This is a genomic window from Cohnella laeviribosi DSM 21336, from assembly GCF_000378425.1.
Lineage (GTDB): Bacteria > Bacillota > Bacilli > Paenibacillales > Paenibacillaceae > Cohnella > Cohnella laeviribosi.
In genome coordinates this window covers 1-57671 of sequence record NZ_KB899828.1, presented here as the reverse complement: position 1 = coordinate 57671, position 57671 = coordinate 1, and the positions used below count along the sequence as shown (strand labels likewise).

53 protein-coding genes (1 of these 53 running past the window's edge) are annotated in these 57671 nt (G+C 57.1%); 44 read left to right on the top strand and 9 right to left on the bottom strand.

The window, feature by feature from the left end; all coding sequences use genetic code 11:
* The 7 genes from F560_RS24220 to F560_RS0113980 all read left to right on the top strand — a co-directional run.
* Positions 1 to 144, top strand: the final stretch of a protein-coding gene (locus F560_RS24220) for an extracellular solute-binding protein (RefSeq protein WP_019006370.1). Its footprint begins 948 nt before the window's first position; 144 of the gene's 1092 nt are visible here — the last part of the coding sequence; its start codon lies off the left edge, out of view; the stop codon is at positions 142 to 144.
* 57 nt (positions 145 to 201) lie between these two features.
* Positions 202 to 414 carry a hypothetical protein gene (locus F560_RS26245; protein WP_019006369.1) on the top strand — a complete coding sequence of 71 codons (213 nt, stop codon included), beginning with the start codon at positions 202 to 204 and terminating at the stop codon, positions 412 to 414.
* Between the two features lie 24 nt (positions 415 to 438).
* Positions 439 to 1374 carry a carbohydrate ABC transporter permease gene (locus tag F560_RS0114000; protein WP_019006368.1) on the top strand — a complete coding sequence of 312 codons (936 nt, stop codon included), beginning with the start codon at positions 439 to 441 and terminating at the stop codon, positions 1372 to 1374.
* A gap of 15 nt (positions 1375 to 1389) precedes the next feature.
* Positions 1390 to 2247 carry a carbohydrate ABC transporter permease gene (locus tag F560_RS0113995; RefSeq protein WP_019006367.1) on the top strand — a complete coding sequence of 286 codons (858 nt, stop codon included), beginning with the start codon at positions 1390 to 1392 and terminating at the stop codon, positions 2245 to 2247.
* A gap of 337 nt (positions 2248 to 2584) precedes the next feature.
* Complete coding sequence (locus tag F560_RS0113990; protein ID WP_019006366.1) at positions 2585 to 2923, top strand: STAS domain-containing protein; 339 nt, start codon at positions 2585 to 2587, stop codon at positions 2921 to 2923.
* Positions 2924 to 2966: 43 nt separating this feature from the next.
* Positions 2967 to 3416, top strand: a complete 450-nt coding sequence (gene rsbW, locus F560_RS0113985) for an anti-sigma B factor RsbW (protein ID WP_019006365.1) — start codon at positions 2967 to 2969, stop codon at positions 3414 to 3416.
* On the top strand, positions 3413 to 4192 hold the full coding sequence (locus F560_RS0113980) for a sigma-70 family RNA polymerase sigma factor (protein WP_019006364.1): 780 nt from the start codon (positions 3413 to 3415) through the stop codon (positions 4190 to 4192). Before rsbW ends, F560_RS0113980 begins: the two co-directional genes overlap by 4 nt.
* Before the next feature lie 441 nt (positions 4193 to 4633).
* Here the strand turns inward: F560_RS0113980 and F560_RS0113975 are convergent, their stop codons facing one another.
* The gene (locus F560_RS0113975; RefSeq protein ID WP_020621287.1) at positions 4634 to 5527 is read right to left on the bottom strand and encodes a LysR family transcriptional regulator; all 894 of its coding nucleotides are present in this window, start codon (positions 5525 to 5527) and stop codon (positions 4634 to 4636) included.
* Between the two features lie 150 nt (positions 5528 to 5677).
* Between F560_RS0113975 and F560_RS0113970 the strand changes: the two genes are divergently transcribed.
* The 10 genes from F560_RS0113970 (at position 5678) to F560_RS0113925 (ending at position 19264) form a co-directional block, all read left to right on the top strand.
* On the top strand, positions 5678 to 7291 hold the full coding sequence (locus F560_RS0113970; RefSeq protein ID WP_019006362.1) for an ABC transporter substrate-binding protein: 1614 nt from the start codon (positions 5678 to 5680) through the stop codon (positions 7289 to 7291).
* A 51-nt stretch (positions 7292 to 7342) separates the two neighbouring features.
* Positions 7343 to 8302, top strand: a complete 960-nt coding sequence (locus F560_RS0113965; RefSeq protein WP_019006361.1) for an ABC transporter permease — start codon at positions 7343 to 7345, stop codon at positions 8300 to 8302.
* A 5-nt stretch (positions 8303 to 8307) separates the two neighbouring features.
* A complete protein-coding gene (locus F560_RS0113960; protein WP_019006360.1) occupies positions 8308 to 9237 on the top strand; it encodes an ABC transporter permease in 930 nt (309 codons plus the stop codon).
* A complete protein-coding gene (locus F560_RS0113955; RefSeq protein ID WP_019006359.1) occupies positions 9234 to 10259 on the top strand; it encodes an ABC transporter ATP-binding protein in 1026 nt (341 codons plus the stop codon). The genes F560_RS0113960 and F560_RS0113955 overlap by 4 nt, the downstream gene beginning before the upstream one ends.
* Positions 10231 to 11223 (top strand): ABC transporter ATP-binding protein, encoded by a 993-nt coding sequence (locus F560_RS0113950; RefSeq protein WP_019006358.1) that lies wholly within the window; start codon positions 10231 to 10233, stop codon positions 11221 to 11223. The genes F560_RS0113955 and F560_RS0113950 overlap by 29 nt, the downstream gene beginning before the upstream one ends.
* A 37-nt stretch (positions 11224 to 11260) precedes the next feature.
* Positions 11261 to 12409 carry a M20 family metallopeptidase gene (locus tag F560_RS0113945; RefSeq protein ID WP_019006357.1) on the top strand — a complete coding sequence of 383 codons (1149 nt, stop codon included), beginning with the start codon at positions 11261 to 11263 and terminating at the stop codon, positions 12407 to 12409.
* A gap of 15 nt (positions 12410 to 12424) precedes the next feature.
* Positions 12425 to 13372, top strand: coding sequence for an ATP-grasp domain-containing protein (locus tag F560_RS0113940; RefSeq protein ID WP_019006356.1), 948 nt, complete (start codon positions 12425 to 12427; stop codon positions 13370 to 13372).
* Positions 13373 to 13649: 277 nt separating this feature from the next.
* Positions 13650 to 14867 carry a threonine synthase gene (locus F560_RS0113935; protein WP_026298286.1) on the top strand — a complete coding sequence of 406 codons (1218 nt, stop codon included), beginning with the start codon at positions 13650 to 13652 and terminating at the stop codon, positions 14865 to 14867.
* A 132-nt stretch (positions 14868 to 14999) separates the two neighbouring features.
* Complete coding sequence (locus F560_RS0113930; protein ID WP_019006354.1) at positions 15000 to 16175, top strand: exonuclease SbcCD subunit D; 1176 nt, start codon at positions 15000 to 15002, stop codon at positions 16173 to 16175.
* Entirely contained in the window at positions 16172 to 19264 is a 3093-nt protein-coding gene (locus tag F560_RS0113925; RefSeq protein ID WP_019006353.1) for an SbcC/MukB-like Walker B domain-containing protein, read from the top strand. Before F560_RS0113930 ends, F560_RS0113925 begins: the two co-directional genes overlap by 4 nt.
* A 529-nt stretch (positions 19265 to 19793) precedes the next feature.
* On the opposite strand, the gene yhbH is transcribed toward F560_RS0113925, so the two are convergent.
* Entirely contained in the window at positions 19794 to 20939 is a 1146-nt protein-coding gene (gene yhbH / locus F560_RS0113915; RefSeq protein WP_019006351.1) for a sporulation protein YhbH, read from the bottom strand.
* A gap of 197 nt (positions 20940 to 21136) precedes the next feature.
* Between yhbH and F560_RS0113910 the strand changes: the two genes are divergently transcribed.
* The 3 genes from F560_RS0113910 (at position 21137) to F560_RS0113900 (ending at position 24245) form a co-directional block, all read left to right on the top strand.
* Positions 21137 to 21943, top strand: coding sequence for a lipase family protein (locus F560_RS0113910; RefSeq protein WP_019006350.1), 807 nt, complete (start codon positions 21137 to 21139; stop codon positions 21941 to 21943).
* Positions 21944 to 22046: 103 nt separating this feature from the next.
* Entirely contained in the window at positions 22047 to 22418 is a 372-nt protein-coding gene (locus F560_RS0113905) for a DUF423 domain-containing protein (RefSeq protein ID WP_019006349.1), read from the top strand.
* Between the two features lie 123 nt (positions 22419 to 22541).
* Complete coding sequence (locus F560_RS0113900) at positions 22542 to 24245, top strand: putative bifunctional diguanylate cyclase/phosphodiesterase (protein WP_019006348.1); 1704 nt, start codon at positions 22542 to 22544, stop codon at positions 24243 to 24245.
* A gap of 46 nt (positions 24246 to 24291) precedes the next feature.
* Here the strand turns inward: F560_RS0113900 and F560_RS0113895 are convergent, their stop codons facing one another.
* Positions 24292 to 24711 carry a hypothetical protein gene (locus F560_RS0113895; RefSeq protein WP_156828996.1) on the bottom strand — a complete coding sequence of 140 codons (420 nt, stop codon included), beginning with the start codon at positions 24709 to 24711 and terminating at the stop codon, positions 24292 to 24294.
* Between the two features lie 199 nt (positions 24712 to 24910).
* Here F560_RS0113895 and F560_RS0113890 point away from each other — a divergent pair, with 199 nt between their 5' ends.
* A complete protein-coding gene (locus F560_RS0113890; protein ID WP_026298285.1) occupies positions 24911 to 25240 on the top strand; it encodes a YunC family protein in 330 nt (109 codons plus the stop codon).
* 128 nt (positions 25241 to 25368) lie between these two features.
* Here the strand turns inward: F560_RS0113890 and mtnA are convergent, their stop codons facing one another.
* The gene (gene mtnA / locus F560_RS0113885; RefSeq protein WP_019006345.1) at positions 25369 to 26442 is read right to left on the bottom strand and encodes an S-methyl-5-thioribose-1-phosphate isomerase; all 1074 of its coding nucleotides are present in this window, start codon (positions 26440 to 26442) and stop codon (positions 25369 to 25371) included.
* A 33-nt stretch (positions 26443 to 26475) separates the two neighbouring features.
* Positions 26476 to 27690: an S-methyl-5-thioribose kinase gene (mtnK, locus tag F560_RS0113880; protein ID WP_019006344.1), complete on the bottom strand. Its 1215-nt coding sequence runs from the start codon at positions 27688 to 27690 to the stop codon at positions 26476 to 26478.
* Between the two features lie 416 nt (positions 27691 to 28106).
* On the opposite strand from mtnK, the gene F560_RS0113875 reads away from it, so the two are divergent.
* The 7 genes from F560_RS0113875 (at position 28107) to sufB (ending at position 34494) form a co-directional block, all read left to right on the top strand.
* Positions 28107 to 28427 carry a hypothetical protein gene (locus F560_RS0113875; RefSeq protein WP_019006343.1) on the top strand — a complete coding sequence of 107 codons (321 nt, stop codon included), beginning with the start codon at positions 28107 to 28109 and terminating at the stop codon, positions 28425 to 28427.
* Positions 28428 to 28556: 129 nt separating this feature from the next.
* Positions 28557 to 29126 carry a DUF1802 family protein gene (locus F560_RS0113870; RefSeq protein ID WP_019006342.1) on the top strand — a complete coding sequence of 190 codons (570 nt, stop codon included), beginning with the start codon at positions 28557 to 28559 and terminating at the stop codon, positions 29124 to 29126.
* Positions 29127 to 29279: 153 nt separating this feature from the next.
* Positions 29280 to 30059 (top strand): Fe-S cluster assembly ATPase SufC, encoded by a 780-nt coding sequence (gene sufC, locus F560_RS0113865; RefSeq protein WP_019006341.1) that lies wholly within the window; start codon positions 29280 to 29282, stop codon positions 30057 to 30059.
* 22 nt (positions 30060 to 30081) lie between these two features.
* On the top strand, positions 30082 to 31386 hold the full coding sequence (sufD, locus tag F560_RS0113860) for a Fe-S cluster assembly protein SufD (RefSeq protein WP_019006340.1): 1305 nt from the start codon (positions 30082 to 30084) through the stop codon (positions 31384 to 31386).
* A 1-nt stretch (position 31387) separates the two neighbouring features.
* The gene (locus F560_RS0113855; protein WP_019006339.1) at positions 31388 to 32614 is read left to right on the top strand and encodes a cysteine desulfurase; all 1227 of its coding nucleotides are present in this window, start codon (positions 31388 to 31390) and stop codon (positions 32612 to 32614) included.
* Positions 32601 to 33050: a Fe-S cluster assembly sulfur transfer protein SufU gene (sufU, locus tag F560_RS0113850; protein ID WP_019006338.1), complete on the top strand. Its 450-nt coding sequence runs from the start codon at positions 32601 to 32603 to the stop codon at positions 33048 to 33050. Before F560_RS0113855 ends, sufU begins: the two co-directional genes overlap by 14 nt.
* A 46-nt stretch (positions 33051 to 33096) precedes the next feature.
* The gene (gene sufB, locus F560_RS0113845) at positions 33097 to 34494 is read left to right on the top strand and encodes a Fe-S cluster assembly protein SufB (protein ID WP_019006337.1); all 1398 of its coding nucleotides are present in this window, start codon (positions 33097 to 33099) and stop codon (positions 34492 to 34494) included.
* Between the two features lie 561 nt (positions 34495 to 35055).
* Here the strand turns inward: sufB and F560_RS0113835 are convergent.
* Positions 35056 to 35334 carry a DUF2642 domain-containing protein gene (locus tag F560_RS0113835; protein WP_425393284.1) on the bottom strand — a complete coding sequence of 93 codons (279 nt, stop codon included), beginning with the start codon at positions 35332 to 35334 and terminating at the stop codon, positions 35056 to 35058.
* Between the two features lie 427 nt (positions 35335 to 35761).
* On the bottom strand, positions 35762 to 36526 hold the full coding sequence (locus F560_RS0113830; RefSeq protein WP_019006334.1) for a molybdenum cofactor biosynthesis protein: 765 nt from the start codon (positions 36524 to 36526) through the stop codon (positions 35762 to 35764).
* 143 nt (positions 36527 to 36669) lie between these two features.
* Between F560_RS0113830 and moaA the strand changes: the two genes are divergently transcribed.
* The 12 genes from moaA to F560_RS0113770 all read left to right on the top strand — a co-directional run bounded on the left by moaA (position 36670) and on the right by F560_RS0113770 (position 50338).
* On the top strand, positions 36670 to 37671 hold the full coding sequence (moaA, locus tag F560_RS0113825; RefSeq protein WP_019006333.1) for a GTP 3',8-cyclase MoaA: 1002 nt from the start codon (positions 36670 to 36672) through the stop codon (positions 37669 to 37671).
* A gap of 51 nt (positions 37672 to 37722) precedes the next feature.
* Entirely contained in the window at positions 37723 to 39135 is a 1413-nt protein-coding gene (locus tag F560_RS0113820) for a bifunctional metallophosphatase/5'-nucleotidase (protein WP_019006332.1), read from the top strand.
* 45 nt (positions 39136 to 39180) lie between these two features.
* Positions 39181 to 40026, top strand: a complete 846-nt coding sequence (locus F560_RS0113815) for an undecaprenyl-diphosphate phosphatase (protein ID WP_019006331.1) — start codon at positions 39181 to 39183, stop codon at positions 40024 to 40026.
* A gap of 108 nt (positions 40027 to 40134) precedes the next feature.
* Positions 40135 to 41235 carry an HD-GYP domain-containing protein gene (locus F560_RS0113810; protein ID WP_019006330.1) on the top strand — a complete coding sequence of 367 codons (1101 nt, stop codon included), beginning with the start codon at positions 40135 to 40137 and terminating at the stop codon, positions 41233 to 41235.
* A 125-nt stretch (positions 41236 to 41360) separates the two neighbouring features.
* On the top strand, positions 41361 to 42515 hold the full coding sequence (gene yfkAB / locus F560_RS0113805) for a radical SAM/CxCxxxxC motif protein YfkAB (RefSeq protein ID WP_051088334.1): 1155 nt from the start codon (positions 41361 to 41363) through the stop codon (positions 42513 to 42515).
* Between the two features lie 58 nt (positions 42516 to 42573).
* Positions 42574 to 43980, top strand: a complete 1407-nt coding sequence (locus tag F560_RS0113800) for a hemolysin family protein (RefSeq protein WP_019006328.1) — start codon at positions 42574 to 42576, stop codon at positions 43978 to 43980.
* Positions 43981 to 44359: 379 nt separating this feature from the next.
* A complete protein-coding gene (locus tag F560_RS0113795) occupies positions 44360 to 44581 on the top strand; it encodes a spore coat associated protein CotJA (RefSeq protein WP_019006327.1) in 222 nt (73 codons plus the stop codon).
* Positions 44582 to 44586: 5 nt separating this feature from the next.
* Entirely contained in the window at positions 44587 to 44877 is a 291-nt protein-coding gene (locus F560_RS0113790) for a spore coat protein CotJB (RefSeq protein ID WP_019006326.1), read from the top strand.
* Between the two features lie 52 nt (positions 44878 to 44929).
* A complete protein-coding gene (locus F560_RS0113785) occupies positions 44930 to 45499 on the top strand; it encodes a manganese catalase family protein (RefSeq protein ID WP_019006325.1) in 570 nt (189 codons plus the stop codon).
* Positions 45500 to 46083: 584 nt separating this feature from the next.
* Entirely contained in the window at positions 46084 to 47019 is a 936-nt protein-coding gene (cyoE, locus tag F560_RS0113780; protein ID WP_019006324.1) for a heme o synthase, read from the top strand.
* Between the two features lie 345 nt (positions 47020 to 47364).
* A complete protein-coding gene (locus F560_RS0113775) occupies positions 47365 to 49173 on the top strand; it encodes a sensor histidine kinase (RefSeq protein WP_026298279.1) in 1809 nt (602 codons plus the stop codon).
* Positions 49151 to 50338: a response regulator gene (locus F560_RS0113770; protein WP_019006321.1), complete on the top strand. Its 1188-nt coding sequence runs from the start codon at positions 49151 to 49153 to the stop codon at positions 50336 to 50338. The genes F560_RS0113775 and F560_RS0113770 overlap by 23 nt, the downstream gene beginning before the upstream one ends.
* Before the next feature lie 231 nt (positions 50339 to 50569).
* Here F560_RS0113770 and F560_RS0113765 read toward each other — a convergent pair whose 3' ends face one another.
* A complete protein-coding gene (locus F560_RS0113765) occupies positions 50570 to 51820 on the bottom strand; it encodes an IS110 family RNA-guided transposase (protein ID WP_019006320.1) in 1251 nt (416 codons plus the stop codon).
* Between the two features lie 641 nt (positions 51821 to 52461).
* On the opposite strand from F560_RS0113765, the gene F560_RS0113760 reads away from it, so the two are divergent.
* From F560_RS0113760 to F560_RS0113745, 4 genes are all read left to right on the top strand, one after another.
* Entirely contained in the window at positions 52462 to 53943 is a 1482-nt protein-coding gene (locus tag F560_RS0113760; RefSeq protein ID WP_019006319.1) for a DUF5605 domain-containing protein, read from the top strand.
* 19 nt (positions 53944 to 53962) lie between these two features.
* The gene (locus F560_RS0113755; RefSeq protein ID WP_019006318.1) at positions 53963 to 55237 is read left to right on the top strand and encodes an ABC transporter substrate-binding protein; all 1275 of its coding nucleotides are present in this window, start codon (positions 53963 to 53965) and stop codon (positions 55235 to 55237) included.
* Positions 55238 to 55309: 72 nt separating this feature from the next.
* Complete coding sequence (locus tag F560_RS0113750; protein WP_019006317.1) at positions 55310 to 56185, top strand: carbohydrate ABC transporter permease; 876 nt, start codon at positions 55310 to 55312, stop codon at positions 56183 to 56185.
* Positions 56186 to 56210: 25 nt separating this feature from the next.
* Positions 56211 to 57047 (top strand): carbohydrate ABC transporter permease, encoded by an 837-nt coding sequence (locus F560_RS0113745; RefSeq protein ID WP_019006316.1) that lies wholly within the window; start codon positions 56211 to 56213, stop codon positions 57045 to 57047.
* Between the two features lie 90 nt (positions 57048 to 57137).
* Here the strand turns inward: F560_RS0113745 and F560_RS0113740 are convergent.
* Positions 57138 to 57671: IS3 family transposase (locus F560_RS0113740; RefSeq protein WP_019006315.1), on the bottom strand; the 534-nt coding region annotated here is incomplete at its 5' end.

Below are 57671 nucleotides of genomic sequence, written 5' to 3'. Positions count from 1 at the left end.
GCTCCGCTGCCTTCCTACAAGAGCAAGTCGACCCCGTCCTCGTTCTGGGCGAACGCCATACCGGCCAACGTGTCCGGAGCCAAGCTCGAGGCCGCCACCAAGTTCCTGCAGTTTTTGACCAGCAAGGAGGTTCAGGAGCAGTGAGTCGAGAAGGTAGGCGAGCTTCCGGCGCAGAAAGCGGTCGCTTCGCAGGACAAATATTTGCATGACGAGAAGCTGGGGCCGTTTATCGCCCAACTGGAAAACAGCAAGGCGCACTTCTTTATCGACGAGGCCAACGAAAGAACGCTGTTCGTCGACGCAACGAATGAAGTGCTGCTGAAAAATGTGCCCGTCGAGAAGGCGTTCCGGAGCCTCGTGGACAAAACGCAGAAGCTGTATGACGAGTATTGGGCCAAGGCGGATAAAAAATAAGGCTAGAAAGGGAGGCTTGAGCGCGTGATTGCGAATGCCATCCGGCAAAGCGCGCGGGCGGGGCGCAGGCTGCTGTCGATCCGGTTGACCTACAAGACGCAGCGCTACCTGTTCATTTATCTTATGCTGGCGCTCCCGCTGCTTTATTTTATCGGCACGCGGCTTGTGCCGATCGTGTATTCGTTTAACATCAGCGTCCGCGAATGGGATGTATTGTCGCCCGACAAGCCTTATGTCGGCTTGGCCAATTTCAAGGGCCTGTTCGCGGACGAAGTGTTTCGCAAATCGATCGGCAATACGTTTTTGTTCGTGGCCGTCGGCGTTCCCGGACAGCTTGCGGCGGGACTGGCCGTCGCGCTGCTGCTGCAGAGCGTAACCCGGTTTCGCGGCTTTTTCCGGACGGTTTACTTCATTCCGTACGTCACCAGCATCGTCGCCGTCAGTTGGGTGTTCCGCTGGCTGCTGATGCCGAACGGCTGGGTGAACGCCGCGCTGTTGAAACTCGGCCTCGACGCCCAGCTTTTTTTGCAATCCCCGCATCAGGCGCCTTATGTCATCGCCCTTTCGATGATTTGGCAGAGCGTGGGCTTTCAGATGCTGATTTTCATCACCGGGCTGCAGGGAATCCCCAACGTGTACTACGAGGCCGCGCATATCGACGGCGCAGGTCCCTGGCGCAGGTTCCGGCATATTACGATCCCGCTGCTTAACCCCGTCATCTTGTTTTCCGCCGTTATCGCGGGCATCTCGTACCTGCAGGCTTTCGCCCAAATCGTCAGCATGACGCAGGACGGCGGTCCGCTGAACTCGACGAGAACACTCGTCTTCCATATCTACAAGCTGGCGTTCAAAAGCTTCGAGATGGGCAGCGCATCGGCGGCCACGGTCGTTCTGTTTGTCCTCATCCTGGCGTTCACCCTGCTGCAGCTCAAAGTCCTGAACAGGAAAGTCGAATATTGACGGGAGGGGAAACGGTTGAGTCGGGTTGCAACCGATCAGGCGCGGCGCGGTTCCATCGGGCGGGGAATGTCCGCAGCGATTCGGTACGCGCTGCTGTTGGCCGGAGTGTGGATCACGTTGTTTCCTTTCGTATGGATGGTGACCTCTTCGCTTAAGCTGCCTCAACACTTGTTCGACCCGGGTCTCATTCCTTCGCCGGCGACGCTCGGCAATTACGCCGATATCTTTGCCAAAGCCCCTTTCGGCCGCTGGATCGCCAATACCGCGGCCGTGGCGGCGATTACGACGGCGTCGGTATTGGTTTTCGATACGGCGGTCGGATACGTGCTTGCCAAGTTCTCGTTTGCCGGCAAAAAAATCATTTTTCTCTTCATCATCAGCACCTTGATGGTTCCGACGGAGATGTTGATCATTCCGTGGTATTTGCTGGCGTCGCAATTGCATCTGGCGGATACGTACGCCGGGTTGCTGCTGCCCGGGCTGATTACGGCGTTCGGGATCTTTCTGATGAAGCAATTTATGGAGTCGCTGCCCTCGGAGCTGCTGGACGCCGCCCGCATCGACGGCTTGAGCGAGTGGAGGATTTTTGCCCATATCGCGGTTCCGCTCGTGAAGCCCGCCATCGTCACGCTGGCGATTTTAAGCTTCATATCGGGCTGGAATCAGTTCATCTGGCCGTTTATCGTCCTGCAGACGGAGACGAAGTATACGCTTCCGGTCGGCATGGTGTATTTCTCGAGCGAGCTGAAGGACAACAGCGGCTGGATTCAGATCATGGCCGGAGCGACCGTGTCCGTCATCCCGCTCATCCTTGTTTTTCTGGTGTTTCAAAAACGGATTCTTCAAGGCATCGCGCTTACCGGGATGAAGTAGCGAGGCAAGCGAAGAAGGGCCGTCCGCGGAAAAGGCAAAACCCGGAGCTGCAAGCGTATGAAGCGCCTGCGGCTCCGGGTTGTTTTTTTGGAAGCAGCCGCTCTCCGATCGAATCGAACCGGCGCGGCCGCATCCATTTTCCGGAATGACGTGACAAGACCCGAAAGCATGCTATCATAGATACTGGAGCAGACCTCGGTTCGACATATTCCGCCATTATTCGGCGTATCTCCGGACGCGCTCGGGCTGCCGGCCCGCCTTTCATCGGTTCTGTTTCATCCCAAGCGCCGCAGGGTAATGACAAACGATCCTGTTTTTTTGGAGAGAGGGGACCTGTATGCAAACGGATAAACTCAAGTTCCGGACGGAAAACCGCGAAGGCCAAACCGTCGTGTATGTGGCGGGGGAACTGGATTTGGAGGTGGCTTCGAAGATGCGCGACGCCATGGAGCCCTTCCTGGAGCTGTCCGACCGCAAGCTGGTTCTCAATCTGCGCGATTTGAAGTATATCGACAGCACGGGAATCGGCATCCTGATCGGGATGGTCAAAGCCCGCCATGCGCGCAAGGCAGCGTTCGCCGTCGAAGAAGTCCCCGCAAACGTGCGCAAATTGTTCGACCTTACGGGAATCAGCCCGTTTTTGAATGTAACGCCCGCGCCGGCCGAAGGCGCTTAACCGTCAACAGCAAACAGGAAGAAGGAATGGTGAAAACAACGCGATGATCAACGATGCGCTCGTGTCGCTTACGGTACCGGCCAGAGCCGAATTCGTGGATTTGGTTCGTTTGACGCTGTACGGCATTGCCGCAAAGCTTGATTTCTCCTACGAGGATATCGAGGACATGAAGGTAGCGGTTTCCGAGGCCTGCAATAATGTCGTGCTGCATGCTTACGCCGAAGAACCCGAAGGCGTCGTTCACATCGATTTTGCCGCTACCGAGCACCATTTGCGGATTTCCGTTCGCGATAACGGAAGAGGCGGATTTCAACCAACCGGCGAAATGCAAACATCCAACCTGCACGGGAAGTCCATCGAGGAGATCCGGTCGGGCGGATTGGGGCTCTATCTGATGCAAGCATTGATGGACGAGGTGGAAGTGTGCCAGGATCTGGGCACGGTCGTCGTGCTGACGAAAAGGCGGACGGCCGCAAAGGCGCAGACGTTATGAATGTGACCCCCAACGCGCGTCTGCCCGACGACGCGATGGACATGCTGTGCCAATATCAACGCAGCGGCTCCGCCGAATTGGCGAACGAGCTGGTGCGCCGGTTCGAGCCGCTCGTTCAGATGGCTGCCCACAAAATCTCCCGGAGCCGGCCCGATCTGCTTGAGGATCTCGTACAGGTGGGGCGAATGACGCTTTTCAGGCTCTTGAAGCTGTTCGACCCGGATTACGGGATGCCGTTTGAGCCCTATGCCATGAAGAGCATTATCGGACAAATGAAAAATTTTTTGCGGGACAAGTCCTGGTACGTTCAGGTGCCTCGCCGAATCAAGGAAAAAGGGCTGATCCTCCAGCAAGCGGTCGACGAGCTCACCATGGAATTGGAGCGTTCGCCGAACGTGCAGGAGATCGCGGACCGTCTCGGCATCAGTCTGGAAGAAACGCTGGAAGTGCTTGCCGGACGCGAGCTCTATCATTATGTCTCCCTTGACGTGCCCGTGTCCGAGGAGGAGAACGGCGCGACGCTGGGCGACCTCATCGCCGCCACGACGGACGAATATGCCCATGTCGACCGCAAGCTGGACTTGGACGAAGCGATGATGCGGCTTAAGCCGGAGGAGCGGAAAGTTCTCGTGCTGCTCTACGAGCACGGCTTCTCCCAGCGCAACGTCGCCGACCGGCTGGGCGTCTCCCAAATGAGCGTATCCCGCATCCAGCGGCGCGCGATCGGCCAGTTGAAGAAGTGGCTGACGAATGCGGGCGGTTCGGGTTCGTCCTGAAGCGAAAGGACCGCGATCGGCCGTGCAAGGCGTCTTGAAAAGGGAACGGATCGATTTCGCCAGTAGAACAATATCCGCGTTGGGTCTTCGACCATTCGCGCCTGTCCGAGGTTGCTCGGATACCCGTTATGAATCGTAAACGCGTTCCCGCTCCGGCACGCGCCGGCCCCCAATGTCCGGCGTTTTTTCGTTTGCCTTGAACGGACGAGATTCGGAAAATAGACTTTTAGAAGCGTAAGGACGAGCGGCGGAAGGGTCCCAAACCACGGAGAGCGCCGGGTCGGGGGAGGAGATCGACGGTGGTTTCGAAACGGGACGACCGGCTTCTTTTTTTTGCGGGAACATACGCCGAATCGGCTGCCGCTTTCGAAGCGGCGGCTGATTTTTTTATGCCGGGTCTTTGTCGGAACGCGGGACCCCGAGACCCGAGAAGACCAAAAGCTAATAGCCGAGGCTTTCAGAGGACAACAAAGAGATTAAATCGTTGATCGGCGCGGATATATGTTTGTTTCGGGATATCAAGATTTGCGAGTAGAACGGCTGAATGGCGCTTGGCCGGAGCGAGAAGCTCGACAGCAAATTCTGCTGCAGCTGCTCGTGAACGGCGATTCGCGGAATCATGGCGATGCCCATGCCGTAAATGACGCATTGTTTAATCCCCTCGATGCTTCCCATTTCCGTAACGGTCTTATAGGCGACGCCGTGCTCGTTCATCGACCGCTCCAGCGACTCCCGGTAATTGCAGCCCTTCTCCGTAAAGATAAACGAGCTGTTGTGCAGCTCCTGAATCGACACGTCGTTTCTCCCGCTTAACGGATGGTTGGGGGGACAAATAAAAACGAACGGTTCATGGCGAATCGGGAACGTTCGGAGATCGGGATCGGAGACAAGCGTGTTCAGAACGATAGCCAGATCGATTTCATTGTTTTTAAGCTTGCGTATGTTGGCCTCGTCCAGCGCCGGAAAGAAAGTGACGCTGACATCGGGATACTTTTTGCGGAATTTCTGAAAATAAGGCGGAAGCAGAAAAGCGGCCAGCGTCTCCGTCGTGCCGATGGTCAGGTCGATTGCCGATCCCGGCGTAAAGACATTCTCGGCTCCCAAGTACCCTTCCACAATCTGATCCGCGTATTTCAGCATCTTCCAGCCGGCATCCGTCAATTTCAATTTATTGCTGTTGCGTTCAAAGAGCTTGACCCCGAAATGGGTTTCCAGCTTCTTGATCTGGACGCTGACGGTAGGCTGCGCATAATTCAATTGCTCTGCGGCTTTGGTCAGGCTTTGGCTGCGGGCGGCCGCCCGAAACGTGATGAAATATTGAATATCCATCTCCATCCCCTTCCCCCAAATGCCAAGCTATTAATAGATGTAATGGTTGCTATTACGATGATTGGAGATTCGAATCATGCGTTCCATGTTACTATTATATAAACAATTCCAAGAGGAATACTATAGTTTCTTGGATTTATGGAGGGGTTGTTCTTGATGCACCGATCGAGATGGAAGTTGTTTAGTCTTGCGTTAGGGCTGTTGCTGTTGCTTGCGGCTTGCGAGACCGGGTCAAACCGTCAGCAGCAGCCGAACCCGAACAGCGAATCTTCGCAGCAATCGGATCAACCGTCCGGCGAGCCTGCCGGCGGGGGAACGTTGAATGTGGCGTATCCGGCCAATCCGGCGACGCTGGACCCGCATTTGACGACCAATCAGGCGACAAGAGACGTGGCGAGAAATATCTACGAGCAGCTGGTCACGTTGAACAAAAACTACGAAGTGGTGCCGCAATTGGCCGAATCCTACGAGATTAGCGAGGACGGCAAGGTTTACACCTTTCATCTGCGCAAAGGCGTTCATTTCCATAATGGAAAAGAGATGAAGGCGGAAGATGTGGTCGCCTCGATGGAGAAGTGGTTGTCCACTTCCACGCAGGGACAGGCCAATCTGCAGGGCGCCAAGTTCCTTCAAGCGGATGAATATACGGTTCAACTGACGCTGCAAAAGCCTTCGCTCGTTGCCCTCTATGTTCTTGCGGATACCGCTCCTTTTCCGGGAATTATGCCCAAAGAGGTCATTGAGTCCGCAGGACCGGAAGGCATCAAGGAATACATCGGGACAGGGCCCTACAAGCTGGAAGAGTGGAAGACGGATCAATATGTCCATTTGAAAAAATTCGCCGATTATTCGGCCGTTGACGAGGAACCGAGCGGGCTGAGCGGAAAGAAGTACGCCTACCTGGACGATATCTATTTCCGCTATGTAACGGATGAATCGACACGGGTTGCAGGCATTCTGAGCGGGGAATACGACGTGGCGTTTGGCGTGCCGTTCGATAATTCGGATCAGATCGATGCGACGGAAGGCGTAAGCAATTATTTCAGCCCGGGCGGCATTGTCGCGTATGTATTCAACAAAAAAGCGGGGCCATTCGCCAATCAGAAGCTGCGCCAGGCGTTCAACACCGCGCTGAACAATGAAGAGGCGCTTACGGCGGCGTATAGCGATTCCCGCTTCTTCGAACTGGATTCGTCTTTGGCGCTGCCTTCCCAGAAGGACTGGTACAGCACGGCAGGGTCGGACAAGTACAACCTGCACGATATCGAAGCGGCCAAAAAGCTGGTCGCCGAATCCGGATATGCCGGGGAAGAAGTGGTGATTTTGACGACCCGGGATTATCCGGAACAGTACAATCTGGCTGTCGTGGCCCAGGAGGTGCTGAAGTCCATCGGAGTCAAATCCAGGCTGGATGTGTACGATTGGCCGACCGTTCAGGAACGGCGCAAGGATGAGAACAACTTCGATCTGTTTGCCGTTTCCTTTGCGACCCGGGCGACGATCCACCAATATCCGTTCCTGGATTCCAAAGCGGATTATCCGGGGTGGACCAACAGTCCGGAGATCGACCGCTTGCTGGATCAAATTCAGGCGTCGAGTTCGATTGAAGAGGCCAAGCCGCTGATCGACGAGTTGAACCGGGTAACTTGGGACTACCTGCCGATCGTCAAAATCGGCAATATTCAAAATCTGGTCGCCATCAGGGACCATGTCAAAGGCCTTGACGATTTGATCGGACCGATTTTGTGGAATGTGTCGATTTCCCGTTAAGCAGGAGGTTTTCCCGTTGATCAAACAGGCCTGTCACTGAAGGAGATTATCATGACCAAATATATTGTTCAGCGCGTCTTGTCTTTGGTGCCTGTCTTGATTGTCGTAGCGGTTGTCGTATTTCTGCTCATTCATTTATCGCCCGGCGATCCTGCGAGCGTCATTCTGGGCGACGAGGCCAGCGAGGAGAGCGTAGCGGAGCTGCGCTCCCGCCTCGGGTTGGACCTGCCTTTGTACCGGCAATTTTTCGTTTGGTTCGGCGGCGTCGTAACCGGCGATCTAGGCGATTCCATCTTTATGGACATGAGCGTGACCGAGGCGTTTTTCAGCCGGCTTCAGCCGACCTTGTCCCTGGCCGTTCTGGCTCAGACCATCGCGGTAGGAATCGCTTTGCTGCTGGGAATTGCCGCCGCCCGCAGAAGAGGAACGCTGACGGATCAGGCCGTAATGGGGTTTTCATTGCTGGGGATTTCCGTTCCCAGCTTCCTGCTGGGGCTGTTTCTTATTCTTCTGTTTGCCGTGAAGCTGAAATGGCTGCCGGTTGCGGGATACGCGCCCATCAGCAGCGGCTTGTGGAATCATTTGCGCTATCTGATTCTTCCGGCCATGGTCCTGGGGTTCATGCAGGCCGCGCTGATCGCGCGGATGACCCGTTCGTCGCTGATTGAGGCGCTCGGCGAGCCCTACATCAAAACGGCGCGGGCCAAAGGCTTGAAACCGGGCGTCGTGACCTACAAGCATGCGCTGCGGAACGCGTTCATTCCGATTCTGACGGTGATCGGCGAAACGTTCGGAACCTTGATTACGGGCGCCTCCGTCGTCGAGTCGGTGTTTAACGTTCCCGGCATCGGGCAGTTGATCATCAGTTCCATTCAGCGCCGGGATTTCGCCGTGATTCAGGGAAGCATTCTGCTCATCACGGTAACCTATGTGCTGCTGAATCTGGCGATCGATCTGGTATACGGGCTGCTGGATCCGCGCGTGAAGCTGAATGGCGGCAGGGGGAGGTGAAGGGCATGGCTTCTCTTGAGCCTATCGCTGTTTCCGCGCCCCCGGGAAGGGGCCGGATCGCGTGGCGGCGTTATTTCTCCAATCCTCTGCTCGTTACGGGCACCGCGATCATGAGCGTGGTCGCATTGCTTGCTCTGCTGGCTCCGTGGACCACGTCTTACGATCCCTACTCGATCGAGACGCTGAACCGGCTGCAGCCGCCAAGCGGCGAGCATCTGTTCGGCACCGACCAGTTGGGCCGCGACGTGTTTACGCGCGTCGTTTACGGGATCCGAGTGTCGCTGCTCGTGGGCGCCAGCGTGACCGCAATCGCGGGCGCGATCGGCCTTCTGGTCGGTCTGGCGTCCGCGTATTCCCCGGTTTGCGATCATATTTTCATGCGAATTTGCGACGGCTTGTACGCCTTTCCGTCCATTCTGCTGGCGATTTCCATCGTCGCCATTATGGGGCCGCAGACGGGCAATGTCATTCTGGCGCTGACGATTGTCTATATTCCTTCGATTGCGCGAATCGTGAGGTCGGCCGCGCTGGTGGTGCAGGAAAAAACGTTTATTGAAGGCTTGCGGGCGCAGGGCGCCGGCGTTTTTCGGATAATGGGGCTGCATATGTTGCCGAATGTCCTGTCTCCGCTGATCGTGCAGGCTTCTTTCGTATTTGCGGTGTCGATTTTGACGGAAGCTTCGCTTAGTTTTCTGGGCGCCGGCATTCCCGCTCCGGAGCCGAGTCTCGGCAATCTGCTGCTGGACGGCAAAAATGTCATTTTCAAAGCATGGTGGATGACGGTCTTTCCCGGTGTCTTCATCATTTTGATGATTCTGGGACTGAATTTGCTGGGAGACGGATTGCGCGATTTTCTTGATCCCGGAGCCGGATCGAACAATCGCTTTGCAAAACGGAAGAAAGCCGTGCGGCGGCGAAGGAGGCGTTCCGATTGAGTCAAGCGCCATTGCTGGAAATCAAACATTTGACCACGAAGTTCTCGACGGAGCAGGGGATCGTAAAAGCGGTAGACGGGGTATCGCTGCATATCGATCCGGAAGAGACGGTGGGCATTGTCGGCGAATCGGGATGCGGCAAGAGCGTCACGGCCGAATCGATTCTGCGTTTGTTCGATGAAAAGACGACGGAGTACGGCGGACAAATCCTTTTTGAAGGTAGAGACCTGCTGCAATTGTCCGAGGAAGAGATGCGCAAGGTTCGGGGCAACCGGATTTCGATCATTTTTCAGGACCCGATGTCCTCGTTGAATCCCGTGTATACGATCGGCGATCAAATCATGGAGGCGATCCGGCTGCATCAGCGTGCCTCGAGGCGGCAGGCGAGGGAAAAGGCGCTGGAGCTGCTTCGGTTGACCGGAATTTCGGATCCCGAAAGACGACTGCGGTCCTATCCGCATGAGCTGTCGGGAGGCATGAGGCAGCGGGTGATGATCGCGCTGGCTTTGTCCTGCGAGCCGCGTCTGTTGATTGCCGATGAACCGACAACGGCGCTTGACGTGACCATTCAGGCTCAAATCCTCGAGCTGATGAATGAGCTGAAAGAGAAGCTGCGAATGGGAATCATGCTGATTACGCACGATCTGTCGGTTGTCGCTCAAATGTGCTCGAGGGTGATCGTGATGTATTTGGGCGAAGTCGTTGAGGAGGCGGAAGTGACGACGCTGTTTGATCGTCCGCTGCACCCCTACACGTCCGGTCTGCTGAAGTCGGTTCCGCAATTGGATGGGAGACGCAAACAAAAGCTATATGAAATTAGCGGCGCCGTCCCGGCCATGCATGAGGTCGAAGCGTGCTGCCGGTTTGCCCCGCGATGTCCGTTTGCGACGGAGCTTTGCCGGTCGAAGGCTCCTTCGCTGGAAGAGGCGGAGCCCGGCCACCGGGTAAGGTGCTGGCACTACAAAGACATTCAAGCGAACGGAGGCGGCAGCGATGGGTCCGGCTTACTCGTCACCGCATGAGCATCCTCTGCTTCAAGTCGAACATTTGTCCAAAACCTTCCGCGTCAGATCCCGGCACGGTTGGCGAAAAGAACAACTCAAAGCGGTCGAGGATGTGTCCTTCTCCATTTACGAAGGGGAGACCTACGGTCTTGTCGGTGAATCCGGCAGCGGAAAGAGCACGACGGGAAGAACGATTTTGCGGTTAACGGAGCCGACCGGGGGAAAGGCGTTTTTTCAAAACGAGGACATTTTTTCCCTTCCGTCCAGGCGATTGGCGTTTTTGCGCAAGAAGGTGCAGATGATTTTTCAGGACCCCTACTCTTCGCTGGATCCCAAGAAACGAATTTGGTCCAGCGTGGCCGAGCCTTTGGCCATTCACAAGCAGGGGACAAGAAAAGAGCGGAAGGAGCGCGCGCTTGAGCTGTTGGGCAGAGTGGGGTTTTCCTCGCGGCATATGGACCGTTTTCCTCATGAATTTTCCGGAGGGCAACGGCAGCGGATCGGAATCGCCAAGGCGCTTGCCTTAAACCCCAGGCTCATCATATGCGATGAACCGGTGTCGGCGCTGGATGTCTCCATTCAGTCCCAAATCTTGAATCTGCTGATGGAGCTGCAGGCGGAACGCGGCTTGTCTTACCTGTTTATTGCCCACGATTTAAGCGTTGTCCGGCATATTGCCGACCGGATCGGCGTGATGTATCTGGGAAATCTGGTGGAGGAAGCCCCGACGGATGAGCTGTTTGCCCGTCCGCTCCATCCCTATACCCGGTTTTTGCTGTCGGCGGCGCCTGCGCCGCATCCCCGGCTGAAGCGGGAGCGGATCATTTTGCAGGGAGAACTTCCGTCCCCCGTGAATCCGCCGTCCGGCTGCGTGTTTCACACCCGTTGTCCGTATGCCGCGGAGCCGTGCAGACAGGTTAAGCCCGCGGATCGGGAAGTCTCTTCGGGCCACAGGGTCCAGTGCCATCTATATGGGGATTGATCGAATCTACTTAAAATTAGGGAAAGGAAGTCGTGCGATGCCGGCGGCAGACTGGAAAACAAAAGAGGCGGAAATGCTGAAGCTGATCGAGGAAATCGTGAATATCGAGAGCGGAACGTTTCTGAAGGACGGCGTGGACCGGGTAGGCCGCGCGCTGGCCCGGGAATATGAGGCGCTGGGCTTTCGGGTCCATGTCGATGAGCAACAGGAGCGCGGCAACAATCTTCTGATCACCCATCCGGAGGCGCGAAATCCGGAGATTCTCATCATTGCGCACATGGACACCGTATTTCCGGAGGGAACGGTAGCGCAGCGCCCTTTTTCGCGGGATGAGCGGTATGCCTACGGCCCGGGCGTGTATGATATGAAGGCCAGCCAGATTACGACGCTGTATGCGATCAAGCATTTGATGGAAACAGGCAGCGACAGCTACAAAAATGTGCAGATCATCCTGAACAGCGACGAGGAAGTCGGTTCGGTCCATTCCAGAAAGCTGATCGAGGAGCAGGCGAAATCGAAAAAATATGCCCTGATTGTCGAGCCAAGCGATGAAGACGGAACGCTGGTTACCGGCAGGAGAGGCGGCGGCAAATATTATTTGACGGTCGCGGGAGTCGCCGCGCATTCGGGGGCCGAACCGGAAAAGGGGCGGAGCGCAATCGCCGAGCTGGCCCATAAAATTATCAAGCTGCATGCCTTGACCGATCCGGAGAAGGGAATTCACGTCAACGTCGGCGTCATCGGGGGCGGCACTTCCAGCAATACGATCGCTCCGCACGCCTACGCCTATATCGATGTCCGGATGGAGACGCAGCAGCAGGCGGAAGAACTGGATTTCCGCATCCGGGAAATATGCTTGCGCGCGGATATTCCCGGAACCTCCCTGGAGCTGAAAGGCGGGATAACAAGACCTCCGATGATCAAGACGGAAGCCTCCGAGCGGCTGCTTAAAGTCGTGCAGGAAGAGGCGCTGAAATTAGGGGAAGCCGTTACGGATAAAAAGGTCGGTTCGGGTTCGGACGGCAATCTAACGGCAGCCCTGGGAGTGGCGACGATCGACGCTCTGGGTCCCAGGGGAGGAAAGGCCCACAGCAAAGAAGAGTATTTGGTGATCGAATCGCTTGTTCCGCGCACAAAGCTGCTGGCGAATCTCATTGCACGATTGAGTTCGAACCTATCGGAATGAGAGGAGCTGACACGGTTGTCCAAAGCGTATATTATCCACGAAAACGAAAGCTGGATCGTTCCGCTGCGAAGCGCGCTGGAGGAGCTCGGGGTTCCTCATGAATTTTGGCATTTGCACGAAGGGAAGTTCGATCTCAGCGAGCAGCCCCCAAGCGGCGTGTTCTACAATCGAATGAGCGCTTCCTCCCATTCAAGGAATCATCGGTATGCTCCCGAATATACGGCCAATGTTCTGGCCTGGCTGGAGCATCACGGCAGAACGGTGCTGAATACGAGCCGAGCGCTGGAGCTTGAAATCAGCAAAATCAAGCAATATCTCGAACTGGACAAATTCGGGATCCGAACGCCGTATACGGTTGCCGCTTCCGGCAAGGAAGCGCTCGTTGAGGCCGCCCGGCATTTTCCGTACCGCACCTTTATTACGAAGCACAACCGCGCGGGCAAAGGGCTCGGCGTTCACTTGTTCGACAATGTGGCCGAGCTGGAGCGGTACGTGTTCGGGCCGGACTATGAAGAATCGGTTGACGGCATTACTCTGATTCAGCAGTATATCCGGAATGAGGATCAATTCATTACCCGCTGCGAATTTATCGACGGCAAATTTTATTATGCGGTACGGGTCGACGCGTCGGAAGGTTTTCAATTGTGTCCGGCGGATGCGTGCCAAATCGGCGACCGGTACTGTCCGGTCGGCGAGAAGGCGGAAAAAAGAGCCAAATTCGAGGTGATCAGCGGCTTCAACAGCCCGCTGATTCCCAAGTATGAAGCGTTTCTGCAGCAGAACGGCATCAGCTTCGCCGGCATCGAATTCATTACCGATACGGCGGGCGTCGCGTATACGTATGACGTAAACACGAATACGAACTATAATGCGGAAGCCGAAGCGGCAGCCAACGTATCGGGAATGAAAGAAATCGCCAGAACGTTGTCCCAATATTTGAAGAAAGAGATTGAGCTGGGGTAGATCGTCATTTCGGGATTTAGGGCTTGTTGCAATCGGATCGATCGAATGCTATGTTCTAGCTAAACCCATCCGTAAGAGCCGAATTGGAATAAGCTGACCTGCCCGCAGGAAGCCATTGCAGCGAATCAAGCCGCCGTTCGTTGCGATGCGCTTCTTTTTTTGTGCAAGCGGTTGGGGCGGCCGACGTTGAACCGCGCGAACGTAAGCCATGCATCCCGGCAGCGCGCATAAGATCGGAAAGGGAGAGAAATTGCGGATGAAGGGAAGGACGATTGATATGCCGTTCAGCTATTTGAGCCATCTATATTGTCCCAAATGCCAAAAGCCATACGCATCCACCGAAATTCGGCAACTATGCGTTTGCGGGTCCCCCTTGCTGGCCGATTATGACTTGCAGGCCTTAAAAAAAGAGTGGACTCCCGGCAGCCTGAAAGGAAGGAGTCCCGATTTGTGGAGATACCACGAGCTGCTTCCGTTGTCGGATCCGGGAAACATCGTCACGTTGGGAGAAGGCATGACCCCGCTTTTGCCGATGAAGCGTCTCGGCTCCGATATGGGGATCGAACGGCTTTTGATGAAGGACGAAGGCGTGATCCCGACCGGCAGCTTTAAGGCCCGGGGGGCTGCGGTTGGCGTATCCAAAGCGAAAGAGCTGGGCGTGAAGGAGCTTGCCATGCCCACCAACGGCAACGCCGGCGCGGCATGGGCTTTATACGCGGCCAGAGCGGGCATCCGGGCGTCCATTGTCATGCCGGTGGAGGCGCCCCTCATTACAAGAAAGGAATGCGCGATATCCGGCGCCAATTTGAACCTGGTGAACGGTCTGATCGGCGATGCCGGAAAAATGGTGGCTCAGGCGGTGAAAGAGCGCGGGTTGTTCGATGCGTCCACGTTGAAGGAGCCGTACCGGATCGAAGGCAAAAAAACGATGGGCCTGGAAATCGCGGAACAGTTGAACTGGAGGCTGCCCGACGTCATTCTTTATCCGACCGGGGGCGGCGTCGGGCTGATCGGCATTTACAAAGCGTTAAAGGAATTGGCCGCGCTCGGCTGGGTGCAAAGAGACAAGTTCCCGAGGCTCGTCGCGGTCCAGGCGGCGGGATGCGCGCCGATCGTGAAGGCGTGGGAGGAACGAAAGTCCGAATCGGAGTTCTGGGCCGATTCCAGGACGGCCGCTTTCGGCATCAATGTGCCGAAGGCGCTGGGGGATTTTCTGGTTCTGGAAGCGGTATACGAAACCGAGGGCTGCGCGATTGCCGTAGACGACGCCGAGCTTCTTGAGGAACAGGCCCGAATCGCCCGGCTGGAGGGGGCTTTCGTGTGTCCCGAAGGGGCCGCCGCTTTCTCGGCGGCCCGCAAGCTCCGGGAGAGCGGCTGGATCAAGAGCGGGGAAACGGTCGTCGCGCTGAATACGGGCAGCGGAATCAAATATCCGGACACGGTCCGCGCGGACGCGCCCGTGTTGAACCCGGGGGACCGGATACCGCCCGCTTGACGCGCCCGGGTTCTAGGCGTCTTTCATAGGCCGAGACACAGGCGGGGAGAAAATAAGGTATAATAGAGCAATAGACTTCACGGCGAAGCTGCACGGCAACCAAATCGGTGATCAAAAGGCGGTGATCCTGATATGAAATTCATCCATACGGCCGATTGGCATTTGGGCAAATTGGTGCAGGGGATTTATATGACGGAAGATCAGCGTTACGCGCTCCGGCAGCTGGTCGAGACGGTGCGGGCCGAGCGTCCGGACGCCGTCGTCATCGCCGGCGATTTGTACGATCGGGCGGTGCCGCCGACCGAGGCGGTGGACTTGCTGGACGAGCTGTTCCGTACGATCGTCCTTGAGCTTAAGACGCCGGTGCTGGCGATCGCGGGCAACCACGACAGCCCGGACAGGCTGAACTTCGGCACCCGCATCATGGAGGAAAAGGGGCTTCATCTGGTCGGGCGTCTTCAGCCGGACCCCAAGCCGGTCGTCCTTCGGGACGCATACGGGGAGGTTCATTTCCACCTCGTGCCGTTCGCCGATCCGGGCATGGTGCGGCAGATGCTGGGGGACGATTCGATCCGGACGTTCGACGACGCGATGCGGGCGGTGATCGGCGGCATCGAGGCGAAGCTGGACCCCGGCGCCCGGCACGTGCTTGTCGCGCACGCCTTCGTGACCCCCGGCGGACAGCCGCAGCCGAATACGAGCGACTCGGAACGGCCCCTTTCGATCGGCGGAGCGGAGTACGTTCGGGCGGAGCTGTTCAAGCCCTTCCACTATACCGCGCTCGGGCATCTTCACGAAGCCCATTACGTCGCCAGCGAGACGATCCGCTACGCCGGGTCGCCGCTGAAATATTCGATATCCGAGGAGCGGCACAACAAAGGCTTTTATATGGTCGAAATGGACGGGACGGGCAGCGTCAAGGTGGACAAGCGGAGCTTTCGCCCTCTCCGGGATATGCGCAGAGTGACGGCAACCATCGAGGAACTGCAAACGCACGCTCCTTCCGACGACTACATATTCGTTACGCTGCTGAACGAAAATCCGGTGCTTTTTCCGATGGAAAAGGTCCGGGCGGTGTATCCGAACGCGCTTCATGTGGAGCGCAGGCCCATTGCTTCGGTCCAAGCGGACGCGGACAAGCGGGAAGCCGCCGTCCCGCCGAGCCGGACAAAGTCCGATCCGGTCGGGCTGTTTGCCGCTTTTTATGAGGAAGTAACGGGCCTCCCGTTAAGCGAAGACAAAAAGCGGCTGTTTGCGGAGACGCTGACGGCGGCTGTGCAAGAGGCCGAGGAGGGAGAGACGGCATGAGGCCGATTCGGCTTACGATGACGGCTTTCGGGCCGTACCGGGACGAGGAGACGATCGATTTCTCGCTGCTGGAGGACCGCCGCCTGTTCGTCATTTCCGGCAATACGGGCGCGGGCAAGACGACGATTTTCGATGCGATTTGCTACGCCTTGTACGGCAGCGCAAGCGGCGAGGACCGGGCCGAGGCGCGAATGCTTCGCAGCCATTTTGCCGACGAGGGCACGCATACGTCTGTCGATTTCGTGTTTGGCGTCGGCAGCCGCACGTACCGCGTGTTCCGCCAGATGCCGCACCGCAAGGGAACCAACAAAAACGAGACCGGCGGCCGGGTCGAGCTGTACGAGACGACGTCGGGCGAGGAAGTGCCCTGCGTCGACCGCTTTGTGGTGTCCGACGTCAACGCGAAGCTGGAAGCGATCATCGGCCTGAATAAAGACCAATTCAGCCAAATCGTGATGCTGCCGCAGGGCGAATTCCGCAAGCTGCTGACCTCGGATACGGACAACAAAGAGGAGATTATGCGCCGGATTTTCCGGACGGGGCTGTACCAGCGGGTGGAAGAGCGCTTTTACCGGATGCAGCGCGATCTGAAGGACGAAGTCCGGACGCTTAAGGAACGCCTGGACTACGTCCTGGCGCAGGCGAAGGACGTCCTGCCGCTTCGCGAAGAGGGCGATTTGGCCGCAACGCTGCGGCAGGACGTGTACAGCCCGGCGCAGGTGATGGACGGACTCGAGCAGGAGCGCGCTTACTATGAAAAGCTGGCGGCGGACATCGGGCTGCGGCGGGAGGAGCTGCTGCAAGCCCGGCAGGCGCAGGAGGCGCGGCTTAGGGAAGCGCTCGCGCTGAACGGGCGGTTTGCCGAATGGGAAGCCAAACAGCGGCGGCTAGCGGAACTCGAGGGCGGCAAGGAGGCAGCGGCGGAGCGCGAGCTTAAGCTGAGCTGGGCGGAAAAAGCGAGCCGCATCGCCGCGTACGAGGAGCAGGCCGCCCAAGCGAAGGCGGAATTGGCCGCAAGGCGAAGCGGACTGGAACGCAAGCGGGAGGAGCTGGCGCTGGCGGAGAGGACCGCGCAGGAGGCGCAGGAGCGGTACGCGCGCGAGGAAGCGCGGGAGCCGCAGCGGACGGAGGCGCAGCGGACGCTGCAGCGGCTCGCGGACCTCGAGCCGGCCGTCCGGTCGCTGGAGGACAACCGCCGGGAGGTGGAGCGCCTTGCGGCGGAGGAACAGCGGCTCTTGTCCGCAATCGAGGCGTCGGACAGGCAGCTTGCTGAGTTGCGCGAAGCGAGACGCAAGCTGGCGGAGCGGATCCGGTCGATCGAAGCGGAAACGGCCAAGCTGCCGGACCTGGTGGAGCGGCGCGATCGGGTGCGCGAACAATACCGGCTGCTGAAGGAGCTCAGCGAGCTGGCGGTCCGGCTGGAGAACGCGCAGCGGCTTGAAGCGGAGCGGGCCGAGGCGGCCGGGCGGCTGCGCGAGAAGGCGGAGCGGCTGGAAGCGCAGTGGCTGGAAGGGCAGGCGGGGCTGCTGGCCGCCCATCTGCACGACGGAAGCCCTTGTCCGGTATGCGGCAGTCTGGAGCACCCGGCCAAGGCGGCTTCCGCGGCGTCGGTGCCGAGCCGCGAGGAATTGCAGCAGGCCAAGGCAGCGCTCCAGGCGGTGGAACGGGAGCTGAGCGCGGTGCAGGCGCAAGCGGCGGCGGCCCGTTCCGGCTGGGAAGACCGCTCGGCCTTGCTTGGCGAATACGGCGTTGCAACGGACGGGTTGGCGGAGCGGCTCGCCGAGACGGAGCGGGAAGGGCTTGGGCTGAAGGCGGAAATCCAGCGGCTTCAGGAGTTGGCCGCGAAGCTGGCGGAGTTGCGGGAAGAGGCGGCGAAGCTGGACGAACGCCTGGCGAAAGGCCAGGCGGAGAAGGAGGCCGCCGCCGCGCAAGCGCAGGCGAAGGCGGTCGAGAGGGTCGCCAAGCAGTCGGTGCTGGAGCGCGAGCTTGCGCGCATTCCCGAAGAGCTGCGGGCGCCGGAGCGTTTTGCGCTTGCGCTTGCGGAGCAGCGCGAGCTTGTTCAGCGGCTCGAGGCGGACTGGAAGGCGGCGCGGGAACGGCTGACCGCCGCGCAGCTTCGCCTCGCCGAGGAGAAGGCGAACTTCGCGCAGCTGTCCGACCGGCTCGAAGAGGCGGCCGCGCGCGAGCGGGAGGCGGCGGCGCGGTTCGCCGAGGAGCTGGCGAAGGAAGGCTTCGACACGCCGGAACGCTACGCGGCGTCCAAGCTGAGCCGGGAAGAGCGGCAAGCGCTGCGTTCGCAGATCGAGGCGTTCAAAGCGGAGTACGCCGCGACCGCCCGGCAAGCCGAGGCGCTGGCGCGCGAGCTGGCGGGCAAGGAAAGGGCCGACACGGAGGCGCTGTCCGGCGAGTTGGAAGCTTTGGTCCGGCAGCTGGAGGAGGCGCTGACCGAGCAGCAGGCGGCGCAGCGCCATGCCGAGGCGGCCGAGAAGCTGCAAAGCGCGATCGCGGACGCGAACAAGCGCTATGCGGCGGCGGAGTCCGAGCTGGAGCGGGTATTGGATCTGTACCAGGCGCTCAAAGGGGACAACCCGCTCAAGATGTCCTTCGAACGTTATATTTTGATCGAATATTTGGAGCAGATTTTGGCGGCGGCCAACGCCAGGCTGCATCAGCTGTCCGACGGCCAATACGTCCTGCAGCGCAGCGACCGGCTGGAAGCCAGGGGCAAGCAAAGCGGCCTCGGCCTCGACGTTTACGACGCGTACACCGGGCAAAACCGCGACGTCAAGTCGCTCTCCGGAGGCGAGAAATTCAATGCGTCGCTCGCGCTCGCGCTGGGCATGGCCGACGTCATTCAGGCGCATCAAGGCGGCGTGTCCATCGAGATGATGTTCATCGACGAAGGCTTCGGCTCCCTTGACGAAGAATCGCTGCACAAGGCGATCGCCGCGCTCGCCGATCTGCAGCAATCCGGCCGGATGATCGGCGTCATTTCGCACGTTCAGGAATTGAAGCAGGCTTTTCCGGCGGTGCTGGAAGTGACGAAGACGAAGGAAGGGCACAGCCGCACGGCTTTTGTGCTGCGATAAGCGAAACCGGGTCATCCCGGAACAACCTCTCTCATTCCCTCCGACACGCATCAGCGAGCCGGTTTTCCCGGCTCGCTTGATTTTTTTTCGCAAGTCGGCTGTGACAAATAACGGCAAGAGGTTATAAACACAAACCGAAACGGGCGGTTTCTGCGGTGAGGGGGAACAAGCCGGTCTCATCTTAAGATGTTTCCTTCTTTTATCCGTTGCCGTTATGTTAAAACGGCCAATGAACTCCGTTCCATTTTGACGAAAATGAATATTACAAAAAGCAAAGTGAAAATCGATCTGGATATGACACCATTGAAGTTGAAGATGATTACTCCATTGATGACATTCTTGATTCGGCCGGCGTATTAACTCCGAAGGCAGCAAAGGTCAAATGGCCGTAAGCTCAAAACGCCGGATGCTCTGCGATTGTTTTGGAAAGGGGTTGGTCCATAAACCGTACCGTGCGCAATCATCCGTGCGCAAAATGGACGGGGCTATCCCATAAGGTCTTGAAAGACCCGAGGGATAGTCCCGCATCTTACACCACCGCCTCGCGTTTCCGGAAAAACGTCTTCAGCGCGTTGAAAATTTCGTTTTTTTCCTTGATGATGTAATAGATGAACTGCTGGTGGTCCATATGCTTGTAGGCCGACATAAGCGTGCTGCTGCGGTTGTACTGGTTCACTTCGCCGTAGCCGAAAATGTTGGAGCGGGTCAGCATTTCCTTGATCAGCCGCACGCAGCGCTCGTTGTCGCTTGTCAGATTGTCGCCGTCCGAGAAGTGGAACGGATAGATATTGTAGCGCGACGGGGGATACCGGCTGTCTATGATTTCCAGCGCCTTGATATACGCGGAGGAACAGATGGTGCCGCCGCTTTCGCCGCGGGTGAAAAACTCCTCCTCGGTCACTTCCTTTGCCTCCGTGTGATGGGCGATGAAGACGATCTCCACCTTTTCGTACTGCCGCCGCAGAAACCGGGTCATCCAAAAGAAAAAAGACCGGGCGCAGTACTTCTCGAAGCTCCCCATCGATCCCGAAGTATCCATCATGGCCAGAATGACGGCGTTGTTTTGCGGCTTGACGACTTCCTCCCACGTTTTGAAGCGCAAATCGTCCGGCGAGATCCCGTGAATTTCCTTCCGTCCTTCCCGGGCGTTGCGGCGCAGGTTTTCCAGTATCGTTCTTTTCTTGTCGATGTTGGACATGATGCCCTTGCGGCGGACATCGTTGAAGCGGATTTCCTGAACCTCGATTTGCTCCTTTTCCTTCTGCTTCAAGTAGGGCAGCTCCAATTCCTCGAACAGCAGATTTTCCAGCTCCGCGATCGAGATTTCGGCCTCCACGACGTCTTCTCCGGGCTGGTCGCCGGCGCCTTCGCCTTTGCCGGGCCCGTTAGCGGGCTCCGTGCCAATCACGTCGCCGACCTGGCTGTCTCCGTTTCCCTGGCCGACGTGTTTGCGTTTGTTGTGGTTATAGATAAAGCGGTATTCATCCAGGCTGCGAATCGGGATTTTGATGATTTGCTTGCCGTCGGACAGAATGATGTTTTCCTCGGACAGCAGATCGGGCAAGTTCTGCTTGATCGCTTCGCGAACTTTCTGCTGATGCCGCGACTGATCCTGATATCCTTTGCGGTGCAGTGACCAGTCTTCGCGGGAGAGGATGAAAGCCGGTTCAGTCATGGCATGACACCACCTTTGGGGATTGGCTTAGCTGTGTGTTATTCAATATATTCGGCTGCTTCGAAAGAATGTGTGCGAATTCCCGAAGGGCTTGGTCCAATTGTCCGACGATTTCGGCGGCGTGACTGCGAACCCGGCCCGTCTTTAGACACCTCCCGCAATTTCGCGCAATAAAATGAAGCAAAGGGGGGATTGCCATGCGCAAGGGCGGCTACGATCCGGCCTGGGCTATTTTCCTCGCGGCGGTGTGCAGCCAAACCTATGAGCAGTACAACCACAAGGAGGGACAGTTCGTCGTTCCGCTCGGCTACCGGACGGCTTTCACCGTCGACGCCACATCGTTCGACCGGAAACGGGAACGGTTCGGATTCATTCTCGAATCGGATCGCGACATCGTGGTCGCCTTCCGGGGCACGAGCTCGACCGCGGATTGGGTTTCGGACGCTCTCGCCTATCAAATCCGCTACCCGTACCGGGATAAGGCCGGGCAAACCCATCAAGGCTTTACGCACATCTACCGTTCGGCCAGAGCCCGGATCGTGTCCGCTTTAACCTCTCTGCCTCCGGACAAACCGGTATACGTGGCCGGCCACAGCCTCGGCGGCGCGCTGGCCGTCTTGTGCGCGCTCGACCTTGCGACGCTTGACAGCAGGCGGCTTCTGGCCGCGTACACGTTCGGCGCGCCGCGCACCGGCGATCCCGGCTTTGCGCGAGCGTTTAACGCCGCGGTGCGCAAAAGCTTCCGCATCGCCAATCCCTATGACGCCGTCGCCCAATTGCCGCCGTTTATTCTCCGGATGCCGGGAAGCAAAAAAACGTACTATTATTCCCATGTGCGGGGCGCGGTCGTGCTTCCGTTTCAGAACGGTTCTCCGGCGGCCAATCATCTGATCGGCAGCTACTTTGCGGCGCTGGCCGCGCGGGACCCCGCCTATGCGGAACGGCTGGAGGCGGATAATCCGGGGTTTTGCCCCGTGAGGCGCACGGGCAAGAACCGCGGGTAGCTGCGCATTTTTTGTCGCCCCATTTGTCGAACGGCCTTCCGGCGGGTTATGATGGAGATAGCCGGTTCGGGAGGCCGGCAAAATCGCACGGGGAGGAAGAGTCTTGTTACGGAAATACACGGCGATCGGCGCCGCCATTGCCCTGCTCGGGGTCGCGTTCGGCGCTTTCGGCGCGCATGTGCTTGAGAAGCAATTGTCCGCGGAGGATTTTGACATTTTCGAGACGGGCGTCCGTTATCAAATGTATCATGGGCTGGGCATTTTGATCGTTGCGCTGCTGTCCGAACGGCTGCCGTCTCCCGGATGGGTCCGCTGGGCGGCCAGGCTGCTGCTTGCGGGCGTCATCCTTTTTTCGGGAAGCTTGTATTTGCTCGTATTCAGCGGCGTCAGGCAGCTCGGAGCCGTTACGCCGATCGGGGGCGTGGCGCTGCTGGCCGGCTGGCTATGTCTCCTGTTGTCCGCGCGGCAGAAATAACACGTTAAGCGACACGGTGCAACAAAATTGGAAAAAGCTTGTTCAGCAAACTCTCATTTTGTTTTATAATGGGGGTATACATAATCTGTCATGTTTCCCTCACGGGAGGAAGGACGGCGCCACGTGAACGGATGCTCAGACAATCCGGCTTATCAGAATGTTCTTCTTCATTCGCTTTATTACGACAATCCGTTAGCCATTGCCGTCATTGACCGATTCGGGCGATTCCTGGACATCAACAGGGACCCCTACGACATGTTCGGGTATTCCAGAGAGGAACTGGCCGGGCAGCCATTTTCCGATCTGCTTGACGAACTGTCGTACGACATGACGATGCAGGTGTTTGAACGGACGCTAGCGGGGGAAAAGTGTTCGCAGGAAATTCGGGTTTTGCACAAGGATGGGCATCCGCTCGATTTGAACATCGATACCGTTCCGCTTATGCGGCGGAAAAAAACGATCGGCATTGTCGTTTTTTTTCAGGATATCAGCGAGCGCAAGCGCACGATGGAAAAAATCCGGTTTATGGCCTATTTCGACGATATGACCGGATTGCCGAACCGGCGCTACTTTACGGAGCGCTTGGAAGACAAGCTGGCCGGAGCGGACAAGCGGGACGGCCAGTTGGCGGTCTGCTATCTGGGCGTCGACCAATTCAAGCTTGTCAACGCTTCGTACGGCAAGGATATCGGCGACATGCTGCTGATGATGATCGCGGAGCGGTTGACGGGCTTTTTTCCCGAGACCGGGAATCTGGCGCGGATGGAAGGCGACGAGTTCGCGGGACTGCTTGAAGACGTGCGGGATCAGGAAGACCTGTCGGGCCGCATGGACGAGCTGATGCGCCTGTTCGAGAAGCCGTTCGAACTCGCGGGCGTTCATCTGCACATTTCGGTGAGCGTAGGCATTTCCATAACGCAAGGGGCGGGCGACGATGCGATCGGACTGCTGAAAAAGGCGGACACCGCGCTGCACCGCGTCAAGGAAAACGGCAAAAACGATTATTTGCTGTTCTCGTCCGATATTGCGCATACCGCGCTGCATAAGCTTACGCTGCAGCATGAAATCAAGAAGGCGCTGCAGAATCAGGAATTTCTTCTTTATTATCAGCCGCAGTACGATCTTGCGAGCGGACGAATCGTCGGCGTCGAAGCGCTTGTCCGCTGGAAGCATCCCGAGCGCGGGCTCGTTCCGCCGGGAGAATTCATTCCGGCCGCCGAAGAGAGCGGCCTTATCGTTCCGCTCGGCGAATGGGTGCTGCAGGAGGCGTGCCGGCAGAACAAATCGTGGCAGGATGCCGGCATGACGCCCATCCCGGTATCGGTCAATCTGTCGTTCCGCCAGTTCGCCCAGCGCAATCTGATCGGGAAAATCGCCGACATTCTGCAGAAGACGAAGCTGGACCCCCGTTATCTCGAACTGGAGATTACCGAAAGCATCACGATGGATGTCGAACGGGCATCCCGTTTCCTTCAGGAACTGGCCGATCTTGGCGTCGGCATCAGCATCGACGACTTCGGAACGGGATACAGCTCTTTCCACTACCTGCGGAACTTTCCGATCGGCAGCCTGAAAATCGACCGCTCCTTCGTCCGCGACATTCAGCAGGATCCGAGCGATGCTGCGATTGTTTCCGCCATTATCGCGATGGCGCACAATTTGCAGCTGCAGGTGATTGCCGAAGGGGTGGAAACCGAGGAGCAGGTGAAGTTTCTGCGGCACCATCGCTGCGACGAAATGCAGGGCTACTTCGGAAGCCCTCCTTTGCCCCGGGAGCGCATGAAAGAGCTGCTCCTCAGCGAGAGCGTCCTGCCTATGAATCACTAGAAAAGAAAACGCCGCAAGCTTTCGGAAGCTGCGGCGTTTCAACCTTTCATTCGATAAAATCGTCAACCTCGTTCAGCAGGATCGAGTATACTTTTTTTTCGTCGACATGGTACAGCGTGAGCAGCTCGTGCTCGGGATCGAAGTTTATAATCCGGCAAGGCATGTCCAGCTTGACCCCTTTGCCTTTGTTGACGACGATGCGAATCAACTTGTTCGACTCGATATAGGAACGGATGCGAGCTTCAAGCGAGTCCGTTACAATGGGCGTCAGCGTAACCGTTTCCGATAATTCCTCTTCAATCTTCTTGCCTAATTGAACCCCGGATTCGATCCGGAAATCCGAAAATTGGCCCCCGTTCAACCCGCGAAGCAATTGTTCCATCGCCAGGCTTTCCGAGGCCGCGTGGACCAGAATATCCACCTTGAAAAGGAAAGATCCGTTCTCGGTGGGTTTCCCTTTTTGCATTTTGTATAAAGCCTCCATCATGATGCGCAACAGAATCAATCAATGTGTACTTAACTATACCACGTTCAAGCTGCCTAATATAGCCCTAAATGGGTATTTTTCAGGAGCCTATCGGGTCAAAAGAATCATAAACTATAACATGGGAAATCGTCTAGATGTCCTAAACCTTCCCTAAATGGAAAATGCGGAGGTGAACGAGGTGATTCGGCTCGTCCCCATTCAAATCGAAGGAAGCACGGCGCTGGGGGTCGAAGTGCTGCTGCCGAAAACGACGCTGCTTGCCGTAACGGCAGGGGAAGGATACATTATGTGCGGAGCGCTCGACGTCGGCCTGCTGAACGACCGCCTTCGGGACCGGGAAATCGTCGCCGGCCGCGCCGTCGGCGTCCGTACGTTGGAGCAGCTTCTCGATGCGCCGCTGGAATCGGTTACCCATGCCGCGCAACGTCTCGGCATCGTTCCGGGCATGATCGGACGCGAGGCGGTAGCGCTGATGGCCAAGGGGCCATCCGGATCAGGCACGGCCTGACGGCTGCAGTCTGAGGGTCACGCGCCCTCACGGTTCCCGCAGTCCTCGTTGTCCGCACTTTTCGCAAAAAAAGAACCTCCGCAATCCTCATGACGATGAGGAGAGGGAGGTTCTTCGTTTTCATGCGGTCAGGATTCGAACAGCTTGCGCAAGCCGATGTCGTAAGGAGCGCGGACGATGCCTTTTTCGGTAATGATGGCGGTGACCAGCTCATGGGGCGTCACGTCGAACGCCGGGTTGTACACTTTCACGCCTTCCGGGGCGGTCCGCTTGCCGAAGCCGTTCGTGATTTCGTCGGCAGGGCGCTCCTCGATCGGAATATCGGCTCCGGTCGGCGTCGACAGATCGATGGTCGACATCGGGCATGCGACGTAAAACGGAATATTGTGCGCCTTGGCGAGGACGGCCACGCTGTAGGTGCCGATCTTGTTCGCAACGTCTCCGTTGGCGGCGACGCGGTCGGTGCCGACGATGACGGCCTGAACCCAGCCCTTGGACATGACGTGACCGGCCATATTGTCGCAAATCAGCGTCACGTCGACGCCGGCCTGCTGCAGCTCGTAAGCCGTCAGGCGGGCTCCCTGCAGAACCGGGCGCGTTTCGTCCGCGAACACCTTAAGATGCATGCCCTGTTCCAGCGCCAGATAGAACGGCGCCAGCGCCGTTCCGTATTTGGCGGTGGCCAGTCCTCCGGCATTGCAGTGCGTCAGCACGCCCATGCCGTCCTTGAACAGGGTAAGCGCGTGTTCGCCGATCAAACGGTTGGTTTCCTCGTCCTCGGCCTGGATTTGCTTCGCTTCATCCAGCAGCGCCGCAACGGCCTCCCGGGCGGACAGCCCGTCTGCGGCCAGCTTGTCCGCCCGGGCTTTCATCCGGTCGAGCGCCCAGAACAGGTTGACGGCCGTCGGACGGGACGTGGCCAAATAATCGGCATGGCGGCGGGCCTCCGCGGCCACGTCGGCGGCGCTTCCTTGGACGCCGGCAACGCCGAGCACGACGCCGTAAGCGGCGGAAATGCCGATCGCCGGCGCGCCGCGCACTTTAAGCTCGCGTATCGCTTCCCATACGTCTTCGGGCGTTTTCAGTCGCAGATAGACGGTCTGCTCCGGCAGCAGCCGTTGGTCAAGCAGCTCCAGGACGCCGTCCGCCCACCGGACGGACTGAAGAACCTTGGAGGCTGCGGACAGGTTGTCGGTGCTCATGTCGAAGTCTCCTTTCGCGTTCCGGGCGAGGCGTCAGCCTCTTGCGGAAACGGCATCTTGCGCAATGCGGACGACCTCTTCGATCGATTCCGCTTTGCGGTTGATCTTGATCAGCGCCGTGCCGATGTCGAGCGCGATCCGCTGGGCCCGCTCCCGGACGGCGGCGTCGGGGATGTTGTCGATGTCGATGACATGGGACAGGCCGTAAATGCGGCGGACGGTCTTGGCGCCCGCAAAGCCGATGGAGTCCTGCAGCAGGCGGCGCATGTACTCGTCCTGATAGCCGGCCGTGCGGGAAATCCGGTCGATGCCGTGTTCGTTCCACAGGGCGCGGAATTTCTCCTCGAACAGCGTCCATACGTCGCGGATGGTGTTCAGCAGATAACCCCGGCGGTCCGCCCGCTCCGCCCCGTTCGGGCTCCAATGCTCTTGTCCGGCGTAGTTCAGCAGCAAGTTGGCGATGACGGCCCCGACATCAAAGCCCATCGGCCCGTAGTAGGCGAACTCGGGATCGATGACCTTGGTCGACTCTGGTGTAATGAAGATGCTGCCGGTGTGCAGATCGCCGTGAATCAGCGCCTGCGCGTGCGTCAGAAATTTCTCGCGGAGCACAGCGACTTCCAGGTGAAGCTCCTTGTCCTGCCAGATCGCTTCAGCGGCGTCGCGAAGATGCGGCTCGATGTTGTTGTTGGGCGAATCATAATAAGGGTCGTCGAAAATCAAATCCTCGGTGATTTTGCAAAGCTCCGGATTGATGAACGAACCGACCAGGCGCTTCTTCTCCTGCTGGTTGAATCCCAGGTCGGACGTAAAGAACAGCGTCCGGGCCATAAATTCGGAAATATGTCCGGCAAAGAGCGGATAGCGGCCGCCTTCGATTAAGCCGCGGCGCATGATGACATGGTCGCTCAAATCCTCCATGACGGTAATCGCCAGCTCGTTGTCGGTTTTGTACACCTTGGGCACAAGACCGGGAGCGAGCTTGCCCTGCAGAATGAGCGCCTCGCTTTCGATGCGCGCCCGGTCCAGCGTGAGCGGCCAGGATTCGCCGACCACTTTGGCATAGGGCAGCGCCTGCTTGATGATCAGGCTGCGCCCGGTCGCAGGCTGGGTAATATGAAACACCAGATTCAGGTTGCCGTCCCCGATCTCCCGGCATTCGAGCCCCTCGCCCGTCGGAAATACCTCTTGAATCGATTTTGCGATTTCGATCGCTTCCGCTTCGGTCAACGGATGATATTGGGTCATATTTTCACCTCATCGAGAAGAGTGCTGCCTGTCCCGTCATTGGGTCCATCGCGTCTTAAGTCAGTATAATGCAATTTAATGGCGGATAAAAGCCGAAAAAACGGGAAATACGGGTCCCGGACGGGCCAAGCTTCGATAAACCCGTGTCCGGCATGGCGCCGGTATCTGCGCTCAAAGGGTGTCCGGTCTGCCCGCCCCCGCGAATGGACGCCGAAACCTTTACCATAATATAGCATAATATAGCGGTTACGGCGGCTTCCCTCCGATCCGGTCCGGTGAAGGCGGCAGGGTCGGCGATTCGGTCGGGCGGACCAATTCGACCCAGCGTTTCGATTCGGCTCGGCGGACCACAGTTCCGCTAATCGGTCTGGAAGCGGTTAAAATCAGGGCGATCCGGACACAGGAGACGTTATTCCATGCAAACAGGGGCGATAAAGGACGATCTGACGGAAATAAAGGATTTGCTGTCCGCAAACAAGGCGATAGGAAGCGAAAAAGGGGATATAGCGGATCTGGTGTCCGTTTCCAGTGCAGAGAATCGTCAGGACCCAGTTTGCCAAGCTCGGGGCTGCAAAGTACCGAAATCGGTTAGCACGGAGATCGCCAATCATCGAGACCACCAATCATCGCGACCGCCAAGCACGGAGACCGCCAAGCGCGGGATGGGCCCAACGCAGCGTTTCCCAAAAGCCGGCGGTTTCGCTATTCGCCAAAAGCAGGTTGCTTACGCACCATGAACGCGGTCCGACTGCCGGGTGTCTATGGCGCTGTCGTTTTTTCGCCTTTTTCCCGCTTGCTTTCGGCTTCGGCACTCAACTTGTGCTATAATAAATTCATAAGCCAACGACCGAGAAAGGAACGACTCCATGGAACGACCAATTGCGCTCAGGGAATGGGCCGTCGCCGTGCGGGCGCTTGAGGAAGGCCGGCAGGTCATCGTGCTGCGCAAAGGCGGCATTGCCGAGGAGACCCGGGAATTTCAGCTCGTGAGTCCGGAATTTTACCTTTTTCCTTCTTTTGAGCATCAGCGTCCCGAACTCGTCAAGCCGGAATCCCGCAGCGCCGTGGAAGCGACGCGGGCGGAAGCGGCCGAACATCCCGGCAAGGTCCGGCTGACCTCCTGCGCCGAAGTTGTCGAAGATTTCGAAGTCACCGACTCCAAGACGCTGGAACGGTTGAACGAGCTGCATATATGGACGGCGGACTACGCGGAGGAACGGCTTAAATGGAAGAAAACGAAACCTCTGCATGTGCTTCTTTTGCGCGTATACCGGTTCGACGAACCGATTGAAATATCGCAGCGAGACAGCTACGGGGGCTGCAAGTCCTGGCTTCGATTGGAAGAGGCGATTGAACCCCGCGGGCGCAGGCCGGTGCTCGACGACCGGCAGTTCGAAGCGCAGGCGGAGCGGGTAAAACGCGCGATTCGGGGCTAATCGTCGACATTCGGTCTATTCCGGGTTTCTTCCCCAAGGGGGCGGGCAAGCCCGGTTTGCTTTTCCAATTCGCTTTTCATAAAATGAAGGTTGAGAATCATTGAGAATCAAATTAAAATGATTACAATTAAGCACCCTGGAGGGAATAACACAATGTCCAGTTTGTTCGAAATCCGTGGTCTTAAATCGACCATTGAAGGTAAAGAAATATTGAAAGGCCTCGACCTGTCGATTCAAGGCGGAGAAGTGCACGCCATCATGGGACCCAACGGTACGGGGAAAAGCACGCTCGCCTCTTCGATCATGGGCCATCCCAAATATGAAGTGACCGAAGGCGAAGTGCTGCTCGAAGGCGAGAACGTGCTGGAGATGGAAGTGGACGAGCGCGCCCGCGCCGGTCTGTTTCTGGCCATGCAGTATCCGAGCGAAATTACCGGCGTGACGAACTCCGACTTCCTGCGCAGCGCGATCAACGCCCGCCGCGGGGAAGGCAACGAAATTTCCCTGATCAAGTTCATCCGCCTGATGGAGAGCAAGATGAAGGAGCTGGACATGAATCCCGAGTTCATGCACCGCTATCTGAACGAAGGCTTCTCCGGGGGCGAGAAGAAGCGCAACGAAATTCTGCAAATGATGATGCTCGAGCCGAAGCTGGTCATTCTCGACGAAATAGACTCCGGTCTGGATATCGACGCGCTGAAGATCGTTGCCGCAGGCGTCAACTCGATGCGTTCGCCGGAACGTGGCTTCCTGATCATCACCCACTACCAGCGCTTGCTGAATTACATCAAGCCCGATTTCGTCCATGTCATGATGCAAGGCCGCATCGTCAAATCCGGCGGACCGGAGCTGGCGGAGCGCCTGGAGGCGGAAGGCTACGATTGGGTCAAAGAAGAACTGGGAATCGTCGACGAGACGGTTGGCCAAGCGTAAGAGGACAAGGGAGGCTAGAATCATGAGTACACCGACCACCTCTTTCGGACGCGAAGCGGCAGCCGCTCTCGCCCGCAGCAAGAACGAGCCGGCATGGCTGGTCGCCTGGAGGGAAGAAGCGGGACAATGGGCGACGTCGCTGGAGCTTCCGAAGCCGGAGAAAACGCCGATCCACCGCTGGACGCTGGATTCGCTGGGCAGCTACCGGCCGGGCAAGCCGGCGGCAAGCCTTGCGCAATTGCCGCAAGAAATCGCGGGCCTGCTTCCCGAGCAGGCGCCGGAAGCGCTGATCGTTCAGCATAACTCTTCCGTTATCTATACGCACCTGTCCGACGAGCTTAAAGCGAAGGGCGTCGTTCTTTCGAGCCTGGAAGAAGCCGCGAGGACGCATGAAGATTTGGTCAGCAAGCACCTGATGACGATTTACAAGCGCGACGAGCACAAGCTGGCGGCTCAGCACGCCGCGCTGTGGAACGGCGGGGTGTTCCTGTACGTTCCCCGGAACGTGGAAATCGAGCATCCGGTTCAGGCGGTGATTTTCGCCGACGACGCGGAGGCGACGTTCGCTCCGCATATTTTGATCGTAGCGGAGCCGAACAGCCGCGTGTCGTTCGTAGAAAACGTCGCCGGCTCGCTGGGCGAAACGGCGTCCACGCTGCTGCATAACGGGGCGGTTGAAGTATTCGCCAAAGCCGGCGCGCATGTCCGCTACGCGGCTGTGCATCATATGGATAAAGCGGCCATCGACATTTCCTACCGCCGCGCGCTTGTCGACAACGACGCCCGCATCGAGTGGATCGTCGGCGACCTGCACAACGGCAATACGCTCACGGATACGAAGTCGATTCTGCAAGGCAACGGCGCAAGCTCCGACGCCAAAATCATTACCGTCGGCACGGGCAGCCAGCGGATGAGCGTGACGACGCAAGCCGTTCACTTCGGGCGCTCCTCCGAGAGCGACATGATCACCCGCGCCGTCATGAAGGACGAAGCGACCGCGATTATCAACGGCATTACGAAAATCGAGAAAGCCGCCACCAAAGCGAACGGCCAGCAGACGGAGAAAGTCCTGATGCTCAGTCCGAAAGCGCGCGGCGACGCGAACCCGATCTTGCTGATCGACGAAGACGATGTCAAAGCCGGCCACGCCGCAAGCGTAGGCCAGGTCAATCCGGAGCAGGTGTACTACCTGATGTCGCGCGGCATTTCCAAAGCGGAAGCGGAACGGCTGATCATCTACGGATTCCTCGACCCGGTCGTTTCGGAGATCCCGCTTGAAGGGCTGCGCAAGCAGTTGCAACGGATTCTCGAAAGGAAGCTGGGATGAAATGGACGTAAACGCGCTGAAAGCCGAATTTCCGATTCTGCATCAGAAGGTGAACGGTCATCCGCTCGTCTATCTGGACAACGCGGCGACGTCGCAGAAGCCCCGCAGCGTCATTGAAGCGGTCAAACGCTACTACGAATGGGATAACGCCAACGTTCACCGCGGCGTCCATACGCTCGGCTCCCGGGCGACGGACGCCTACGAAGGCGCGCGGGAGAAGGTGGCGCGGTTTTTGAACGCCGCCTCCTCCCGCGAGATTATTTTCAACCGGGGAACGACGGCGGGACTTAACCTTGTCGCCTCCGGCTATGCCCGGCGGGTGCTCAAGGAAGGCGACGAAATCGTCATTACGCCGATGGAACATCACAGCAACCTCATTCCGTGGCAGCAGGCGGCGAAGGCAACCGGCGCGACGCTCAAGTACATTCCGCTGCAGCCGGACGGCACGATTTCCCTGGCCGATGTAGAGAAAACGATCACGCCGCGCACGAAGCTCGTTTCGGTTGCGTATGTTTCGAACGTTCTCGGCACGGTCAATCCGATCGCCAAGATCGCCGAAATCGCGCATCGCAACGGAGCCGTCATCGTGGTCGACGGCGCGCAGAGCACTCCGCACCTGAAGGTGGACGTCCGGGCGCTCGACGTTGATTTTTATGCTTTTTCGGGCCACAAAATGTGCGCTCCGACCGGCATCGGCGCCCTTTACGGTAAGGCGGAGCTGCTGGAGCGGATGGAACCTACGGAATACGGCGGCGAAATGATCGATTTTGTCGAGTTGTACGATTCCACTTGGAAAGAAATTCCCTGGAAATTCGAAGGCGGAACCCCGATTATCGCCGGAGCGGTCGGACTCGGGGCCGCGATCGATTTTCTGGAGTCGGTCGGACTGGACGCCATCGACCGGCATGAGAAGCGTCTGGTTCAATACGCGCTGGACCGGCTCTCCTCGATCGAAGGCATTACCGTATACGGCCCGCGCGAAGAGCGTGCAGGTCTTGTCACCTTTACGCTTGGCGACATTCATCCCCACGACATCGCGACCGTATTGGATGCGGAAGGCATCGCGATCCGGGCCGGGCACCACTGCTGCCAGCCGCTTATGCGCTGGCTGAACGTGAGCGCGACGGCGAGAGCGAGCTTCTATTTGTACAATACCGAGCAGGATGTCGACCGCCTGGCCGACGCTCTGATCAAGGCAAAGGAGTTTTTCGGCTATGAATCCGCTTGACGACCTGTACCGCCGCGTCATTATGGATCATTATAAAAATCCGCGCAATCGCGGGACGATGGACGACGAATCCGTCACGGTCAATCTCAACAACCCGACCTGCGGAGACCGCATCAGCCTTCAGCTTCAGATCGAGGACGGCGTCGTGCGCAACGCCCGTTTTACCGGGGAAGGATGTTCGATCAGCATGTCCTCGGCTTCGATGATGACCGACGCGGTCAAAGGCAAAACGACGGCCGAAGCGCTCGAGTTGGCGGACCGGTTCTCGTCCCTGATGAAAGGCGAGCCCGCACGTTTCGACGAGTACGAAGATATCGAAGCGTTGTCCGGCGTGAACAAATTCCCGGCCCGCATCAAATGCGCGACGCTCGCCTGGAACGCCTTGCGCAAGGGCGTCGAACACGGCCAGGGCAAGCACGAAGGCATTGAGGAGTAAATTTAGGCACGCTGCAATATCATGACAAACAAGGAGGTTGGTCGTCATGGCGAAAAATATGCCCGAATTGGAAGAGTACAAGTACGGGTTCCGCGACGAGCACAAAGCGGTATTTGAATCCGGCAAAGGGCTGACTCCCGAAGTGGTCCGCACCATTTCCGAAATTAAAGGCGAACCGGAATGGATGCTGAATTTCCGCCTCAAAGCGCTGGAGCAGTTCAACAAGATGCCGTTGCCTCGTTGGGGCGGCAATTTGGACGACCTTGATTTCGACGACATTCAGTATTATGTAAGACCGTCCGAGAAGCAAGGCAAAACGTGGGAGGAAGTGCCGGAGGAGATCAAGGCCACGTTCGACAAGCTGGGCATTCCGGAAGCCGAACAGAAATTCCTGGCCGGCGTATCCGCCCAGTACGAATCGGAAGTCGTGTACCACTCGATGCGGGAGGATCTCGAAAAGCAGGGCGTCATCTTCATGGACACCGACACCGCTTTGCGCGAGCATCCGGAGCTTTTCAAGGAGTATTTCGGCACGGTCGTTCCCCCGACGGACAACAAATTTGCGGCGCTGAACAGCGCGGTATGGTCCGGCGGCAGCTTCATCTATGTGCCCAAAGGCGTGAAATGCGAAATTCCGCTGCAGGCGTACTTCCGGATCAACTCCGAAAACATGGGTCAGTTCGAACGCACGCTGATCATCGCGGACGAAGGCAGCTTCGTCCACTACGTGGAAGGCTGCACCGCCCCGATTTACAGCACGAACTCGCTGCACAGCGCCGTGGTCGAAATTATCGTCAAAAAGGACGCGCGCGTCCGCTACACGACGATCCAAAACTGGGCGCCGAACATTTATAACCTCGTCACCAAGCGCGCCGTCGCCGAAGAGAACGCGACGATGGAATGGGTCGACGGCAACATCGGTTCCAAGCTGACGATGAAATATCCGGCCGTCGTGCTCAAAGGCCGCGGCGCGAAGGGCATGGTGCTCTCCATCGCCGTAGCGGGCAAAGGGCAGCACCAGGACGCCGGCGCCAAGATGATTCACCTCGCGCCGGAAACGACGTCGACGATCGTGTCGAAGTCGATTTCCAAGCATGGCGGCAAAGTCACCTACCGCGGACTGGCCTCCTTCGGGCGCAACGCGGAAGGCGCGAAGTCGAACATCAAGTGCGACACGCTCATCCTCGACAACCAGTCGACGAGCGATACGATTCCGTACAACGAAATTTTGAACGACAACGTCACGCTGGAGCATGAGGCGACCGTCTCCAAAGTGTCCGAGGATCAGCTCTTCTACCTGATGAGCCGCGGCCTGTCGGAAGCGGAAGCGACCCAGATGATCGTAATGGGCTTCATCGAGCCGTTTACGAAAGAGCTGCCGATGGAGTACGCGGTCGAAATGAATCGTCTCATTAAGTTCGAGATGGAAGGGTCTATAGGTTAAGCCTTGATTTATCAAGGGCTGTGAGGGGTTAAGGACGCGCTTGCCCATAATTTGCCCACATTACTGAATGTATAGTGGGTAAAGGGCGAGCGCGTCCTTTTCGATTTTCTTGGTGAAGAAATACGGCATGTGTGGCACCCCTTCAAAATTGGTACAGCGTTGATGGATTTCGAACTTTATGCAGATTCTTCGTAAAACGCAAACGAAACGCAATACGGAATTCGTTTTGTTCCCCCTTGTCCCTGGCTGCGAATCTGGATGGTGGCGACGTTTTCGAATAGATGGTGAGTGCCAAGTTATGAATAAACGTTGTCGTTAATCTAGCCGGATGATGGACATATCAAACAAGCGCCGTGACCTGGGGTTAATGGGTTCGCGGCGCTTTGGTCAAGACGCGGTGACTATCACGCTTGCGTGATCAAGTCGTCCGGACACGTTTTTTGCATGTGTTCGACGATATCCCACCGTCCATAAGTCGGCAAATCCTCGGAAACCGGGGCTTTACCAACGATTCGCGAACCGCGCAAGCGGTTCCTTCCTTCAAACCGTTGCAGCAAACGGTTACAGCGGCATGGTCCAAACGATTTCGGCAATCCGCACGCACGCTTGCCGGCCGCCGTGCAGTTCCAGCAGCACATGGTCCGGTTTTACATCCAGGATGGTGCCTTCGATCGCTCCCCGGGTCGTTTCGAAACAGACACAGCGGCCCATCAAGCGCCTGAGCGCTTCCACGACGTACGGATCAATGGACGACACCGTGTGAACATGCCCGGGATACGCGTGAATGGGCCCCATCGCGCTCGGATGATGATGGAAATGATGAGAATACAAGAAATTCACTCCTTGAAATAGGTTCAAACCCATCGTATGCGGTTGCCTATTTCCTTGAATGGGCATTTCCCCAGAAAACGTACGCTTCCCCAAGATTTTAATTCTTGAGATCCTGTGTCCCCATTGAAGAAGTAGCGTCGACAACAAGCACAAGATAGAGGGGTGAGCCTGTTATCGTTGAGCTCCCCTCCGCCGACAACGTCACGGTGAAGGTGCAAGGATTGCTTGCATTGCTCTGCGCCGTTTTTTCAATGTTTACAGCCAATCCACAGCCTGGGACAAGCGATTGGCGGCGGATGTTAAAAAGCCCGAAAAAGCCTTGATTTTGCAAGGCGTTTTTCGGGCTTTATCGTTCAAATCCTATCGCGCCGCAGACCTGTGCCTGATCGGGACGAACCGCTTGCTTCACGCAAGCGGGATTCGTCATGCGGGCCTTTCAATTTCCCGCCTCTCCCGTATGTTCCGGGGACGCGAGCGGGTTCCAGGGACCGCTCTGATGGCCTTTCCATTCCGACCCATCCTCGTACACTTCTTTTTTCCAGATCGGCACCGTTTGCTTCAACCGCTCGATGGCGTAGCGGCTCGCCTCATAGCTTTGGGCGCGATGCGGGGAGGAAACGGCGATGACGACGCTCGCCTCGCCAACGGCGACGGAGCCGATGCGGTGATGGATCGCGCACAGCGTTCCCGGCCAGTGCTCGCCGATTTCCCGGCCGATCCGCCGCATTTCGGACAGCGCCATCGGAACGTAAGCCTCGTATTCCAGATGAACCGTCCGCTTTCCGGCCGTCCATTCCCTCGTCGTGCCGACGAAGACTAGCGCGGCTCCGTGATCGGGATGGCTTACGAGCGCCAGCGCCTCGTCCGGGTCGAGCTTCTCCATGCGGATCGCGAAGCGCTCGGCAAGCGCCGGGGCTTCCTCTTCGGCTCCGCTCTCCTCGCCGCCGGACACCGGGGGCAGCAGCGCCAGCTCGTCGCTTGCCGACACCGTACGGTCGTCCCCGGCAAAGGCCTGATTGCAGGCCATGAAGGAAATGGAGATCAAATCCGCATGCTCCGGAAACCGCTGCTTGAGCAGCTCCTTCAGTTCCCCGACCGTCAAGGCCGAAGCTTCGATATCCAACGTCAAAGACCTCGTATTCAGCCGTTCCGCAAGACCGGCGAACAAGGCGATTTGCCAGCGTCGGTTTTCTTGTTCCATGTCCGTCATCCTTCTATTCAGCTTCAGAAAATTATCGTTTACACAAGCATACCATAACGCTTCCGAAAATGTTATGCTAATGAGAATAGCACGCATAGCCATCCAAACAAGCATGGTATGTATAGTAAGGAGGGGATTGGCTGATGCCGGAATTGGTTGACCGCTTCGGAAGAAAGCATACGTACTTGCGGATATCCGTAACGGACCGGTGCAATTTGCGCTGCCTGTACTGCATGCCGGAGGAAGGCATGCCCTTTATGGATCAGGATCGGCTGCTCACGTACCCTCAAATTGTGGAAATCGTCGCCGCGGCGGCGCGGCTGGGCATATCCAAGCTGAGAATTACCGGAGGAGAGCCGCTTGTCCGCCCGAATCTCCACGAGCTGATCGGCGAATTGTCGGCCATACCGGGGATCGAGGAAATCGCGTTGACGACCAATGGCATCTTGCTTGCGCCGCAAGCGAAGAAGCTCAAGGAAGCGGGACTGAGCCGCGTCAACATCAGCCTGGATACGCTGGATGCCGCCCGCTTCCGCTTTATCGCCCGGCGAGGGGATTTAAGCCGCGTGATCGAAGGCATCAGGGCGGCCGGGGAGGCGGGACTTCAGCCGATCAAGCTCAACTGCGTGCTCCTCAAAGGCATCAACGAGGACGAGATCGGCACGTTCCTGCGTTTAAGCTACGAGCAGCCGCTTCATGTCCGGTTTATCGAATATATGCCGATCGGCCACGACGACGCCAATTGGCGCAATTCGTATTTGCCGCTGACGCGGGTGCTGGAGGAAGCGGAACGTCTCGGCTACGAGCTGGACGCCGAACCCGCTCCGGTCGGCAGCGGTCCGTCGGAGAACTGGCGGATTCGCGGCGGAGCCGGCACGTTCGGCCTCATTCACCCGATCAGCGATCACTTTTGCAAAAACTGCAACCGCCTGAGGCTGACGGCCGACGGTTACATTAAGCCTTGCCTGTACTGGATGGATGAATTGAACGTGCGTCCTGCCCTTGGGTCGAGCCAGGCGTTGACGGCGTTGTTCGAGCGCGCGATGGACATGAAACCCGAAAATCACGAGATGGCGGCTTTGCTGGCCGGGCAATCGCTGTCTCATGTGCCGACGGACAGACGCATGTCGCAAATCGGCGGTTGACGTGCCCGAGCTTAAGGAGGGAGTACCATCGAACGCGATGCATCGGTAACGTTGATTCATACGAACGATCTGCACAGCCATCTTGAAGAAGCGGCGCAAATCGCCACATTTGTCAAGCAGATGCGCCGCGAGCTTGAGCCGGAGCGGCTTCTGTTGATCGATTGCGGCGATTTCCTGGATCGCGCTCGTCCCGAGACGGAGGGCACAGGCGGAGCGGTCAATCGGGCGCTGCTCGAGCTGCTTCGCTACGACGCGGTTACGCTGGGCAACAACGAGGGCATAACCTGTACCCGCGAGCATTTGGAAGGCATGTATGCGGGGGCTCCGTTTCCGGTTGTATGCGCGAATTTGAATTGGACCGGTAGCGGCAGCCCGCCGCCATGGATGATTCCGGCCCTGATCGTGGAGAAGAAGGGCATCAAAATCGGCCTGCTCGGACTGACGGCCGCATTCAACGACTATTACCGCCTGCTGGGCTGGGAGGCGCAGGACCCGATCGAAGCCGCCGCCCGCTGGGTGCCCGAGCTGAGGCGGCAGGCGGACGCGGTCGTCGTGTTGTCCCATCTCGGGCTGTGGATGGATGAACGACTTGCCGCGGAGGTCGAAGGGATCGACGCGATTCTCGGGGCCCACACGCATCATCTGCTGGAAACCCCGCTGACGATCGGACGGACGACGGTATGCGCCGCAGGCAAGTTCGGCCGCTACGTCGGGGTCGTCGACATCCGGAAGGACGGCTTGAACGGACGGATTCGGGTCGAGGGGCGATGCGTGCCGACCGACGATATCCCCGCCGATGCCGATGCCGAGGCGCTTATCCGCAAGTACGGGGCGGATGCCCGTTCCGTCATGAACCGCGTCATCGCCGAACTGGACAGCCCGCTTCCTTCCGACCCGTCGCGGGAAACGCCGCTCGGCACGCTGCTTGCCGCGGCGCTGCGGAAGACGACGGGCGCCGAAATCGGCTTGACCAATGCCGGCCAACTGCTTCGCGGGCTGAAGGCCGGCTCCGTGACGAAGGGCGATATTCATTCCATATGCCCGTCGCCGATCAATCCTTGCCTGATTATGCTCAAAGGGGCGCTGCTGCGCCAGGCTTTGGAGGAAAGCCTGCTGCCCGACTTTATCGACCTGCAGTTTCAAGGGTTCGGATTCCGCGGCAAGGTGCTCGGCACGCTCTGTCTGGACGGGGTTGAGGTGTACGCAGACGATACCAAGCCGCCTTACGAGCGCGTGCAGCAGGTGCTGGTCGGCGGCGAGCCGCTCGACGACGAGCGGGAATATGCGGTCGGCACGCTCGACATGTTTACTTTCGGGATCGGATATAAAGGGCTTAGCGAGGGCCGCGTCCTGCGGTATTTTCTCCCGGAATTCATTCGCGACATCCTGGCGGACGCATTGAACGATCCGGAAGCGGTCGCGGACGCCCGACGGCCTAGGTGGCACCGTTCCGGCAGGCGATGACGGACCGCATGAATCCTATTTCTGGCGAATGGAGTGGAAACCGCCATGCTGCATTGGTTCGATAGTATCATTCTCGGAATCGTCGAGGGGCTGACGGAGTTTCTGCCGGTATCTTCGTCCGGGCATATGATTTTGACCAACAAGCTGCTCGGCTACGAAGAAGCGCCGGAGAAGTTGAAATCATTCGAAGTCGTAATCCAATTCGCGGCCATTCTGGCGATCGCGCTCGTATACAGAAGCAAAATCGCTCAGGTGCTGCGGTTTCGCCGTACCGAGTCGGTCAGGGGCCTGGATATCGGGGCGTTCCCCAAACGCCGCCTGCAACTGACGCACGTGCTGATCGCGATTGCGCCCGCTCTGGGCATGGCGTACGTGCTCCGGCATCCGATCAAGGAGCTGGGGTTTTCGCCGTATCCGGTGCTGCTGTCGCTCATCGTCGGCGGCATCTACATGTGGGTTGCGGAAGTGTTGTACGATTCCGGCAAAATCAAACGGACCGCGGAAACGATGGACGACATCACCTATCGTCAGGCGCTCGTCATCGGGCTGCTGCAAATGTTGTCCCTGTGGCCGGGGTTTTCCCGGTCGGGGGCGACGATCGCCGCCGGCATGCTTACCGGACTCAGCTACCGGGCGGCGGCCGATTTTTCTTTTTTTATCGCCATTCCCATCATGACCGTCGCCACGGGTTACGAATTGCTGGAGAATATCGGAAGCTTTCAGGCGGAAGACTTCCGCTTCTTCGCGTCGGGATTCGTCGTTTCCTTTATCGTCGCGTGGGCTGTCGTCGTCGGGTTCCTGAAAGTGCTGCAGAAGGTAAAGCTGAAGCATTTTGCCTGGTACCGTTTTGCGCTGGCGGCGCTGTTCTGGTTTTTCGTCATGAACAAATGATTTTCGACATTCTCCCTTGCCGTTTATTGACAAATCTCTTACATTAAATATAGATTCGAATACTTTGGATTGGAAAAAGAAAAAAATGGAGGGGGAGCCGTTGAGGATATGCGCATGATGCCGATCTCAATGTGCAGCCCGGGCATGGTTCTGGGCAAAAAAATCTTCTCGGACGATGGCATCGTGCTTCTGGCTGAAGGAGTGGAGCTGACCAATTCTCTGATCCGGAAACTGGCCGAGAACGGAATTCGTTATTTATACATACAGGATCCAAGGACAGAAGGCATCGAGGTGCCCGAGCTGCTGAACGAAGAGACGCAGAGGCAGGCGCTCAGCACGATTCGCAGCGTGTTTCGCGATTTGATCGATCAGCCGGGACGCCGTCAAAGCGGGATGTATCCGTATGTCGGGCGGAATCTCCGCAACGTGATGCATATGGTGCTGGACGATTTGCAGCGCAACCGCGATGCCATGATCATGCTGATGAACCTGCATACGGTCGATCACTACCTTTACATGCATTCCCTGAACGTCTGCGTCTATGCGACCCTATTGGGGATCGCGAACGGCTACAGCAAGGAAGAACTGCTTACGCTGGGGCTGGGGGCGCTGCTGCACGACATCGGCAAAACGCAAATCTCCATGCAGGTGCTCATGAAGCCCGGAAAGCTGACTCCCGAGGAATTTGAGGAGATGAAGCGGCATACGGAGCTGGGCTATTATCTGCTCAAGGACGAGCCGAACATTTCGCTGATCGCCGCTCACTGCGCCTTCCAGCATCACGAGCGCATCAACGGTTCGGGTTATCCGCGCGGGCTGAAGGGCGACGAAATCCATGAATACGCAAAATGGATCGGCATTGTCGATTCGTACGACGCGATGACGACGCACCGGGCTTACAAGGAAGCGATGCTGCCGCATCAGGCGGTGGAATCGTTGTATTCGGGAAGCGGCATTTTGTACGATACGCAGATGCTGAGCCTGTTCCGCGACAAAGTGGCGATCTATCCGCTCGGCATCACGGTGCAGCTGAATACCGGGCAATTGGCGGTCGTGGTCGACATCAATGCCCTGAGCGTACACCGCCCGATCGTTCGGGTCATTACGGACGAAGCCGGCAATGAATTGAAAGCGCCTTACGATATCGATCTGTCCAAACAGCTGTCGATCATGATTACCAAAGTGAATCCGGGTCCTATGGCAAAGTGATTTTCGCCCTTGGGCCTCTATGTTTTCGGCCCTTGGGGAGTCCTTCCAGGGGCTTTTGTTTGCTTTCCGGAACGTCGACCGGTACAATAAACAATAAATTCAACGTTATGACAGGAGTATTCGACATGCATGGCTTACCAGTCCACTCAGCGCCGGCGCCGTTCGCGCCGCCATCACACCTGGCGGAATTGTCGCCCTCGAACGATCCATGGGATCCGATCCGCTCGCTAAGGCGGTACGGCCGCCATGTGCTGACCAGCGTGGAGTTTACGGTGACCCACTTGTGCAACATGAGATGCGAGCATTGCGCGGTAGGCGACAGCCTGACGATGACCGAGAAGCCGCACCTGCCGCTGGATCTGATTTTCCGGCGGCTGGATGAAGTGGAACATCTGGAGACGATCAGCCTGACCGGCGGCGAACCGACGTTCCGCAAGGAAACGGTGGAGAACATTCTGCTCCCGCTGCTGAAATACGCCCGGTCAAGAGGCATCCGGTCCCAGCTCAACTCGAACGTCACGTTGGACTTCGAACGGTATGAGCGCATTGCGCCGTATCTTGACGTCATGCACATTTCATTCAACTACACGGCTGCGGAAGATTTTCACCGGGTCGGTTTCGCCCGCACCGGAAGGCAGGTCGGATTCGACTCGGCCGCGCGCATGTACGAGCGGATGATGGAAAATGCCCGCAAGCTGGCCGACGGAGGCTTGTTCGTCTCCGCCGAATCGATGATCAATTTCCGGACCTACCGGAAGATGGGGGAAATTCACCGGCTGATCGTCGAGATGGGCTGCCGGCGGCACGAGGTGCACCCGATGTACCCGAGCTCGTTCGCCAGCAACCTTCCGGTCATCTCGAGGGAGCAGATGAAGGAGGCGATTACAAGCCTGCTGGATCAACGCGATCCGAACGTATGGATGCTGTTCGGCACGCTTCCCTTCTTCGCCTGCAGCGAAGACGAGGAAGACCGGAAGCTTCTGCAGCGGATTCGGACGGAGCCCAACGTGACGGTGCGCAACGACCCGGACGGACGCAACCGCGTCAACGTCAACCTGTTCACCGGCGACGTCTACGTGACCGACTTCGCTTCCATTCCGCCGTTCGGCAACATTCAGTCCGAAAAGCTGGATGATGTGTTCGAACGCTGGCAGGCGCATCCGATCCAACGGAGCGTAAGCTGCCATTGCCCGGCCGCAAGCTGCTGCGGTCCGAACCTGCTTGTCCGCGACATGTATTACAAGGACGTCGAATTTACCAAACGCGCTGCCCGATTGTAAACATAGCTAACTCATAATGATTGCGCAATACAATTCAGGAGAGAGAGCGGGATTATCATTGGGACATACCGAATTTCTATGGGGATCCATCATCTGGAATCTGATCGTCGTCGTGGTTCTGGTGTTTCTGAACGGCTTCTTCGTGGCCGCCGAGTTTGCCCTTGTCAAAGTTCGGCAATCCCGGCTGACCCAGCTCGTCAATGAAGGAAACATCAGAGCCCGCTACGCACTGAAGGTGAACCGCAAACTGGACGCCTATCTGTCCGCGACCCAGCTCGGGATTACGCTCGCTTCGCTGGGTCTCGGCTGGACGGGCGAGCCGGCGATTGCGGAGCTGATTGTGGAGCCGATCCTGTACCGCCTGGACGTGACCAATCCCACCGTCGTGCACAGCATTTCCGGCGTAATCGCGTTCGTGGTCATCACGTTCATGCACATCGTGCTCGGCGAGCTTGCGCCCAAGTCGCTTGCCATCCAAAGGTCCGAAGGCGTGTCGCTGTGGCTCTCCTGGCCGCTGCTCATGTTTTACAGGCTGTTCCTGCCGGTGATTTGGGCGCTGAACGGCGCGGCCAACCTGCTGCTCCGCTCGATCGGCGTGCAGCCGGCCAGCGAGCACGAAGCGGCGCACACGGAGGAAGAAATCCGGATCTTGATGAACGAGAGCGCAAAGAGCGGGATTATCGACAAAGAGGAAATGACGCTGTTCGACAATGTTTTCGAGTTTTCGGACCGCGTCGCCCGCGAGGTCATGCTTCCCCGGACGGATATGGACTGCATGTACACGAATCTGTCGTTCCGGGAAAATATGAAGATCGCCTATGCGACCAGGCATACCCGTTACCCGGTAGCAGTCGACGACAAGGATCAAATTATCGGTTTCGTACATATCGCCGATTTGTTTACGGCCGATCCGGATGAAGATCACGATCTGGTCGAGTTTCTGCGCCCGATTCTCAGCGTGCCGGAATCGATGGAGATCAGCAAGGTGCTGAAACTGATGCAGAAGCGCAAGTCCCAGCTTGCCATCGTCATTGACGAGTACGGCGGCACGGCGGGGATGCTGACCGCCGAGACGATTCTGGAGGAGATCGTCGGCGAAATCCACGACGAATTCGACGACGAGCCGCCGAGCGTTTTTGTCCGCGGAGACATCACTTCCGTCGAAGGCCGGATGCTGATCGAAGACGTCAACGATATGTTCGGTTTGGAAATCGAAGACGACGAAGTCGACTCGATCGGCGGGTGGCTGTTCAAGAACTTGGAAGGCAACATCGCCAAGGGGCGGAAAATCGAACATTCCGGATATGTATTCGAGGTGTCCCAGACGAAAGGCCACCGTGTGCAGCGCGTTCATATTTACAAACGGAAGGCGGATAAATCCGCCGGACAGGATCAGCCGGGCGCGGCTGCCGAAACCGGCGAAGCGGACGTTTCCCCATCGCCTGGCGAGGAAGAGCGCCTATAAACCGAACAACCGAACACCTATGCGAAAACCCTGCCGCATTACTGCGGCGGGTTTTTTTACTCTCAAATACTCCGTCCGATCCGAATCCCGCTTGCAGTTGCCGTCTTATAGCAACTAGTACGGCGTTTACGATGGAAGGTTGCGGTTAAGCCGCTTTTGAAACCGCTAAAACTCGTTACACCATCGAAGCTTCATATAACCGCACCATTCAGCCGATCTGGCCCCTCGGTCCGTGGACGGCCGCCATCAGGCTGATCATGGACCGCTTCGCTCGATGGGTAAAGGGAACCATAATTTTGGGCGGACGGGCAAGTCGCCCGGTTCTTTGTCATATATACATGAGAGAAGAGTGAATAGGTCTTAAGAAGGAGGATACGACGTGCACGACGGACAGTGGAGAGAATGGCACCCTTATGTCAGTCCATGCGATCCGTGCCCGCCCATCAAAACGAAATGGTATGTAGTTCCTCCCAACCAGTTTATCCCTTTCCAGCCGATGAATTTGCCGCAATTTCCGCTTGACGAGGCGCTTCGCAGGGGCACCTTGTGGCCCGCGTTGTACAGCCCTTATCCGTCGAAACAGAAAACCAAAGGAGGATAATGGTCATGCCGGAGCAAAACGAACCGGAAAAGCGGCCCGAACGGGGGGACGAACGATACCGGCAGGAGCTTGAGGAACTGCAGAAGGTCGATTTCGCGTTGGTGGAACTGTCTCTGTACCTGGACACGCACCCGAACGACATTCAGGCGATTCAGCAATTTAATCAACTGGCGCATAAACGGGCGCAGCTGGCGCATGCCTTCGAGCTGAGATACGGACCGTTGATGCAGTTCGGGCACAGTTTTACCCGTTATCCGTGGCAGTGGAAGGATACGCCCTGGCCGTGGCAGGTGTAGAGCGAGACGAGTTTGGGGCGGCAAGTTTATCGTGGCAGGAGGGACGACGCCAGTGTGGATTTATGAGAAAAAGCTTCAGTATCCCGTCAAAGTGAGCAAGTGCGACCCGCGGATGGCACGTTATCTCATCGAACAATACGGCGGGGCCGACGGCGAATTGTCGGCCGCTCTCCGCTATTTGAACCAGCGGTATTCGATACCGGACAAGGTAATCGGGTTGTTGACGGATATCGGAACGGAGGAATTCGCTCATCTGGAAATGATTGCAACCATGGTTTACAAGCTGACGAAGGACGCGACGCCGGAGATGCTGGAGGCGGCCGGGCTCGGGCCGCACTTCGTCAATCACGACAACGCGCTGTTTTACGAGAGCGCGGGCGGCGTTCCGTGGACCGCGACTTATATTCAAGCCAAAGGAGATCCCATCGCGGATTTGTATGAGGACATCGCGGCGGAAGAGAAAGCGCGGGCAACCTACCAATGGCTGATCGATATGACCGACGACGTCGACATTCAGGACAGCCTGAAGTTCCTGCGGGAGCGGGAGATCGTGCACTCGATGCGGTTCAAGGAGGCGGTGGAGATTCTGAAGGCGGATCGGGAGCAGAAAAAGGTGTTTTGAGACGAGTCGAAATAAGGGGAGGATATTGAAGGATTTTTTCATGCAGTTGACCGGCTTCGCGGGCTTAATAGCTCGCGTTTTTGTTTAGGATTTTGGTATCTTTACTCAATTCAGAAAAAATAGACCGCCCTTGACGAGGACAACGGTCTATTTCCAAGCCTAATCCGCAAGCCTACCGCCCTTAAAAGCGGCTGTTGCGCAAGGAGTCGTGGTCGCACACGGCTCCTTTTCCATATAATGCTTTGTTGCCTTTATTTTATTACGTATCCGGCGGATGCGCAACTAATAATGATACTGGGATCTAACGGTTCACAGGATCTTTGCATAATGACCGCCCCTTGCCGGCTTTCTCGATCCGCCCCGATTTCTGGCTTTTGCCGCTTTTGCAAATAAATCCGGCCGGCATCGGGCATATTGGTAAAGGCGCGAAACGGCGCGGCGTGAGCCTGATTATCCGGTTTCGTAACGGAGCTGTCACACCTTCATGACATTATTGTGCCTTTTTTTGCATTTTGTCGATGTTGCGCCTCAAAATATGTTACTCTTTAACGGTGAACTACTATTGCAAGGGGGTAGCAACTTCGATGAGAATGGCCGACGCGGGAAAGGAATCGATCAAGCCGACTCAAGTGCTGCCGTTTCGGGAGCTGCAACATATTGTTTTCCAAACGATCAAAACGGGAATTATCAAATCGAATCTGATCGCGATGTTCGCTGGGCTTTGCGTAGCCCTCTATATAAACGACGTGCGTTTCTTCGACAGAATCGGCGACATTCTTCTGGCGACGGTCGGCTCCGCGCTTGTCATCGGCGCTGCCGGCGCGTTTAACAACGTGTACGACCGGGACATTGATTTTATCATGGAGCGGACCCGCAGCCGGCCGACCGTAACCGGCCAGATCAAGACGAAATCCGCGCTGCTGCTCGGCTGCGGCATGGCGGCGTCGGGACTGCTTGCGCTTGGCCTGGCTTCGCCGCTTGCGGCGCTGTTCGGCTTGCTGGGCTTGTTTATTTATGTCGTGCCTTACACCATGTGGACAAAACGCCGCACCATTTACAACACGGAAGTCGGGAGCTTCTCCGGTGCGATGCCGCCGCTGATCGGCTGGGCCGCCATTTCGCCGGATATTGCGCAGCCGGGGGCGCTGGCGCTGTTCGTCATTATGCTGCTGTGGCAGATGCCCCATTTTTATGCGATCGCCATTCGCCGGCACGACGAGTACAAGGCGGCGAACGTTCCCATGCTGCCGGTGGTCAAAGGCATGCGGAGAACGTACGTGCAAACGAATGTATATTTGGTTTTGCTGGTCGCGTCCAGTTTCTTGCTCGTGCCCGTCAGCCCGTTTCTTGCGGGAGTCGCGTTTTTGCTAAGCGCGGCGTGGCTTGTGCTCAGCGTCGCCGGTTTCCGCAAGATGGACGCGCCCAAATGGGCGAAGCTGATGTTTATTTATTCGCTGAACCATCTTACGGTGCTGTTCGTCCTGATCATCGCCTATTGCCTGATCCGTCCTTTATTCTAAAACCGCATCGCCGCTTAAGCAGCCCCGGCCGCATGGCCGGGGTTTTTAGCCATTTTACGGACCGGTTCATCATCTCTCTTGCCGTGCGTATGCGCCAAACGTTGACAACGCGGGCCTGAACGAGCGGGATACCGAAGCGTATGAATCGGCGGATACCGAAGCGTCCGGTCGGTCCGGAAGCACTTCCTGGCGGTTCGGAGCGCAATTAGCATCATGGCAACTGCAACTCTCTTTCCGGGGAACATAAGCGATCCAAGTGCCATCCGTTCCCATTCCCTTGACAAAAAATCAAGCCCGATGATAATGTAAATGAACTTGAAAGCGCTGTTATAACGGGGTGAAACGATGGCGAGATGGAAAAACATGCGCTTCCGCACCAAGCTGTTCACGCTGTTTATTCTTCTGAGTACCATTCCCTCGCTTTTGATCGGAACGACGGCGTACCGCAAATCGGCCGAATTGCTGGAACATCAGACGCGGCAGGACTTAAGCGTAATTCTCGATCAGCTGATGACCTCCGTCGAGCGCCAAATCAGCGACTTCGACCGGTTTACCATGCTGCCGTACTTCCTTCCGGATTTCTTCAGCTTCCTGAACAAACCTTATGTCTCCCCGGATCAATGGGGAACGGCCGAGCTTAATGCGCAGAAGACGATGGCGCGGCTCATGAGCGCTTACCCCTCGATCAATTCTTCGATCAGCGGCCTGATGATTTATGGAATGAACGGTACGGTTAACGGATACCGAATGAACGGACCCTCTGCGATCAACCCGGACGAGAATGTGCGGGAAGACGCGTGGTACAAGGAAGTGCTGGAGAGCAAAGGCGGTTTCGTGACGACCGGCGTGAAGGAAATCAGACCGTTCAAAGGCAGCCCGTTCAAAGCGATCATTGGTGCCCGCATGCTTCGCGACGAGAACTTCGATCCGCTGGGCGTCATTGCTATTTTTATTTCCCCCGATTTTATTCCGAAAATCGTCCGTTCCCTCGAACTCCCGGGCGTGCAGGTGATCGTCATGGACAGGGAGCGTCAACTTGTCTATGCTTCCGAAACGCGGCTCGCGAAGGAACTGAAATCGGTCGGGGTTCAGGAAAAACGGGGAAGCTGGGAACAAACGGTCGACATGCCGGACGGGAAGCGGACGTTCAGCGGCGTATTCCGGCAAAGCGAGTATTTGGGCTGGAAAATCTATATGGGCGTTGATCGGGATGCGATGCTCAGCGGCAGCCGTTCGATCCGGAACTTTACTTTGGTCATCGTTATCTCGCTTGTGTTTCTTGCGGCGGGGATTTCCTGGCTGCTCGCCAGAAGCTTGTCCAAGCCGCTTTACCGGCTGATCCGGTCGATGCGCGAGGTAGAGAAGGGGAAGTTTTCGGTGCCCGCCTCCCCCGAGCGGGAGGACGAGATCGGCCGGCTCGAGAGCAGCTACGGACGGATGGTGCTTCGGCTGGACGAAATGATTCACTCGATCGAGGAAAAGGAGCGGCAGAAACGGCTAGCGGAATTGTATGCGCTGCGCGCGCGGATTCAGCCTCATTTTCTCTATAACACGCTGAATTCGATCCGCATGCTGGCCATCTTGCAGCAGTCGACCCAGATTGCGAAGCTGATCCAATCGCTGAACAAGCTGCTTCACGCCAATATGAAACTGGACAACGAGCTTGTCACGCTGGAGGAAGAAATACGGCTGCTTCGGGATTATGCAGCCTTGATGGATTTGCGGTATACGAATGTATTCGATATTCGCTGGAACATTCCGCCGGAGGTTCTTCAAGCGGCTGTGCCGCCGATGCTGCTGCAGCCGGTGCTGGAGAATGCGATCTTCCACGGCGCCAAAGGGCTGGAGCGGAAGCTGAACATTGAAGTTGCGGCCAAGCTGGAGGGGAACGGGCGCTGCCTGACCGTCACGATCCGCGACGACGGGGTCGGATTCGAAGAAGAGGCGGTTCGAAATCTGCTCTGTCAGGAGCCGGACGAGGCGTCGGCGCACATCGGCCTGCTGAATGTACGGGAGCGGATTCGCTTGCGCTTTGGCGACGAATACGGGCTGAGAATCGAGAGAGACGAAGGCATGACGACGGTTGCGCTCAGCATGCCATACAAAACGCTTGAACCGGGAGGAGACGTCCATGTGGAATCTGCTGGTCGTTGAAGACGAATCGATTGTCCGGGTCGGCCTCAAGTATATGATGGATTGGGAAAAGTGCGGCATCCGTTGGAAATCGGAAGCCTCGAACGGCGAAGACGCGCTGCGGGCGATGGAGACCGAAGACATCCACATCGTGATGACCGATATCCGGATGCCGGGGATGGATGGGCTGGAGCTGGCCAAACGGATCCGGGAGCGTTATCCCGAAGTGCAGATCGTGTTCCTGAGCAGTTACGACGAATTCGCGTATGCCAAAGAAGCGCTGAAGCTGGGCGCGGTCGATTACCTGCACAAGCCGACGATGGACGAGGACGAGATCGAGCAGACGCTGCGCAAAGCCGTGGAACGGCTGGAGTCGGCGCAAACCGGGAAGCGAAACGACGCGGAGGCGGACCGAAACGAATACTATCTGTCGCTACTGGACAAATACACGTTTCCGCAGCGGCGGCAGGATGACGGATTGAACAACGAGCTTTTCCAATCGGGCTTTCGGATTGTCGTGTTTCGCAAGCGCGACGATGCCGTTCAAGCGGACGGCGATTCGGCAGAACTGCGTTTTATGTCCATCCTTTATTTGATCCAGGAATATGTGGCGAAGGATTGGGGAGGCGTCGTCTTTCACCGCGGCTTCCGCGAAGTGATCTGGATCGCGCCGGCTCGAGCGAAATCCGGGGAAGCCGATTCGGCCAATTCGGCGGAGCACGGCAAGTATCTGGAACAGCTCCGGCAGAAGGTGCTGGAACTGCTCCATGTTGCCCTAATCTATTCTTCCAGCCCCGTTTACGAGCGGATAAGCGAACTGCCCGACGCTTATATGGAAGCGCTTTTGCATCTGCCGCAGCACGAGCAGAGCGACAATCTTATCGTGCGGAAGACGAAGGAGTTTGTGGACAAGCACCTGTTCGAGGACATTACGCTGGCCAAAGCCGCCGCCGCCGTGCATGTCAGCCCCGGCTACCTGAGCCGGATTTTTCTGAAGGAGATCGGGGAGAACTTCAGCGATTACGTCATTCGCAACAAGCTCGAATACGCCCGGAAGCAGCTTCGGGAAACCAACCGGAAAATCTACGAGATCGCGGCGGAAATCGGGTATACGAACCCGCACTACTTCAGCAAGCTGTTCAAGGAGCGTCTGGGCAAGACGCCGCTTGAATACCGCAACCAGTAACCGAATACGGAATCGGACGTACGTGGCCCCCCTCCTGTACCCCCTTTGCCGGCGAGGCATGAGAGCAGCGGTACGATGTCAAGTCCTTAAATTCAATGATTTTGAATGAACCGCACTCTTTTCAGGGGGTGACCCGGAAAAAGGCAAACCCAAACTAAACCCGCCCTACCTAGATTTTTCAGATATTTCCTAAATATCAAGGAAATAGGCGGTTAGATGAAAGGGCCTATGTCATGCGTTTTGTCGGATCACCTCTCTGGGTTCGTAAAGTCGGTTGGTTCGCAGCAGATAATCGACCAACCGCACCAATTTACGAGCTGTAAGCGCAAGGGCACGTTTTTCGGCATACTTGGCCGGTTCCGCCGCTTTGAGACTGAAGTACTTCGCAAATACAGTGTCGTGCACCTGGACACTCTTTGCGGCTTCGGTGAAGTAATACTTCAGATAGCGGTTGCCGGATTTAATGAGCCGAGATTCAACGCCTTTGAAATCGCCAGATTGGCTTTCCGTCCAAGCGAGACCCGCGTACTTGGCAAGCGCCATTTGGTTCGGAAAGCGCTGGATGTCGCCAATCTCCGAGATGAGGCCGGCAGCAAATATCGTGGAGATTCCCGGCACAGAAGTGAGCGTCTGCGGAATGGTGGCCAGATGCTCTTCAATCGCCTTCTGCAGTGACTTTGCCTGTTCTTGGAGCGAGCGGATAATCCGGATGTTGGAGGCCATCGCCAGATTCACGGCATCGGACATCGCTTTGGGCAATCGGTAAGAAGAACGAGCAGCTTTTTGCAAGGTCTGTGCGACCTCCTGCGGATTCTCAAAGCGGTTTTTGCTACACTTGACCACAAATGCCACGAGGTCTTCTACGGACATGTCGATGATGTCCTCGACACTGGCAAAGTGCTGCAATACCGCGAGGCTTGTCGCCGATGTCTTCTTGCCGAACGGTCCCGCCGCATAGCTGCTGAATTTCAGGAACAAATTGGTCAGCAGGAAATTGGTCTCCCGTGTCAAACATTGAGTAACGTGGAAACGAGTCCGGCACAGGCGCTGCAACGCAGCGATGGATTCGCTCCACGTGAAGGCACGGGGTAGATGACCGGATCGGAGCTTAGCGGCGATGAACCAGGCGTCTACCCTGTCGTTTTTCGGAGCGTCCAGATAGTGTGTTTTCTTGAACACCTTGATCAGACTGGGATTGAACACGTAGACGCTGTGCTCATACGGCGCGAAGCTAAGTACGCTCTCCAAGTAACGAGCGAGATGGCTGGAGTAACAACCGGTCGCTTCCAGACCAAAGCGTATGTGAGTAAGACTATGCTTCTGCATGAGAGCAAGAATCCGCTCTTGAAGAGCGAGAACGCCGGGTTCGTCATTAGGAACCGTAAACCGGCTCAGCGATTTGGCGGTATCACCTTCGGGCAGGCAACAAACAACGTTGTTCTTGCTGCTTACATCGATCCCGACAAATAAGATGTGGGGCATGAGATTCACCTCCTTTGATTGGACTCGGCGCTACGGTCCTGGGATGTCCTTGGAAAAGCTCTCCGCTTACAGCCTTGCGAGCTATTGGCATACACCGCGGCCCATCGGTGCACGAACCTTCCTCTGCTATGCGGAAGAGATGGCGACGCGCGGGATACAGTCAGCGTGTAGGAAAATACGGAAGAGGCCAAGGGGACACTCTCAGATGGAAGAACCCGACTAATCGAGTCTACAGGGGGAGAAGGAACATTCCCGTCGGTAGCACCTACTGGCATTTTCCCAAGGACAGCCCAAGATCGTAAACACCTATTTTTCGTCCCTTCGGGCCGCTCCCGCGCTTCGCTTGGGCTGCGTCCCCCACCGGGACCATTACATTCAGTTTTCAAGGTACAAAAATCATAAGAGCAACCCCCAAATCAGGAGCTGCTCTTAGCATACAAGGGGGTTTATTTATGAAATTTCGGTCCGGAACAAAAAAACGTAGGAAAAGTCAAATCCCTTCTATTGCCGAATCCGCTATGGCGTTGATGCGCGGTCAAAAAGGAAAAAGAGCAAACCAAACGACCGTTTCGAATGCTACCGTCCCCGGAATCCGATCCTTAGAATGAGGATTGTGAAGAGAAAAGAAAGGATGATCGAAAGTGAAGCCGCATCAGAGCCTTGCCTTTGAAACGAAACGGTGGGACATGTTTGAGCTGCGGCTGCAAGGTCCGACGGGCGGCAATCCGTTTGTCGATGTCCGGTTTTCGGCCCGCTTCAAGCATCGCTTTCTGACGCTGGAGGTAGACGGGTTCTACGACGGCGACGGGCAGTATTGCGTCCGGTTTATGCCGGAAATCCTGGGCGAATGGTCGTTCGAAACCGCAAGCAACGTTCCAGAACTGGATGGCGTCAAGGGTAGCTTGACGTGCGTCCCCCCCGATCCGGGCAATCGCGGCCCGGTTCGCGTCGCCAACCGGTACCATTTCGCCTACGCCGACGGAACCCCTTTTTTCCCTTTCGGAACGACGTGTTACGCCTGGATCCACCAAGGCCGGGATTTGGAAGAGCGGACGCTGCGGAGCCTGAGCCGATCGGGATTCAACAAAATCCGGATGTGCGTCTTCCCGAAGCATTACGACTACAACCGGAAGGAGCCGGAGCGGTACCCGTTCGAAGGTTCGCCCGAGCTGGGGTGGGACTTTACGAGATTCGATCCGGTCTTCTGGAGGCACCTGGAAGACCGGATTCGGGACCTGCAGAAGCTCGGAATCGAGGCGGATTTGATCCTGTTTCACCCTTACGACCGCTGGGGATTCTCGACGATGAGCCCGGAGACGGACGAATTCTACTTGCGGTATGCGGTCGCCCGCTTGGCCGCGTTCCGCAATATCTGGTGGTCGCTCGCCAACGAATACGACCTGATGAAGAGCAAATCCATGAGCGACTGGGACCGTTTCTTCCGTCTTCTGCAAACGCACGACCCCTACCAGCATTTGCGGTCCATTCACAACTGGCATCATCCGGAAATCCACTATCGGAGCAATTTGCACTGGTACGATCACGGCAAGCCATGGGTTACGCACGCCAGCATCCAGCATCACGATTTGTATTTCGTTCCGGAGTGGCGGGAGCTGTACCAAAAGCCGATCGTCGTCGACGAATGCCGGTACGAAGGCAATCTCAACCACGGCTGGGGCAACATTACGGCAGAGAAAATGCTCGAGTGCTTCTGGGAGGGGGTGACGCGCGGCGGCTATGTGACGCACGGGGAGACGTTCGTGCATCCCGAAGACATCATCTGGTGGTCGCACGGCGGCGAACTGCATGGCGAAAGCCCGGAGCGCATCCGCTTCCTGCGTCGGCTCATCGAGGAAGGGCCGCCGATCAATCCGACCGCCGTGCCGTTCCAATGGGACGCTGTCGGCGGAGGCGCCGATCCGGATTACTACCTGGTGTATTTCGGCGCAAGCCGGCCGGCGTTCCGCGTCCTGGAGCTTCCGGAAGGCGAGCGGTACCATATCGAACGGATCGATACGTGGGACATGACGATCGAGCGGCTGAACGGCGAATATTCGGGCACATGCCGCGTGGATTTGCCGGGCAAGCCTTATCAGGCGCTGCGGATACGGCGCATTTCATAAACATAAGGGGGACAGCACCATGAAAAAGACGATTTCGGCGCTGCTTAGCCTGCTGATTGCAGGCGTCATGGCCGCGGGATGCGGCTCGGGTGATAACGGTTCGTCGGAAGACGGACAAAACGGCGGGGAGAAAAAAGTCGCCATCTCCTTCTGGGCGCTCAATACGGGCTGGGAATGGCTCGAACCGGCGGTTAAAGATTTCGAGAACGCCAATCCGAACATCGACGTGGAATTGACTCAGTACGAGGTCGATCCGATCAAGGAAGCGCTGAAAGTGGCCGCCAGCTCCAAGACGCTTCCCGACATGTGGTTTACGTGGGGCGGAACGCTTGGGTCGTTTTATCCCGAAAACGGGCTGACGATGGATTTGACGCAAATCGCAAAAGATCACAGGTGGTCCGAAATCTACAATAAAGCGGCCATCGACATGTCGACTTATGACGGCAAAGTATCCGGCATTCCGGTGCACCTGAACGTGCTCGGCATGTGGTATTCGAAAAACGTGTACGACAAGCTGAAATTGCAGGCGCCGAAGACGTTTGCGGAATTCGAATCGCAGCTTGCGGCTTTGAAGAACGGCGGCGTCGTACCGCTGGCGTTCGGAAGCAAGGGCGGCTGGCATACGATGCGCCTGACCGAGCAGCTGATCGAGCATTTCGCCGGTCCCGAGCTGCACGACAAGCTGAACCGTCTGGAGGCTTCCTGGAACGATCCCGCCGTTATTAAAGCCTTTGAGAAAATTCAGGAATACACCGACAAGGGTTACTTCCCGAAAGGCTATTCCTCGCTTGATCCGACCGAAGCGGAAAGCCTCTTTTATCAGGAGCAGGCGGCCATGATCAATGAAGGCACGTGGTTTGACGGCAACATTATGGAAAACGGCTTCGATCCGAACAACTACGATGTGTTCAAATTCCCGAACGATCAGCCCCCGTCGCGGGCGTCGGTCTTCGCGGAAATGTTCCAGATCAACGGCGGCTCCAGCCCTGAGAAGCAGGAAGCGGCCGTGAAGCTCGGTGAATATTTGACCCGTCCGGAGGTCGTCAACAAGTATATCGAGCAGTATGGCTCGCCGGCGACGTTAAACGTCAACATCTCGGAAAAAACGCCTCACTTGAAGACGCTGCTGGACAGCGCGGGCGACGGAGCTTTCCTCATTACCGACCAGGCGCTGCCGCAGGAAGTCGTCCAAAAGCTGTTCGAGGCGCAGGACAAGCTCGCGTTTCACGAATGGACGCCGCAGCAGGCGGCCGAAGCGATGGACGAGGCGATCGCCAAGTACAAAAGCAAGTAGCAGAAGCGAAAGGAGCGGGTTGGGGCGTCAATGAAGATCGCTCCAACCCGCTTTGACAAAGGAGAGAACCGCATGACCGCAAGAGCGCTGAAGCCGTGGCTGTTTTTGCTGCCCGCGCTGACGATCTACCTGATCGTCATTTTCGTACCGTCTCTCTATACGTTTTACCTCAGCTTTTTCAAATGGAACGGCGTAGCCGCCGACAAAGTTTTTGTCGGTTTGGACAACTATGCCGATTTGATCCTTCACGATTCCGTTTTCGCCCGGGCGTTGAAGAACAACCTGCTGTGGACGGCCGGTTCGCTGATTCTGATGATCGGCATCGGTTTGATGCTCGCGCTGCTTCTGAACAAAAGGATCAAAGGCCGCATCGTGTTCCGCGGCATCTTCTATTTCCCCTATGTTCTGTCCGGGGTCATCGTAGCGACGAGCTGGGCATGGATGTACAATCCGACGCAGGGTTTCGTCAACAAGCTTCTGGAGACGATCGGCCTCGAAAGCTGGACGCGCGCCTGGCTGGCGGAGCCGGAGACGGCGCTGTATGCCGTGTTCGTCGCGGCGCTGTGGCAAGGGGTCGGACAGCCGATGGTGCTGTTTCTCGCCGGCCTGCAGACGATTCCTCACGATCCGTACGAAGCGGCCGTTCTCGACGGCGCGAAGCCCTATCAATCGTTCTGGTATATCACGTTCCCGCTGCTGCGGGAAACGCTTGTCATCGTCGTCGCCACCACGATGATCGCGTCGATGAAGGTGTACGACATCATCTACGCGATGACCGGCGGCGGGCCGGCGGAGAGCACGCAGGTGCTGTCTTCCTGGATGTATTATCAGACCTTCAAATTCGCCAATATCGGTACGGGGTCGGCCATCTCCTTCTTCCTCGTTTTGATTACGATGGTCGTCATTATCCCATACGTTTACTATACAACGAAGAGATCGCACCTGTAATCGGCAGAAAGAGGGTGAACCACCTATGGAAATCCGGCAACCGTCCTGGCCCGTCCAGGCGATTCGATATGGCGTTTTGATCGTTTTGGCGGTGATTTTCCTCGTCCCGATCGTCTTTATTGCGTTCACCGCCCTCAAATCGAGGTCGGATTTGCTGACGAGCCCGTTTTACGCCTTGCCCGAGAAATTCCAGTGGGGCAATTTCGCCAAAGCCTGGAACCAGGGGAAGATGGGCATGTACATGAAAAATACGGCGCTCATCAGCGTCATCAAGGTGCCGCTCGGCATTTTGGTCGAGGCGCTCGCGGCGTTCGCGCTGACCCGCCTGAACTTCAAATGGAGCAACGCGATGTTCGCCTTTTTTCTGATTGGGATGATGATTCCGATGCAGGCGACGCTCGTGCCGCTCAACATTTTCCTCAACAAAACGCATCTGGTCAGCACCTATCCCGGCATCATCCTCATTTACATCGGTTTCGGCATTCCGTTCGGCATCCTCATTTTGCGCGGTTTTTTCCGGACGATTCCGAAGGAAATCGACGAGGCGGCGCTCATCGACGGCTGCGGCGACATCGGCAAGTTTTTCCGGGTCATTCTCCCGCTGTCGATGCCGGCGATCGCGACGCTGGTCATTCTGGATTTCATGGCCACGTGGAACGAATTTCTGCTCGCCCAAATTTTCATTACGAAGGACTCCATGCGCACGATCACGACAGGATTGCTGTCGTTCCGCGGGGAGCACTCGACCGACTATACGCTGATGAACGCGGGCGTGCTGCTGTCGATCATTCCGATTTTGGTCGTGTATCTCCTGTTCCAAAAGTATTTCGTGTCCGGCCTGACCGGTTCGGTCAAAGGGTGAGCCGCTTTTGACAATGGAAGCAGTGCTGAGGCTTCGACAACCGCCAACCGACATCTACGTGGATCACTGTCAAGAAAGTGGACACAACTTTTATCCTGCCTGGAGTTGCTCATAGTACCTTTTTTCGTACAAATACGGAGTCAGATAACCGATCGACGAATGGATACGGATGCGGTTATACTCCAATTCAATGTACTCGTAAATCGCATCATACGCCTGTTTACGAGTGTTAAATTTCGTTTGGTAAATGAGCTCTTTCTTGAGAACGCTGTGGAAAGATTCGATGCAGGCATTGTCGTAACAGTTGCCCTTGCGACTCATGCTGCCAATCATTTGGTTCGACTCCAGTCTCGCCCGGTATTCTGTAGAAGCGTACTGTGACCCTCGATCAGAGTGGTGGATCAAGCCTTTTGGGGGCTTCTGACGCATGCATGCCTTGTCAAAAGCCTCCAGCACCAACTCTTTCGTCATTCGCTCGCCCAGCGCCCAACCCACGATCTTCCGGGAGTACAGATCCATGAGACTCGCTAAATAGACCCAGCCCTGCCGCGTGGCAATGTACGTGATGTCGGCGACCCAAACCTTGTTAGGCGCATCCGGTTTAAACTGACGGTTCAGCACGTT

Coding starts and splice junctions, on each gene's coding strand:
- F560_RS0113755 (WP_019006318.1), top strand. CDS start 53,963: ATGAAAAAGACGATTTCGGCGCTGCTTAGCCTGCTGATTGCAGGCGTC.
- F560_RS0113990 (WP_019006366.1), top strand. CDS start 2,585: ATGCAAACGGATAAACTCAAGTTCCGGACGGAAAACCGCGAAGGCCAA.
- F560_RS0113970 (WP_019006362.1), top strand. CDS start 5,678: ATGCACCGATCGAGATGGAAGTTGTTTAGTCTTGCGTTAGGGCTGTTG.
- F560_RS0113790 (WP_019006326.1), top strand. CDS start 44,587: ATGCCGGAGCAAAACGAACCGGAAAAGCGGCCCGAACGGGGGGACGAA.
- F560_RS0113855 (WP_019006339.1), top strand. CDS start 31,388: ATGGACGTAAACGCGCTGAAAGCCGAATTTCCGATTCTGCATCAGAAG.
- F560_RS0113895 (WP_156828996.1), bottom strand. CDS start 24,711: ATGCAAAAAGGGAAACCCACCGAGAACGGATCTTTCCTTTTCAAGGTG.
- F560_RS0113770 (WP_019006321.1), top strand. CDS start 49,151: ATGTGGAATCTGCTGGTCGTTGAAGACGAATCGATTGTCCGGGTCGGC.
- sufB (WP_019006337.1), top strand. CDS start 33,097: ATGGCGAAAAATATGCCCGAATTGGAAGAGTACAAGTACGGGTTCCGC.
- F560_RS0113930 (WP_019006354.1), top strand. CDS start 15,000: ATGAAATTCATCCATACGGCCGATTGGCATTTGGGCAAATTGGTGCAG.
- F560_RS0113965 (WP_019006361.1), top strand. CDS start 7,343: ATGACCAAATATATTGTTCAGCGCGTCTTGTCTTTGGTGCCTGTCTTG.
- F560_RS0113830 (WP_019006334.1), bottom strand. CDS start 36,526: ATGGAACAAGAAAACCGACGCTGGCAAATCGCCTTGTTCGCCGGTCTT.
- F560_RS0113765 (WP_019006320.1), bottom strand. CDS start 51,820: ATGCCCCACATCTTATTTGTCGGGATCGATGTAAGCAGCAAGAACAAC.
- F560_RS0113775 (WP_026298279.1), top strand. CDS start 47,365: ATGGCGAGATGGAAAAACATGCGCTTCCGCACCAAGCTGTTCACGCTG.
- F560_RS0113750 (WP_019006317.1), top strand. CDS start 55,310: ATGACCGCAAGAGCGCTGAAGCCGTGGCTGTTTTTGCTGCCCGCGCTG.
- F560_RS0113910 (WP_019006350.1), top strand. CDS start 21,137: ATGCGCAAGGGCGGCTACGATCCGGCCTGGGCTATTTTCCTCGCGGCG.
- sufU (WP_019006338.1), top strand. CDS start 32,601: ATGAATCCGCTTGACGACCTGTACCGCCGCGTCATTATGGATCATTAT.
- F560_RS0113935 (WP_026298286.1), top strand. CDS start 13,650: ATGCCGTTCAGCTATTTGAGCCATCTATATTGTCCCAAATGCCAAAAG.
- F560_RS0113810 (WP_019006330.1), top strand. CDS start 40,135: ATGCGCATGATGCCGATCTCAATGTGCAGCCCGGGCATGGTTCTGGGC.
- mtnK (WP_019006344.1), bottom strand. CDS start 27,690: ATGACCCAATATCATCCGTTGACCGAAGCGGAAGCGATCGAAATCGCA.
- F560_RS0113950 (WP_019006358.1), top strand. CDS start 10,231: ATGGGTCCGGCTTACTCGTCACCGCATGAGCATCCTCTGCTTCAAGTC.
- mtnA (WP_019006345.1), bottom strand. CDS start 26,442: ATGAGCACCGACAACCTGTCCGCAGCCTCCAAGGTTCTTCAGTCCGTC.
- F560_RS0113870 (WP_019006342.1), top strand. CDS start 28,557: ATGGAACGACCAATTGCGCTCAGGGAATGGGCCGTCGCCGTGCGGGCG.
- F560_RS0113925 (WP_019006353.1), top strand. CDS start 16,172: ATGAGGCCGATTCGGCTTACGATGACGGCTTTCGGGCCGTACCGGGAC.
- yfkAB (WP_051088334.1), top strand. CDS start 41,361: ATGCATGGCTTACCAGTCCACTCAGCGCCGGCGCCGTTCGCGCCGCCA.
- yhbH (WP_019006351.1), bottom strand. CDS start 20,939: ATGACTGAACCGGCTTTCATCCTCTCCCGCGAAGACTGGTCACTGCAC.
- sufC (WP_019006341.1), top strand. CDS start 29,280: ATGTCCAGTTTGTTCGAAATCCGTGGTCTTAAATCGACCATTGAAGGT.
- F560_RS0113745 (WP_019006316.1), top strand. CDS start 56,211: ATGGAAATCCGGCAACCGTCCTGGCCCGTCCAGGCGATTCGATATGGC.
- sufD (WP_019006340.1), top strand. CDS start 30,082: ATGAGTACACCGACCACCTCTTTCGGACGCGAAGCGGCAGCCGCTCTC.
- F560_RS0113815 (WP_019006331.1), top strand. CDS start 39,181: ATGCTGCATTGGTTCGATAGTATCATTCTCGGAATCGTCGAGGGGCTG.
- F560_RS0113875 (WP_019006343.1), top strand. CDS start 28,107: ATGCAAACAGGGGCGATAAAGGACGATCTGACGGAAATAAAGGATTTG.
- moaA (WP_019006333.1), top strand. CDS start 36,670: ATGCCGGAATTGGTTGACCGCTTCGGAAGAAAGCATACGTACTTGCGG.
- cyoE (WP_019006324.1), top strand. CDS start 46,084: ATGAGAATGGCCGACGCGGGAAAGGAATCGATCAAGCCGACTCAAGTG.
- F560_RS0113980 (WP_019006364.1), top strand. CDS start 3,413: ATGAATGTGACCCCCAACGCGCGTCTGCCCGACGACGCGATGGACATG.
- F560_RS0113975 (WP_020621287.1), bottom strand. CDS start 5,527: ATGGAGATGGATATTCAATATTTCATCACGTTTCGGGCGGCCGCCCGC.
- rsbW (WP_019006365.1), top strand. CDS start 2,967: ATGATCAACGATGCGCTCGTGTCGCTTACGGTACCGGCCAGAGCCGAA.
- F560_RS0113960 (WP_019006360.1), top strand. CDS start 8,308: ATGGCTTCTCTTGAGCCTATCGCTGTTTCCGCGCCCCCGGGAAGGGGC.
- F560_RS0113945 (WP_019006357.1), top strand. CDS start 11,261: ATGCCGGCGGCAGACTGGAAAACAAAAGAGGCGGAAATGCTGAAGCTG.